This window comes from Salinirussus salinus (genome assembly GCF_009831455.1).
Lineage (GTDB): Archaea > Halobacteriota > Halobacteria > Halobacteriales > Haloarculaceae > Salinirussus > Salinirussus salinus.
This window is the reverse complement of record NZ_WOWO01000004.1, coordinates 55,470-111,405: the sequence shown is the minus strand read 5'-3', so window position 1 is coordinate 111,405 and position 55,936 is coordinate 55,470. Positions and strand designations below refer to the sequence as shown.

General features: G+C 68.4%; 49 protein-coding genes, 2 tRNA genes and 3 rRNA genes (1 of these 54 running past the window's edge). 26 read left to right on the top strand and 28 right to left on the bottom strand.

Annotated elements, in window-relative coordinates:
• Positions 1-703: the 5' portion of a translation initiation factor IF-2 subunit gamma gene (locus GN153_RS14395; protein ID WP_159904004.1), read on the bottom strand. 524 nt of this gene lie to the left of the window's left edge; only the first 703 of its 1,227 coding nucleotides appear in the window; its start codon is at positions 701-703; the stop codon falls past the left edge of the window.
• A 182-nt stretch (positions 704-885) separates the two neighbouring features.
• Here GN153_RS14395 and glpK point away from each other — a divergent pair, with 182 nt between their 5' ends.
• From glpK to GN153_RS14380, 3 genes are all read left to right on the top strand, one after another.
• Entirely contained in the window at positions 886-2,463 is a 1,578-nt protein-coding gene (gene glpK / locus GN153_RS14390; protein ID WP_159904002.1) for a glycerol kinase GlpK, read from the top strand.
• Positions 2,464-2,534: 71 nt separating this feature from the next.
• Positions 2,535-2,744, top strand: coding sequence for a dodecin (locus tag GN153_RS14385; RefSeq protein WP_159904000.1), 210 nt, complete (start codon positions 2,535-2,537; stop codon positions 2,742-2,744).
• 48 nt (positions 2,745-2,792) lie between these two features.
• On the top strand, positions 2,793-3,743 hold the full coding sequence (locus GN153_RS14380; protein WP_159903998.1) for a DUF5787 family protein: 951 nt from the start codon (positions 2,793-2,795) through the stop codon (positions 3,741-3,743).
• A 3-nt stretch (positions 3,744-3,746) separates the two neighbouring features.
• Here the strand turns inward: GN153_RS14380 and GN153_RS14375 are convergent, their stop codons facing one another.
• Together GN153_RS14375 and GN153_RS14370 are read right to left on the bottom strand one after the other, a co-directional pair.
• Entirely contained in the window at positions 3,747-4,571 is an 825-nt protein-coding gene (locus GN153_RS14375; protein ID WP_159903996.1) for an MBL fold metallo-hydrolase, read from the bottom strand.
• A gap of 53 nt (positions 4,572-4,624) precedes the next feature.
• Positions 4,625-5,962: an ATP-binding protein gene (locus tag GN153_RS14370; protein WP_159903994.1), complete on the bottom strand. Its 1,338-nt coding sequence runs from the start codon at positions 5,960-5,962 to the stop codon at positions 4,625-4,627.
• 142 nt (positions 5,963-6,104) lie between these two features.
• On the opposite strand from GN153_RS14370, the gene GN153_RS14365 reads away from it, so the two are divergent.
• Positions 6,105-6,527 carry a DUF4260 family protein gene (locus GN153_RS14365; protein WP_159903992.1) on the top strand — a complete coding sequence of 141 codons (423 nt, stop codon included), beginning with the start codon at positions 6,105-6,107 and terminating at the stop codon, positions 6,525-6,527.
• Positions 6,528-6,763: 236 nt separating this feature from the next.
• Here GN153_RS14365 and GN153_RS14360 read toward each other — a convergent pair whose 3' ends face one another.
• The gene (locus GN153_RS14360; RefSeq protein WP_159903990.1) at positions 6,764-8,686 is read right to left on the bottom strand and encodes a cation:proton antiporter domain-containing protein; all 1,923 of its coding nucleotides are present in this window, start codon (positions 8,684-8,686) and stop codon (positions 6,764-6,766) included.
• Positions 8,687-8,858: 172 nt separating this feature from the next.
• Here GN153_RS14360 and serS point away from each other — a divergent pair, with 172 nt between their 5' ends.
• On the top strand, positions 8,859-10,238 hold the full coding sequence (gene serS, locus GN153_RS14355) for a serine--tRNA ligase (RefSeq protein ID WP_159903988.1): 1,380 nt from the start codon (positions 8,859-8,861) through the stop codon (positions 10,236-10,238).
• A 46-nt stretch (positions 10,239-10,284) separates the two neighbouring features.
• Here the strand turns inward: serS and GN153_RS14350 are convergent, their stop codons facing one another.
• Positions 10,285-10,668, bottom strand: a complete 384-nt coding sequence (locus GN153_RS14350) for a nuclear transport factor 2 family protein (protein ID WP_159903986.1) — start codon at positions 10,666-10,668, stop codon at positions 10,285-10,287.
• On the bottom strand, positions 10,665-12,038 hold the full coding sequence (locus GN153_RS14345) for a redoxin domain-containing protein (protein ID WP_159903984.1): 1,374 nt from the start codon (positions 12,036-12,038) through the stop codon (positions 10,665-10,667). Before GN153_RS14345 ends, GN153_RS14350 begins: the two co-directional genes overlap by 4 nt.
• Before the next feature lie 113 nt (positions 12,039-12,151).
• Here GN153_RS14345 and GN153_RS14340 point away from each other — a divergent pair, with 113 nt between their 5' ends.
• On the top strand, positions 12,152-12,670 hold the full coding sequence (locus GN153_RS14340) for a DUF367 family protein (protein ID WP_159903982.1): 519 nt from the start codon (positions 12,152-12,154) through the stop codon (positions 12,668-12,670).
• 9 nt (positions 12,671-12,679) lie between these two features.
• Here GN153_RS14340 and GN153_RS14335 read toward each other — a convergent pair whose 3' ends face one another.
• Complete coding sequence (locus tag GN153_RS14335; protein WP_159903980.1) at positions 12,680-14,455, bottom strand: hypothetical protein; 1,776 nt, start codon at positions 14,453-14,455, stop codon at positions 12,680-12,682.
• A gap of 94 nt (positions 14,456-14,549) precedes the next feature.
• On the opposite strand from GN153_RS14335, the gene GN153_RS14330 reads away from it, so the two are divergent.
• Positions 14,550-14,699 carry a 50S ribosomal protein L40e gene (locus GN153_RS14330; protein ID WP_159903978.1) on the top strand — a complete coding sequence of 50 codons (150 nt, stop codon included), beginning with the start codon at positions 14,550-14,552 and terminating at the stop codon, positions 14,697-14,699.
• 202 nt (positions 14,700-14,901) lie between these two features.
• Positions 14,902-15,207: a hypothetical protein gene (locus tag GN153_RS14325; protein WP_159903976.1), complete on the top strand. Its 306-nt coding sequence runs from the start codon at positions 14,902-14,904 to the stop codon at positions 15,205-15,207.
• On the opposite strand, the gene GN153_RS14320 is transcribed toward GN153_RS14325, so the two are convergent.
• Positions 15,204-15,812 (bottom strand): MBL fold metallo-hydrolase, encoded by a 609-nt coding sequence (locus GN153_RS14320; RefSeq protein WP_159903974.1) that lies wholly within the window; start codon positions 15,810-15,812, stop codon positions 15,204-15,206. The genes GN153_RS14325 and GN153_RS14320 overlap by 4 nt on opposite strands.
• Positions 15,813-15,869: 57 nt before the next feature.
• On the bottom strand, positions 15,870-16,676 hold the full coding sequence (surE, locus tag GN153_RS14315; protein WP_159903972.1) for a 5'/3'-nucleotidase SurE: 807 nt from the start codon (positions 16,674-16,676) through the stop codon (positions 15,870-15,872).
• Between the two features lie 128 nt (positions 16,677-16,804).
• Here surE (GN153_RS14315) and GN153_RS14310 point away from each other — a divergent pair, with 128 nt between their 5' ends.
• Entirely contained in the window at positions 16,805-17,737 is a 933-nt protein-coding gene (locus GN153_RS14310) for a ribonucleotide-diphosphate reductase subunit beta (RefSeq protein WP_159903970.1), read from the top strand.
• Positions 17,738-17,860: 123 nt separating this feature from the next.
• Positions 17,861-19,222 (top strand): PEP/pyruvate-binding domain-containing protein, encoded by a 1,362-nt coding sequence (locus GN153_RS14305; protein WP_159903968.1) that lies wholly within the window; start codon positions 17,861-17,863, stop codon positions 19,220-19,222.
• Positions 19,223-19,282: 60 nt separating this feature from the next.
• Here GN153_RS14305 and surE (GN153_RS14300) read toward each other — a convergent pair whose 3' ends face one another.
• A complete protein-coding gene (surE, locus tag GN153_RS14300; protein ID WP_159903966.1) occupies positions 19,283-20,170 on the bottom strand; it encodes a 5'/3'-nucleotidase SurE in 888 nt (295 codons plus the stop codon).
• Positions 20,171-20,385: 215 nt separating this feature from the next.
• On the opposite strand from surE (GN153_RS14300), the gene GN153_RS14295 reads away from it, so the two are divergent.
• Positions 20,386-21,039, top strand: a complete 654-nt coding sequence (locus GN153_RS14295; protein ID WP_159903964.1) for a histidine phosphatase family protein — start codon at positions 20,386-20,388, stop codon at positions 21,037-21,039.
• A 161-nt stretch (positions 21,040-21,200) separates the two neighbouring features.
• Entirely contained in the window at positions 21,201-21,755 is a 555-nt protein-coding gene (locus tag GN153_RS14290; protein ID WP_159903962.1) for a hypothetical protein, read from the top strand.
• Here GN153_RS14290 and GN153_RS14285 read toward each other — a convergent pair whose 3' ends face one another.
• Positions 21,756-22,820, bottom strand: coding sequence for an alcohol dehydrogenase catalytic domain-containing protein (locus GN153_RS14285; RefSeq protein ID WP_159903960.1), 1,065 nt, complete (start codon positions 22,818-22,820; stop codon positions 21,756-21,758).
• A 164-nt stretch (positions 22,821-22,984) separates the two neighbouring features.
• Here GN153_RS14285 and GN153_RS14280 point away from each other — a divergent pair, with 164 nt between their 5' ends.
• Both GN153_RS14280 and GN153_RS14275 read left to right on the top strand, forming a co-directional pair.
• Positions 22,985-24,103 (top strand): phosphotransferase family protein, encoded by a 1,119-nt coding sequence (locus tag GN153_RS14280; protein ID WP_159903958.1) that lies wholly within the window; start codon positions 22,985-22,987, stop codon positions 24,101-24,103.
• A 57-nt stretch (positions 24,104-24,160) separates the two neighbouring features.
• On the top strand, positions 24,161-25,189 hold the full coding sequence (locus GN153_RS14275; protein WP_159903956.1) for a DUF7065 domain-containing protein: 1,029 nt from the start codon (positions 24,161-24,163) through the stop codon (positions 25,187-25,189).
• A gap of 60 nt (positions 25,190-25,249) precedes the next feature.
• Here the strand turns inward: GN153_RS14275 and GN153_RS14270 are convergent, their stop codons facing one another.
• Entirely contained in the window at positions 25,250-25,720 is a 471-nt protein-coding gene (locus tag GN153_RS14270; RefSeq protein ID WP_159903954.1) for a pyridoxamine 5'-phosphate oxidase family protein, read from the bottom strand.
• Between the two features lie 104 nt (positions 25,721-25,824).
• Here GN153_RS14270 and GN153_RS14265 point away from each other — a divergent pair, with 104 nt between their 5' ends.
• The 6 genes from GN153_RS14265 to GN153_RS14240 all read left to right on the top strand — a co-directional run bounded on the left by GN153_RS14265 (position 25,825) and on the right by GN153_RS14240 (position 31,961).
• Positions 25,825-27,480 carry an acyl-CoA synthetase gene (locus GN153_RS14265; RefSeq protein ID WP_159903952.1) on the top strand — a complete coding sequence of 552 codons (1,656 nt, stop codon included), beginning with the start codon at positions 25,825-25,827 and terminating at the stop codon, positions 27,478-27,480.
• 107 nt (positions 27,481-27,587) lie between these two features.
• Positions 27,588-28,007: a PEP-utilizing enzyme gene (locus tag GN153_RS14260; protein ID WP_159903950.1), complete on the top strand. Its 420-nt coding sequence runs from the start codon at positions 27,588-27,590 to the stop codon at positions 28,005-28,007.
• Positions 28,004-29,635: a hypothetical protein gene (locus GN153_RS14255; RefSeq protein WP_159903948.1), complete on the top strand. Its 1,632-nt coding sequence runs from the start codon at positions 28,004-28,006 to the stop codon at positions 29,633-29,635. The genes GN153_RS14260 and GN153_RS14255 overlap by 4 nt, the downstream gene beginning before the upstream one ends.
• Before the next feature lie 109 nt (positions 29,636-29,744).
• On the top strand, positions 29,745-31,202 hold the full coding sequence (locus GN153_RS14250; RefSeq protein WP_159903946.1) for an aldehyde dehydrogenase family protein: 1,458 nt from the start codon (positions 29,745-29,747) through the stop codon (positions 31,200-31,202).
• 41 nt (positions 31,203-31,243) lie between these two features.
• Entirely contained in the window at positions 31,244-31,585 is a 342-nt protein-coding gene (locus GN153_RS14245; RefSeq protein WP_159903944.1) for a hypothetical protein, read from the top strand.
• 121 nt (positions 31,586-31,706) lie between these two features.
• Positions 31,707-31,961 (top strand): hypothetical protein, encoded by a 255-nt coding sequence (locus tag GN153_RS14240; protein WP_159903942.1) that lies wholly within the window; start codon positions 31,707-31,709, stop codon positions 31,959-31,961.
• 152 nt (positions 31,962-32,113) lie between these two features.
• Here the strand turns inward: GN153_RS14240 and GN153_RS17720 are convergent, their stop codons facing one another.
• The 3 genes from GN153_RS17720 to GN153_RS14225 form a co-directional block, all read right to left on the bottom strand.
• The gene (locus GN153_RS17720) at positions 32,114-32,491 is read right to left on the bottom strand and encodes a DUF7344 domain-containing protein (RefSeq protein ID WP_236544826.1); all 378 of its coding nucleotides are present in this window, start codon (positions 32,489-32,491) and stop codon (positions 32,114-32,116) included.
• Positions 32,492-33,068: 577 nt separating this feature from the next.
• On the bottom strand, positions 33,069-33,887 hold the full coding sequence (locus tag GN153_RS14230) for an alpha/beta fold hydrolase (RefSeq protein WP_159903940.1): 819 nt from the start codon (positions 33,885-33,887) through the stop codon (positions 33,069-33,071).
• Entirely contained in the window at positions 33,884-34,186 is a 303-nt protein-coding gene (locus tag GN153_RS14225; RefSeq protein ID WP_159903938.1) for a hypothetical protein, read from the bottom strand. Before GN153_RS14225 ends, GN153_RS14230 begins: the two co-directional genes overlap by 4 nt.
• A 138-nt stretch (positions 34,187-34,324) precedes the next feature.
• Here GN153_RS14225 and GN153_RS14220 point away from each other — a divergent pair, with 138 nt between their 5' ends.
• Both GN153_RS14220 and GN153_RS14215 read left to right on the top strand, forming a co-directional pair.
• A complete protein-coding gene (locus tag GN153_RS14220) occupies positions 34,325-34,933 on the top strand; it encodes a PH domain-containing protein (RefSeq protein WP_159903936.1) in 609 nt (202 codons plus the stop codon).
• An 87-nt stretch (positions 34,934-35,020) separates the two neighbouring features.
• Positions 35,021-35,878, top strand: a complete 858-nt coding sequence (locus GN153_RS14215; RefSeq protein ID WP_159903934.1) for a CPBP family intramembrane glutamic endopeptidase — start codon at positions 35,021-35,023, stop codon at positions 35,876-35,878.
• 563 nt (positions 35,879-36,441) lie between these two features.
• Here GN153_RS14215 and GN153_RS14210 read toward each other — a convergent pair.
• Positions 36,442-36,517 (bottom strand) — tRNA-Cys (locus GN153_RS14210).
• A 640-nt stretch (positions 36,518-37,157) separates the two neighbouring features.
• On the opposite strand from GN153_RS14210, the gene GN153_RS14205 reads away from it, so the two are divergent.
• On the top strand, positions 37,158-37,436 hold the full coding sequence (locus GN153_RS14205) for a hypothetical protein (protein ID WP_159903932.1): 279 nt from the start codon (positions 37,158-37,160) through the stop codon (positions 37,434-37,436).
• Between the two features lie 97 nt (positions 37,437-37,533).
• Here GN153_RS14205 and rrf read toward each other — a convergent pair.
• The 5 genes from rrf to GN153_RS14180 all read right to left on the bottom strand — a co-directional run bounded on the left by rrf (position 37,534) and on the right by GN153_RS14180 (position 43,572).
• Positions 37,534-37,655: ribosomal RNA gene (rrf, locus tag GN153_RS14200) — 5S ribosomal RNA — on the bottom strand.
• A 133-nt stretch (positions 37,656-37,788) separates the two neighbouring features.
• A 23S ribosomal RNA gene (locus GN153_RS14195) occupies positions 37,789-40,706 on the bottom strand.
• Positions 40,707-40,991: 285 nt separating this feature from the next.
• Positions 40,992-41,063, bottom strand: a tRNA-Ala gene (locus tag GN153_RS14190).
• A gap of 114 nt (positions 41,064-41,177) precedes the next feature.
• A 16S ribosomal RNA gene (locus GN153_RS14185) occupies positions 41,178-42,648 on the bottom strand.
• Together the 16S, 23S and 5S rRNA genes with 1 tRNA gene alongside form the textbook arrangement of a ribosomal RNA operon.
• A 612-nt stretch (positions 42,649-43,260) precedes the next feature.
• On the bottom strand, positions 43,261-43,572 hold the full coding sequence (locus GN153_RS14180; protein WP_159903930.1) for a non-histone chromosomal MC1 family protein: 312 nt from the start codon (positions 43,570-43,572) through the stop codon (positions 43,261-43,263).
• A 240-nt stretch (positions 43,573-43,812) separates the two neighbouring features.
• On the opposite strand from GN153_RS14180, the gene GN153_RS14175 reads away from it, so the two are divergent.
• Both GN153_RS14175 and GN153_RS14170 read left to right on the top strand, forming a co-directional pair.
• Complete coding sequence (locus GN153_RS14175) at positions 43,813-44,010, top strand: hypothetical protein (protein WP_159903928.1); 198 nt, start codon at positions 43,813-43,815, stop codon at positions 44,008-44,010.
• On the top strand, positions 44,010-45,059 hold the full coding sequence (locus tag GN153_RS14170) for a quinone-dependent dihydroorotate dehydrogenase (protein ID WP_159903926.1): 1,050 nt from the start codon (positions 44,010-44,012) through the stop codon (positions 45,057-45,059). Before GN153_RS14175 ends, GN153_RS14170 begins: the two co-directional genes overlap by 1 nt.
• Here GN153_RS14170 and GN153_RS14165 read toward each other — a convergent pair whose 3' ends face one another.
• The 3 genes from GN153_RS14165 to pheS form a co-directional block, all read right to left on the bottom strand.
• Positions 45,060-46,247, bottom strand: a complete 1,188-nt coding sequence (locus GN153_RS14165) for an outer membrane protein assembly factor BamB family protein (protein ID WP_159903924.1) — start codon at positions 46,245-46,247, stop codon at positions 45,060-45,062.
• A 91-nt stretch (positions 46,248-46,338) separates the two neighbouring features.
• On the bottom strand, positions 46,339-48,084 hold the full coding sequence (gene pheT / locus GN153_RS14160; protein WP_159903922.1) for a phenylalanine--tRNA ligase subunit beta: 1,746 nt from the start codon (positions 48,082-48,084) through the stop codon (positions 46,339-46,341).
• Entirely contained in the window at positions 48,084-49,601 is a 1,518-nt protein-coding gene (gene pheS, locus GN153_RS14155; RefSeq protein ID WP_159903920.1) for a phenylalanine--tRNA ligase subunit alpha, read from the bottom strand. The genes pheT and pheS overlap by 1 nt, the downstream gene beginning before the upstream one ends.
• 314 nt (positions 49,602-49,915) lie before the next feature.
• On the opposite strand from pheS, the gene GN153_RS14150 reads away from it, so the two are divergent.
• Entirely contained in the window at positions 49,916-51,727 is a 1,812-nt protein-coding gene (locus GN153_RS14150; RefSeq protein WP_159903918.1) for an ArnT family glycosyltransferase, read from the top strand.
• Between the two features lie 30 nt (positions 51,728-51,757).
• Here the strand turns inward: GN153_RS14150 and GN153_RS14145 are convergent, their stop codons facing one another.
• From GN153_RS14145 to GN153_RS14130, 4 genes are all read right to left on the bottom strand, one after another.
• Entirely contained in the window at positions 51,758-53,377 is a 1,620-nt protein-coding gene (locus GN153_RS14145) for a tryptophan--tRNA ligase (protein ID WP_159903916.1), read from the bottom strand.
• A 193-nt stretch (positions 53,378-53,570) separates the two neighbouring features.
• A complete protein-coding gene (gene endA / locus GN153_RS14140) occupies positions 53,571-54,668 on the bottom strand; it encodes a tRNA-intron lyase (protein WP_159903914.1) in 1,098 nt (365 codons plus the stop codon).
• Positions 54,669-54,724: 56 nt separating this feature from the next.
• The gene (locus tag GN153_RS14135; protein ID WP_159903912.1) at positions 54,725-55,438 is read right to left on the bottom strand and encodes an endonuclease NucS domain-containing protein; all 714 of its coding nucleotides are present in this window, start codon (positions 55,436-55,438) and stop codon (positions 54,725-54,727) included.
• 107 nt (positions 55,439-55,545) lie between these two features.
• A complete protein-coding gene (locus GN153_RS14130) occupies positions 55,546-55,773 on the bottom strand; it encodes a hypothetical protein (protein ID WP_159903910.1) in 228 nt (75 codons plus the stop codon).
• Between the last annotated feature and the right edge of the window lie 163 nt (positions 55,774-55,936).

Below are 55,936 nucleotides of genomic sequence, written 5' to 3'. Positions count from 1 at the left end.
CGAGGACGCCGCCGGCCAGTCCGTCCCAGGTCGTCCCCGGGCGGTTGATGTCGAAACTGCGGGCGACCAGCAGCTCCGCGTCCGCGTCGGGGTCGCGGTCGGGCGTGGGGATCTCCTCCTCGATGGCCTGGATGAGCAGGTCCATGTTCACGCCCTGCTGGGCGCTGACCGGCACGATGGGGGCGTCCTCGGCGACGGTCCCCGAGACGAACTCCTGGATCTGCTCGTAGCTCTCCTGGGCCTGCTCGCGGTCGACCAGGTCGATCTTGTTCTGGGCGACGACGATGTTGTCGATCCCGATGATGTCCAGCGCCATCAGGTGTTCCTCGGTCTGTGCCTGGGGGACGGGCTCGCTGGCGGAGACCACGAGCACCGCGCCGTCCATGATGGCGGCGCCCGACAGCATCGTCGCCATCAGCGTCTCGTGACCCGGCGCGTCCACGAAGGAGACGGTCCGGAGCGGTTCGCTGGCCGAGCCGTCCGGACACTCCTCCTCGACGGTGTACCGTTCGGGTTCGTCGAGCCCCGGACACTCACGCAGCGTGGCGTCCGCGTAGCCCAGCCGGATGGAGATCCCGCGTTTCATCTCCTCGGAGTGCTGGTCGGTCCACTCGCCGCTCAGTGCCTGGACCAGGGTCGTCTTCCCGTGGTCGACGTGGCCGACGAGCCCGATGTTCACCTCCGGTTGATTGTTCGCTGACATCGAAGGACAGTCTTGCTATCTGTACCCCCCTGGCGGCTATAAACCTGCTGTTCCGGACTCGGCCGGCCGCAGGGACACGTCCGGAGAGGGCCTGAGTGCAGGACCGTCAACGCTTATGTGGGTGCCCGCCACCTGCCCGGTAGAGAGACCGTGTCACGAAACCGCACGCAGCGCACGCGCACATGACCGGGGAGCCAACGGGCGGAGACGGCAACGGGATCGCGGACACGGGCGGGGACGGGACCTACGTCGGGGCCATCGACCAGGGGACCACCGGGACCCGCTTCATGGTCTTCGACCGCAGGGGACAGGTGGTCGCGAACGCCTACGAGCGCCACGAGCAGTACTACCCGGAGCCCGGCTGGGTCGAGCACGACCCCGTCGAGATCTGGGAGAACACGACGGCGACCATCCGGGAGGCGCTGGCGGCAGCCGACCTCGTCCCCGACCAGCTGGCGGCCATCGGCGTCACCAACCAGCGCGAGACGACGCTCCTGTGGGACGGGGCGACCGGCGAGCCGGTCCACCGCGCCATCGTCTGGCAGGACCGCCGCACCACCGACCGGGTCGAGGAACTCGAGGCGGCGGGGCGAACGGAGTGGATCCGCGCGACGACGGGGCTGGAGCCGGACCCCTACTTCTCGGCGACGAAGCTGGAGTGGCTGCTCGAGAACGCCGACCCGATCAAGCTGGAGCGGACCCGTCCGGCCGACGTCCGCGACCGGGCACAGGCGGGGGAGGTCCTGTTCGGGACGGTCGACTCCTGGCTGGTCTGGAAGCTGACCGGCGCCCACGTCACCGACGTCACCAACGCCTCCCGGACGATGCTCTTTGACATCCACGCCGGCGAGTGGGACGACGACCTGCTCGCGGAGTTCTCGGTCCCGCGGGCCTGCCTGCCCGAGGTCCGCCCCTCCAGCGACGGCGACTACTACGGGCACACCGACCCCGAGGGGTTCCTGGGCGCCGAGGTTCCGGTGGCGGGAGCGCTGGGTGACCAGCAGGCAGCCCTCTTCGGCCAGACCTGTTTCGAGCCCGGCGACGCCAAGAACACCTACGGAACCGGTTCGTTCGTCCTGCTGAACACCGGAAGCGAGGCCGTCGAGAGCGACCACGGCCTGCTGACGACAGTGGCCTTCCAGCGCTCGGGCGAGCCGATGCAGTACGCTCTGGAGGGGTCGGTGTTCGTCACCGGCGCGGCCATCGAGTGGCTCCAGGACGTCGGCCTGGTCGACGCGCCGGGGGAGACCGCCGAACTCGCCCGCAGCGTCGACTCCACGGAGGGAGTCTACTTCGTGCCCGCGTTCGCGGGGCTGGGTGCCCCCCACTGGGACGGCCGCGCCCGGGGGACGATGGTCGGGCTCACCCGGGGAACCCGCCGCGAGCACATCGTCCGGGCCGCCCTGGAAGCGATCGCCTTCCGGACCCGGGACGTGACCGCCGCGATGGAGGCAGACGCCGGCCTCCAGTTGAACGCGCTCCGGGTGGACGGCGGCGCGGTCAAGAACAACTTCCTCTGCCAGCTCCAGGCCGACGTGCTCGACACCCCGATCGCCCGCCCGGTGGTCGACGAGACGACCGCGCTCGGGGCCGCCTACGCCGCCGGGCTGGCGGTCGGCTACTGGGAGACCGTCGACGAACTCCGGGCGAACTGGCAGGTCGACGCCGAGTTCGACCCCGACGGCGGGTACGAGGACCGGTACGAGCGCTGGGGGGCGGCCGTCGAACGCTCGCGGGACTGGGCCGACGACGAGGCCTGAGCCACACTGTTCGGTAGTTTTATATTATCAAGTAACATTTTTTCACCTCCACCGCTCGGTGGACGAGACCAATGGTATTCAAGAAAATCACGCTCGTGGGACAGAGTTCCGAGAGCTTCGAAGGTGCCGTCGACGACGCGGTCGAGCGCGCGGAGGCGACGCTCGACAACCTGATGTGGGTATCCGTCCAGAACGAGGCCGTCGAGCTGGACCAGGCGGAACGGGAGTACCAGGCCGAGGTGGAGGTCGCCTTCGAGCTCGAGGAGGGCGTCGGGGAGTAACTCGGCCAGGGCGTACTGCTTTTCCCCGCCGGCCCCCAGTCTTTCCCTGTGCGCGAGTTCGGGTTCGAGCTGTCGCTGTGTGCGCGCCTGGAGGACGGTGACCGGCTGGTCGCCCGCCAGCTCGGCACCGGCGTCCACGGCCGCCGGGTGATGGACGTCGTGCTCGTCGAACCCGGCCCCGACTTCGCGGCGCGGGCGGCTATCACGCCCGACCCGGTCCCGCCTGCGGCCGTCGAGAGCGACGTCGGACCGGGCCGGGCCCGGTTCTGGAAGGACGCCTTCGACTGTCACCCCGGCCGCGCCGAGGAGGCCGTCGAGGTCGCCGTCGACCGGGGCTTTTTCGAGCGCGAGCGCCGCGGCGGCCGGACCTACGTCCGCCAGACCGCCCGCTACCCCGAGCACTGGTTCGGGGAGCTCGTCGGCGTCGAGAACAAGCCCGACCTCGACCGGCCGGGCGCCCTGGAGACCCAGCTGCTCACGGACGTCCACCTCGCCGTGCTCGACCGGGTGGTGCTCGCGACGGCCAGCCACGTCACCGGTGCCCACCTCAACCGGATCCCCGACGCCGTGGGCGTCTGGGAGTTCGACCCCGACGCGGGCACCCGCGAGGTGGTCCGCGAGCCCGACCGGCTCCCCGTCGAGGAGCCGGGTATCGAGATCCTCGAGCGCGGGCGGGCGCGGACGGACGTGCGGGTCGCGGGCGCGGACGCGAAGGCGCGGGCCCGCCGCCGGGTCGCCGAGCGCGCCTACGGGAAGGGCTGGCGGCCCGCACCCCCGGCGTGTGCCCGCGTGAGCCCCGACGCGGACGGCCTGCCCTACTGCCCCTGGAAGGAGCGGGTCGTCGACCCCGGCCGGGACTGCGGGGCCGACTGTGCGGGCCACGAGCCCGCCGAGCCGCCCGACGTCGACCGCGAGGGGCTCCGTGCGGCGCGGACGCCCTGGGAGCCCGACCCCGAGGGCCGGCAGCGCCGGCAGTCCCGGCTGGACCGGTACGGGTAGGACTCAGATGGTGTAGCGTTCGCCGTCGACCGCCAGCGGGTCCTCGAAGGCGCGGTCGGCCGGGACGAAATGCGAGACGTGGACCAGCCGGTAGCGGTCGGCGTTCAGGTCCTCGGCCAGCCGCTTCGCACCGTGGATGGTCATGTGTTTGGTCCCGAACGTGCGGGGGACGTCGTCCTCGTCGTGGTCGTCGCCGCCGCGCGGGTGGTGTTCGGTGAACTCGTGGTGGACGATACCGTCCGCAAACAGCAGGTCGGCGCCCCGGAGCACCTCCCGGGAGTCGGCCGAGATGTCGTAGGTGGTGTCGCCGGAGAACGCGAAGGTCGCCCCCGTCTCGGGGTCGACGACCCGGACGCCGTAGCAGTCAAGCGGCGGGTGGTCGACCGGGACCAGCGTCACCTCCAGCCCCGCTGCCTCGAACGGTTCGAAGGGCGTCTCGCCGCGGACGGCCAGGGCGTCGAGGTAGTCGTACTGGTCGCGGACGGTCTCGGCGACGCTCTCGCCGGTGACCGGGTCGACCGAATCCGGCGCGTGGGTCGGGAGCTCGCGGGTCAGGCGGAAGACGTTGCCCGCACCGTGGAGGTGGTCGAAGTGGATGTGGGTGACGACCGCGGCATCCGGCGCCTCGAACCCCTCCCGAAGGAGCTGGTGGCGAAAGTCCGGGCTGAGGTCGATGAGCAGGGTCTCGCCCGTCCGCTCGTTGCGGACGTGGACCGAGAAGCGGGTGCGCTCGACGCCCCGTTCGGCGGCCCGCTCGCAGGTGTCACAGTCACACCCGACTGTCGGCGTCCCCGTCGTGTCGCCGGCCCCCAGTAGCGTGACCTCCATCGGTACTCCCCTGGAGCCCCGCGGGCAAAAAGCCGTGGATGGGTGCGACCCGCTCAGTCGTCGTGGGCGTGGTCGTGGCTTCCGCCACCGCTCTCGATGTCGCCGCCGGCGACCAGGGCGTCGTGGTCGCCCTCGATCATGTCGAGGTTCTTCAGTGTATCCCGTTCCTCGAACTCGGCGACGGCGTCCTCCAAGTCCTCCTGGGTGAGCGTGGTCCGCTCCTCGGTCAGCGCGTCCAGCACCGCCTCCCGGAGCACCATCCGGAGGTCGCTGCCGGTCAGCCCCTCGGTCATCTCCGCGACGGCCTCGGGGTCGAAGTCGGCGATCTCCATCTCGGCGGTCACCACTCTGAGGATGTCTGCCCGCATCTGCCGGTCGGGCTTGGGGAAGTTGACGATCTCGTCGAAGCGTCGCCAGGCCGCGGCGTCGAGCTGGTCGGGGTGGTTTGTCGCGCCGATCAACAGCACCTCGTCTTGGACGAGGCTCACCTCGTCGATGCTCTTGAGCAGGGTGTTCACGGCTCGTTTGATCGCGGCGTGCTCGTCGGAGGCGCGGGTCTTCGCGACGAAGTCGAACTCGTCGATGAAGAGGATGCAGGGGGCGAGTCGCTTGGCGACCTCGAAGGTCTTCTCGACGTTCTTGGCGGTCTCGCCGAGGTACTGGCTGGTGATCATCGACAGCTTCACCTCGACGACCGGGAGGCCGAGCTTCCCGCCCAGCGCCCGCGCGACCGAGGTCTTGCCGGTGCCGGGTGGCCCCACGAAGAGGAGTTTCCCGATCTCCCGGAGGCCGATCCCCGCGAGGTACTCGCGGTGTTCGATGGCCTTGACGATCTTCGTGATCTCGCCCTCCTGGTCCTCGGTGAGAACGATGTCGTCGAGCGTCATCTCGATCTCCTCGGGGGCTCGCACGTCCACGAGGTCGAGCATCTCCTCTTCCTCCTCGTCCTCGAAGTACTCCGCGAGCAGGTCGTCGATGAAGGGGCGGTCGGCCCGGGCCGGCCGGTTCTCCTCGCGGGCCTGCTCGTAGACCTCCGCGCCGAACTCGTCGGCGAAGTGGGCGGCCAGGACGGGGTTCTCGCGGAGCCGGTCGGCGTCGACCCGCTCGCGGTACCACTGCTCGGCCATCTCGCGGTCGGTGAAGGATATCGTCCCCGAGAAATCGTCGTAGTCGGAGAACATCAGCTCCGAGACCGCCTCCCAGGGGTCGTCGACGCCGGTGGCCTCCCGGGCGGTCTCGACAGTCGCCGAGAGCGGCCGCTCGATCCGGCCGTCGCTCCAGAAGACCTCCCGATATCCCGCCGGCAGGTCGTCGGGCTCCAGCTCCCGGTCGTCGGTGTAGACGGCAGCGGTCAGCGCGAACTCGACGACTTCGAGTGCCCCGTCGTCCATGTTCCCTCCCCTTGGCCGCGTGGGGGGATAAGTGGCTCGAAGCGAACCACGGCTCGCGGATCCCCCCTGTGGCCGCTGTCGCCCGAACGCAGAACCTTTCGCCACGTTAACAATTAACACCTGCCTGTCCGAAGGACGGGACATGGACCCACGACAGTTCCTGCGCGTCGAGGGGCTGGCGGCTCTCGCCGCCGCACTCGGCGTCTTCCTGGGACTCGAGGGGCCGCTGTGGCTGCTCGCGGTGCTGGCGCTGGCACCCGACCTCTCGATGCTCGGCTACCTCGGCGGCCCGCGGGCCGGGAGCCTGGCGTACAACCTCGCGCACACGTACACGCTCCCGCTCGCGCTCGCGGGCATTCCGCTCGCGCTGGCACGAAGCGGCACCGCGGTCGACCCCCGGCTCCCGGTACTCGTCGCCGCGGTGTGGGCCGCTCACATCGGGGCCGACCGGCTGCTCGGCTACGGCCTGAAATTCGAGACCGGCTTCCGGGACACCCACCTCTCGACGCAGCCAGCGCCCGTGGCGGCGCTCGCCGACGCCGCTCCCGGGGACGGCGACGGGTGACTCACTCGGTCACCTCCTTCTCGGCCCGGAATCGGTGGTGTCCATACCGGCCTCCCGGCGGAACGGACAGGTAGTTATCCACACCGTGTCGCGACTGTAGGCCGCTCCGCTCCCGCTGCCGTCGGTGCAGAACGGGCCACCTCTCGTCGACCGTTCCGGGTCCTGCGGGATACGGCGTCGACCGGCGCAGTTCCCGCCCGGGCTCCGGCGGCACCGAGCCCGACGCCGGGGGCAGGTCAGGGGTCGACCATCCGCATCCCCTCCCGGACGGGGTCGCGCTTGCCCAGCAGGGTGAGTTTGTCGCCGACCTCGACGACGAAGTCGGCGTTCGGGACGTGGGTTTCGCCGTCCCGGCTGATCAGAGCGATCAGGCAGCTCTCGGGGAGCATCGGGCCGACCTCGCTGACCGGCTTGCCGCCGAACTCGGCGTTCGTGACCTCGACCTCCTGGACGTCGCCCGTCCGGCCCACGCCGGTCATCCACTGGGCCAGCGCCGGCCGCTCGATCTGGTTGTCGATGGCCCAGGCGCTGGCCATCCCGGCGTCGATGCTCGCGACCCCCAGGTCCTCGAAGGCCTCGACGTTGTCGGGGTTGTTCACCTTGGCGATGACCTTCTCGACGTCGAAACTGGAGTTCGAGAGCTGGGCGACCAGCAGGTTCGCGTCGTCGTTGCCGGTCGCGGCGACGACCACCTTGGCGTTCTCCGCGCCGGCCGAGCGCAACACCTCGGTGTCGGTGCCGTCGCCCCACTCGACCTTGTACCCCTGGTTGCGGCGCTGTTCCACGACGTCCTCGTCGTTTTCCACGATGACGACGTTCTCGCCCCGGTCTTCGAGACGGTCAGCGAGCGCACGGCCCGTCTTCCCGCCCCCGACGATGATGACACGCATCGGTATCACGTCCAGATACTCCGCAATGTAGCGCGCGAGCCCGCCCTCGAATGCCACGGTCGCGAGGATCACCAGAAAGACGGTTCCGACGAGCACGTCGGCCTGGCTGCCGAGCGCGGCCGCCTCCGCCAGTAGCTCCGCCGCCTCCGGGTCGGCGACCGTCGCGGCTTCCTCGCGCAGCGCCGCTGCCTCGTTGCGGAGTTCGACCGCGAAGAGGGTCGCGACCGAGGCCGGGATGATCCCCCGCGGGCCGACGGCGCTCATGAACACCCGCTCGCGGGTGGTGAACCGGCCGCCGACCGTCGAGACGAACACCAGCAGTGGGCGGATGACCACCGCAACCGCGACGACGACCGCCAGCCCGGGCACCCCGAGGTCGACCAGCACGTCGAAATCCAACAGCGCCGCCAGCGCGATGAACACGAACGAGAGCACCAGCAGCGTGATGTCGCCTTTGAACGAGGTAACTTCTTCCTCGTATGGGATGTCTGCGTTGCCCAGCACCACCCCCGCGGTGGCGACGGCGGCGACGCCGGCCTCGCTGAGCTGGGCGTTGGCGACCGCGTACGCGACGAGTGCCCCCGCGAGCACGAGCAGCCGGGCGTTGCGGGGGGCGTCGCCCGGCGAGAGGTCGATAAAGCGGAGGATGTAGTAGACGACGCCGGCGACGACCAGCCCGACGATGACGCCGGTCCCGAGCCGCGAGGTGAAATCCGCGAGCAGGCCGGTGCTGCTCGCCGCCGGATTGAGCACCTCGAACACCACGACCGCCGTGATGGCGGCGCTGACGTCGTTGATGATCCCCTCCGTTTCCAGGGCGGCTGCCACCCGGTCGCGGACGGGCACGACGTCGAGGATCGGCGTGATCACCGTCGGGCCGGTCGCCACCAGCAACGCCCCGATGAGGAAAGCCAGCGGCCAGCCGGTGCCCAGCGCGAACCGGACGGCGACGGCGGTCCCGACCAGGGCGATCGCCGCTCCCAGCGTCACCAGCCGAACCGTCGCCGCGGGAGCCTCCCGGATCCGGTCGAGGCGGAGGTGAAAGGCGCCCTCGAAGACGATGACGGCGACCGCCAGCCCCACGATGGCCGGCAGCGCGTCGCCGAACGAGTCCGGGGTGATCAGAGCCGCACCCTCCGGCCCCAGCGCGATGCCGGCCGCCAGATAAAAGATGATGCTCGGCACCTCGAACGCGCTGGCGAGCACCTGCGCGACGACGCCGAGCGCGATGATGCCGGCAGTCAACAGTATCAGTTCGGATGCCGCCATCTCCCGTGTCCGGGATGTCGTCGCCCGGGGGTATAAACGCCGCTGTTCTCCCGGCGGGACGACCCGCGTTCCAGCGCCGTGCCGGACGCCGCCGGGGGCGGAGCCGGAGCGACGGGGTACCGGTGCGGGTCCGGAGCGACACGGTTTTGCCCCGCGGCACGGAAGCGGAGGCATGCTCAGCAGGCAGTTCGTCCGGGAGCACCCCGAGACGGTCCGGGACGCCATCGCGAAGAAAGGCGTCAGCGGGGTCGACCTCGACGAACTCCTGACGGTCGACGAGCGGTGGCGGGAGCTGAAGGCCCGCGGCGACGGCCTCCGTCAGGAGCGCAACGAGGTCTCCGAGCGGATCGGCGAGCTCAAACGCGAGGGCGAGGAGGAGCAGGCACAGGCGGCCATCGAGCGCTCCCAGGAGCTGAAGGCGGAACTCGAGGAGGTCGAGGAGGAGGCCGACGAGCTGGAATCGCGCCTGGAGGAGCTGTTGCTCGAACTGCCGAACGTCCCCCACGACTCCGCCCCGGTCGGCGACGGCGAGGCCGACAACGTCGAGCGGTACCGCGAGGGGTTCGACGACCTGCGCGACCTGCCCGACCCGGTGGTCCCCCACTACGACCTCGGCGAGGAGCTCGACGTGCTGGACTTCGAGCGCGGCGCGAAGGTCGCCGGCGGCGGCTTCCAGTTCCTCAAAGGCGAGGGCGCACGCCTGGAGTACGCCCTGATGCAGTTCATGCTCGAAATCCACCGCGAGCAGGGGTACACCGACGTCTTCCCGCCGGTCCCCGTGAACTCGGCGTCGATGCGCGGGACCGGTCAGCTGCCCAAGTTCGCCGGGGACGCCTACCGCGTCGGCGCCCGCCCCGGGGACGACTACGACGACGACGACCTCTGGCTGCTCCCGACGGCGGAGGTGCCGGTCACCAACATGTATCGCGACGAGATCCTGCTCGACGACGACCTCCCGCTGAAACACCAGGCCGTCTCGCCGAACTTCCGGCGGGAGGCCGGCGAGCACGGCACCGAAACGCGGGGGTACGTCCGGGTCCACCAGTTCAACAAGGTCGAACTCGTCAACTTCGTCCGCCCGGAGGAGAGTTACGACCGCCTGGAGGGGCTGCTGGGGGAGGCCGAAGCGGTCCTGCAACGCCTCGGGCTGCCCTACCGCGTGCTGACGATGTGCACCGGCGACATGGGCTTCACCCAGGCCAAGAAGTACGACATCGAGGTGTGGGCGCCGGGCGACGACATGCCCGACGGCCCCGCGGCCGGCGGCCGGTGGCTGGAAGTGTCGTCGGTCTCGAACTTCGAGGCCTTCCAGGCCCGGCGGGCCGGACTGCGCTACCGGCCGGAACGCCACGAGTCCGCCGACTACCTCCACACCCTCAACGGCTCCGGGCTCGCGGTCCCGCGGGTCCTGGTGGCCATCCTCGAGTACTACCAGAACCCCGACGGCACCGTCACCGTCCCCGAGGCGCTGCGCCCCTACATGGGCCAGGAGCGCATCGAGGGTCACGAGCCCGTCGGGGAGAGCGCGGTCGGTGCCGGCGACCGCGAATAAGAGCGCGGTCGGCGCCGGTCGCGAAACCGGACGCCACCGTCCCGTATCAGTCGGTGTAGGTCCGCAGGCGGACCATCCGCCCGTCCTCGAAGCTGAACACGTCGACGAAGCCGGTGAGCTCCGTCCCGTCGGCGGTCAGCAACCGGCCGCGGACGGCGACCTCCGGGCCGGCGTCGGCCTCGCCCGACCCGGTCACGCCGCCGCTGTCCCGCCGGTAGACGCCGTCGACGGGGTGGGTCGTGTCGGTCGAGGGCCGCTCCTCGCGCATGAACCGGACGAACCGGTCGCGGCCCTCGAGGGTCATGTCCGGGCGCTCGTGGACGAACCCGGGCGCGAGCAGGGCCGCGAGCAGGTCGTAGTCGCCGCCGTCGAGCGCCCGGTAGTACGCCCGCGCCCGTCCGACAGGCCCGTCGGGGCGGTCGACCGTCACGGCGAGTCGGGGTCCCCGGAGTCCGGTCCGGTGTCGTCTCCCTCCGCCCGGCTCGACTCCGTGTCCTCGTCCCCGGTCGGGTCGGTCAGGTCGAGTTCGACCTCGCCCTCCTCGACGCCAGCCGCCCCGCCGCCGTTGCCCCCACTGGCGCCGTCGCCGCTCTCGCCGGCGCCCGCCCGGCTCTGTTCTTCCAGCTCCGCGGTGATCTCCTCCAGCTCCGTCTCGTCGATCCTGTCGTCCCCGTCCGGCCGCCGCTCGTCCTCGTCGCTTCCGCCGGCCGCGTCGCGCCCGTCGCTGCTCGCGCTCCGGGTGAATCCTCCCCCGGCCTCGGCCTCGGTCCCCGGCGCGGACGCACCTCCGCCCGGGGAACCAGCCGCGGGCTCGCCGTGGGCCGCCGGTCCGTCGGCCTCCCCGCTCGCACCGGGTCCGCCGGTGGGCTCCGGTGGGCTGCCGGCTCCCGGCTCGTCCCCGGCTCGCCCGTCCGCGGCGTCGTTGCCGGCACTGTCCCCGGGAGGGAACTCGTCCGGCGGGACCGGGTCGGCGACCTCGCGGGCGGTTTCGAGCGGGGTCTCGGCGTCGGTCCGGAGCTGTTCGCCCTCCCGGCCCTCCCCGCTGGCGAAGGCGCCGGCCGACCGGGCGAGCCACTCCGCGGCCCGGCTGAGCTCCTCGGCTTTCCGCCCGGCGCGCTCGTAGTGTGTCCGGTGGTCGTCGCTCCCGGCGAAGCGGGCGGCGGTGTCGAACTGGTCGGCGGCCTCGCCGAACTCCCCTTCCGCCTGCGCGAAGTCGTGTTTCGCCAGCAGCCACTCGCGGTCCTCGAACCCCCCCATCGCGCTGCTGAACGCGCGCCGCCCCTCGACGTAGTGGGCGTGTCCCACCCGGTAGCGGGCCAGCGCCATCTCCCCGCCGCCGACGCCCTCGACCGCGGCGCGCACCCGGTCGACGTCCGGGAGGTCATCACTGGACTCGGCGGCCCAGGCGTACCGGACCGTCCCCTCCGGGTCGACGACCACGACGGCCCGGCGGGTCAGGGAGCCCGGCTCGTCGGCGCCGACGCCGTAGGCCTCGGTCACCTCCCCGTGGACGTCCGCGAGCAGCGGCACCTGCAGGTCGTACTCCGCGGCGAAGGCGCGGTGGCTGTGGACGCTGTCGCCGGAGATCCCGAGGACGGCGACGTCCTTTTGCATCGTGAAGAGGTCGAGGTCGTCCAGGTCCGTCGACTGCCCGTCGCAGGCGGGGTTGAAATCGCCCGGATAGAACCCGAGGACGACGACGCGCTCATCGAGGTGGTCGGCCAGGCCGACCTCGCGGCGCTCGCCGTCGACGACGGCGGGCAAGCGGAAATCGGGTGCCTGCTCGCCCTCTTCGATCATCACCCAATCTACCCGTCATGTCCACTTAACTGTGCGGGGATCACTCCGGGGTGTCGCGCCGGGGCAGCCCCGGCGGTCGGACGGCTTTTGCCCGCCCGCCCAGTAGGGGGCGTGTGCAGCTGCACGTCCGCTACGAGGGCGACGACGACCCCGAGAAGTGCACGGCCCGGCGGCTGGCTCACCTCGGGCACGCCACCCTCCACCGGTCGGCCCGGGAGACGCCTCCGGGCGTCGTCCTCGACCCCTTCGCCGACCGGGCGCTCTCGCCGGCCGACGCCGGCGACGACCGGCTGGTGGCGCTCGACTGCTCCTGGGAGACGGCCACCGACGAGGCCTTCGGCCTGGAGGGCCCTCACCGCTCGCTGCCCTTCCTCGTCGCCGCCAACCCGGTCAACTACGGGACCCCATTCCGCCTGAACACCGCCGAGGCCTTCGCCGGGGCGCTGACTATCCTCGGCCACCGCGACCAGGCCGAGGGGATCCTGGAGACGTTCTCGTGGGGGGACACCTTCCTCGAACTCAACGCCGAGCCGCTGGCCCGGTACGCCGACTGCGCGGACTCCGGCGAGGTGGTCGCCGTCCAGGACGACTACCTCGCCGATGACGAGGACGACACCGGCGTCGATGAGTGACCGACTGCTTCAGCCGCTCGCTGTCGCGTTCTCGCTCCCGCCGGGGTCGACGATCCGGGTGTCCTGCCCCCGTCTGACAGGGATCCGCTCGACGACGTTGCCCTCTTGGTCGGTCACGACGACGTAGTAGAGGACGTCCTCATCCTGGCCGCCGTCGGCGCTGTCGCCGTCGCTGCTGTCGGTCCCGTTGCGTGGTGGCTCCGACCGGTCGGGCACCTGCTCGCCGGCGACGAAGGAGCGGATGCCGGCATCGGTACGCAGTTCGACGGTCGCGCTGTCGTTGGCGTTGACGAAGACGTTGCGTGCCACGTCGGTGGCGTCGGTGGGGACGACCTTGATCTGCCACCACAGCTCCCCGTCGACAGTGATCGGCACCGGCTCGGCCACGACGAAGTTCTCCCCCCAGTTGGTCCGGGAGTCCGACGCGCGGGCGACTCCCATCGCGCGTTCGGGGCCAGTCAGCTGCTCTCTCCCGGTGGCGAAGTAAGTGTACTCGCCGGTCTCGGCGTCGGCGAACCACACCTCATCGAGCCCCCGTGTGTCGCTGCCGTACGGCTCGAGTGCCGTCACGTACGACATCCGTTCACCCTCGAGGTCGATCACGAACGGCTGGCTGTTCTCCGCGCTGTCCGGGAGTCCCGCGACCTCGACTTCGTCCTCGTGGGCACCGACGACCGGCAGTTGATTGATGATCCCGTTACGGTAGTTCAGCGACTCCATCTCCGCGCGGGTGAGCGTCAGCGGGTAGAGCCGCTGCCCATCCAGCACCGGATGCGACCGGGCCTCCTCGGGCGAGAGGTGCTCGACCGTCCCGTTGGTGTGGACCAGCGCGCCACCCTTCCAGGTCGGTGTGGTGTGCGGGAACGGCGCCAGGTGCCACTCGTGACCAGTCTTCGGATAGAACATGTAGGGCTGGCCGTCGTGGCTAAACTCGACGGGCTCGTCGTTGTACTTCGCGAGGTAGTCAGTCGACTTCAGACGCCAGTCCGCCGACCGGTAGAGGAACATCCCCTGCCCGTAGGTGAACTCCTGGTCATAGACCTCGACGGGCCGCTCGTCGAGTTCCGTCATGTCCGCGACCAGCACGCCGCGCTGGTTCTCCACCACGCGGTTTCTGAACCCGTCCGGCTCGATGGCGTAGGACCACGCCAGCGAGCCGTTCTCCGTGCGGGCGATGTCACTCGCTCCGAGCCGGTGCTGGCGGTAGGAGACCGAGCCGCTGGTGGCGACATCGGAGACCTGCCGGGGGACGACCCGCGGGTTCTCGGGGTTGGCGTCGGGGAATTCCGCGACCTCGGTGGCGTCGGCCATCGTCTGGGCTGCCAGCGTCCGCTGTTCCAGCGGCCCCGCCGGGATCCCGACCAGGATCGACAGGACGAACAGGACCGCGACCACCGAGGTGAACCGCTGGAGCTTGCGGCCCCGGGTCCCGCCGATGTCGAACAGCTCGCCCGGGGTGGCCTCGAAGGGGAACTCCTCGTCGTCGCTCCCGTCGTCTACGACGCTCACACTCCGCCCGTCGTTTCCGTCAGCCTCCATCCGCCACGGCGGGTAGTACCAGAGCACGAGCGCGGTCAACAGGCTCCCGCCCAGCAGCACCGTCGCGGACGGGGAGAACAGCATCGAGTAGACGAGGCCGTGCCAGAGTGGTCGCGTCACGTACCACAGCCCGAGCACGACGACGACCGCGGCCGTCCGACCGAGGAAGTGCCGGACCAGTCGCCGCCGGTCGCTGACGCCGATGTCCATCTCGAAATCGTCGTCGCTGTCGGCCCCGTCGGACATTGCCAGTGGGTACGAATCCCGGCTGTTAAACGGTGTCCATCCGGCCCACGGGAAAACCACCGAACTTAAACGCGCCAACGCAGTAGAGCCGGACATGGCGAGTTTCGACGAGGCAGAGGAACGCATCTTCACGAAGCTGATCTGCATGCGCTGTAACGCCCGGAACCCCCAGCGGGCCGAGCGCTGCCGGAAGTGTGGCTACGCCCGCCTCCGCCCGAAAGCCCGCGAGAGCCGGAGCGCCTGACCCCCTCCCTTTCCTGTCGTCACATCACTCCCCGAGCCCGGCGTTCGCACGGCCGGCGTCACCCGCGAGTCGCGCGACACTCGCTCCGCGGCCCCGCTCGATAGCGCCCGCTTGCGTTCCGCGGCTCGAACGACACCATTTGACACCATTTACTGCCATTCAGCGCCACCTTTATGCGCGAGCGAGACCAAGACAGAGGTGCATGGCACACCAGCCCGGCCGGTCGCCGTCACACTCTCCCAGCCACAAGAGCGTGCTCTTCTGCCCCGCGTGTGGGCACGAGGGACACGTCGACGGCGACTGGTCGGTCTACCCGACGCTCGACGGTGACGTCTACCGGTGTCCCACCTGCCACGAGACCGTCACCGTCCGCCCGGCCGGCCGGGACCGCACACCCGTCACATCCCTGGTCGCCCGCTCGGCACGGGCCGCGTTCGCGTGGGTGCCGTGCACCGAGCTGGACCGTGACCCGGACGCCGGCGGTCGCTCCCGCGACCCGCTCCTCTAGTCCGGGTATTTCGGCTCGCGCTTCTCCGCCCGCGAGAGCGCCGTCTCCACCACGTCGCGCACGTCGCCGTGGAAGACGCCGCCGTGACCGGCGTACATATGTTCGACACCCTCGGGCATCCGCTCTAAGAGCTCGCGGATGCTCTCGATGAGTCGCTCGCGGCTCATTCCCGGGTAATCCGTCCGGCCGAAACTCCCGTAGTCGAAGGCGCCGTCGTCGTGGACCACCACGTCCCCCGAGAACAGCGAGCGGTCGCCGACGACGGAGACGTGGTCGTCGCCGTGGCCCGGCGTGTAGACCACCTCACAGGTCTCGTCGCCCACGACGACCTCGTCGCCGTCCGCCAGCCCGCGGGTCCGGGCCGGGTGGTCGGCGTAGGCATAACAGTCCGCGTCGAACGCCTCGACGACCGCCTCGAGCTGTTCGACGTGGTCGCCGTGCTGGTGGGTGACGACCACCTTCGAGAGCTCGTCGGTGTGCTCCCGTATCGCGTCGACGACCCCTTCCATCGCGCCGGCGTCGACCATCGTCGGCTCCGCGCCCAGCGCCAGGTAGGCGTTGCAGGTGAACACGTCGGCGTCGGCGGTGACGTTGTAGACCTCCATGCCTCCCGCCAGGGATGCTGGCGGCTTGAAACCACGGCCACCAGCGGCGGCCGGGGCTCACTCACCCCACTCGGCGTATCCCTCGCCGACCGACGCGAACCCGTCGTCGCTCGCGGCGACGTGCGGTTCCTGCAGCGGCGAGACGCTGACCTCCCCGTCGGCGACCGCCCGGCGGTCGGTCCCGACCGGGTCCTCGACCTCGCCCGCGAGCAGCCCCTCCCAGAAGCGGTCGCGGAACTCCATCTCGCCGTCCTCGGCGACGGCCTCCCGGATGGACCGCTCGGTGTAGATCTCGAACCGGCGGGACGGGCGAGTGATCCGCAGCGTCGGGCGTCCCGGACCGGATGTCGGGGTGGGAACGACGGCGTTGACGTAGTCGGCGGCGCCGAACGAGCCATCGAGCATCCGGTCGACGAGGTACGCCGCCGCGTCGGCGGCGTGGGCGTAGTCCTCCGCCGGCGGGTCGGTGACGAACAGCCGCTCGGGGTCGTACAGCGAGACTGCGAGTGCCGGTACGCCGGACAGTCCCGCCTCCATCGCGGCGCCGACGGTGCCCGACCGGCTGAGGGTGTGCGCGCCGATGTTCGGCCCCGGGTTGCAGCCCGAGACCACCAGGTCCGGGTCGAAGTCCAGCCCGCTGGTGGCGAGCTGGACGCAGTCGGCCGGCGTTCCGCTGACCTGGTAGCCGAGTTCGTGCTCGGCGACGCTGAGGTACGTGTTCATCGTGAGTCCCGCACCGCTCCGGTCCTCGTCGGGCGCCACGGCCACGACCCGCGCCCGGTCGGCGAGCCGGTCGTGGAGGGCCCGGAGCCCGACCGCGTCGATGCCGTCGTCGTTTGTCAGGAGGATGACCGGGTCGCTCACACGCCACGTTCACCGGAACGGGTGTTAGATGTTACGTCGCCCGCGGAGCCACCGGCGACGACGCCGGAGCGAACTCACAATTCAACGACAAACACTATTATTGTGGAACAATAGTGTGATGATAACCCATGCCAGTCGACTACCACGACAAAGAGCGGTCGTACCAGCTGTTTGCGGACGCGAAGCGGCAGGGGACGTGGGACCCGGACGACATCGACTTCGAGCAGGACAAGGAGGACTGGAGCACGCTCGCCGAGGAGGAACAGCAGTACATCGCGGCGTTTCTCGCGGCCTTCTACGACGGGGAGGAGAACGTCACGCGGACGCTCAAACCCTACCTGGAGGCGCCACAGGAGCTTGAGAACCCGTCGTTCGACCCGGTCCAAGAGGAGATGTTCCTGACGAGCCACCTCTACGAGGAAGCGAAGCACACGGACTTTTTCAGCCGGTACTTCGGTGAGGTGATCGGCACGCAGGACACGGCCGCGTTCCAGGAGGAGGACGACGGGGACGACGGCTACCACACCGACGACCTCTATGAAGTCCAGCGCGACCTCCGGGCGGCTGTCAAGGCTGGCGACCAGGAGCGGCTCCTGCACACCTACGCGGAGGCGGTACTCCTGTACATGGGCCTGATCGAGAACCAACACGCCAGAGTCGGGTACGCGCAGCTGGAGCAGGTGTTCGACCACCTGGAGGAGCGGTCCGGCCAGGAGTCGTTCCTGCCCGGGCTGCGGGAGGGGTTCACCCGGATCCGGACCGACGAGGGCCGGCATATCATGAACGGCCAGTGGCTGATGATGAAACTCGCCGACATGGACGAGAGCATCGTCACGGAGGTGTACGAGCCGGTCTTCGAGCAGTATCTCGAGAAGCGGCTGCCGCCGGACCTCGAGCCCAACCTGTTCGACGTCGACGAGGAGCCGCTGTTGCAGACCGCCAAACAGTCCCTCGAGTCGACGGTCACGTGGGTCGGCCCGGAGCGGTTCGACCGGCTGGGGAACGTCGAGCGGGCGTTCGAGCAATCGGTCGGCGATACGCCGACGGCGGCCGACGACTGAACGGGTCGACGGGTCGATAGCCGACCGACGACGTCTCTCTCCCGAACCGCTCGAGAGGTCAGGAGAGCCCTCCCCGCGGTATAGACCAGTACTGTTTTCTACAGTGGCATGTATGGACATACCATGAGTAGTGACGCCCTCGTCCACGAGATCGGCCCTGGCGGTTCGGTGGACGGTGACCCGGCAGGTGTGCTCGGCGGGAAGGGGGCGAGCATCGTCGAGCTGCGGGAGACCGGGTTTCCCGTCCCGGACGGGTTCGTCCTCACGACGGAGGCGTACCACTCCTTCGTCCGGCAGGCGGGGCTCGCGTCGGACCTCGCGGCGGCGCTCGACTTCGACACCTCCGACCCGGACCCGGATACACTCGCCGAGGCGGGACGGGAAGCCCGCGAGCTCGTCCGGGACGCAGAGCTCCCGCCGGAGCACGTCGAGGCGGTGACCGAGGCGTACGCGGCGATGGGGGAACCCCGGGTCGCGGTACGGTCCTCGGCGACCGACGAGGACGGGGCAGACGCCAGCTTCGCCGGCCAGCAGGAGACCTATCTCGCCGTCGAGGGGGCCGAGGCGGTGCTCCAGCGGGTGAAAGACTGCTGGGCGTCGCTGTTCACCGACCGGGCGCTCACCTACCGGGCCGAGCACGACCGGGCCGACGAGGCCGGGATCGCGGTCATCGTCCAGGAACTGGTCGAGGCCGACAAGAGCGGCGTGCTCTTCACCGTCGACCCCGCAACCGAGGCGCGCGAGATGACGGTCGAGGCCGCGTGGGGGCTCGGGGAGGCGGTCGTGAGCGGGGCCGTCTCGCCCGACAATTACGTCGTCGACCGCGACACGGACAGCCTGCTCGAGAAGACGGTCAACACCAAACGCGTGATGGTCGAGCGCGCGCCGGACGGTGAGACCGTCCGGCGGCCGGTGCCGGAGGGGAAGCGCGAAGAGCAAGTGCTCGACCGGGACGAGATCGGGACCCTCGTCGACATCGGCCGGGAGATCGAGACGCGTCGGGACGGACCACAGGACATCGAGTGGGCGATCAGCGACGGCGACGTGGTCGTCCTCCAGGCCCGACCGATAACGACCGGCGGCGGCTCGACGCCGGCGGGGGCGGGGACAGACGACCCACGGGGCGTGACGGTCGACGGGCTCGGTGCCGCCCCGGGGTCGGCGGTCGGGGAGCTCCGGTTCGAGACGCTCGCGGCGGTCAAGCGGGCGAAGGCGGGACACGACGTCGTGCTAGCCAGGGAGCGGACCTCGCCCTCGGACCTCCCGGGGATGAAAGCCGCCGAGGCGGTCGTCACCGCCGAGGGGGGGACGACCAGCCACGCGGCGATCGTCGCTCGCGAACTCGACACGCCGGCCGTCGTCGGTTGCGAGGGGTTCGACGTCGACGAGAGCGCGGGACGTGCCGAAGTCGGCGGCCGGACCGTCGAGCCCGGGACGCGGGTCCGCGTCGACGGGACCGGCGGCGAGCTCACGCTCCTGGAGTAGCGCCCGTCCGGTTGGCCGGCGGCTCAGACCAGGACCGCTCCCGGCGTCACCCGGGGTCAGTCACTCGCCGCGGGATCCGGGTGTGGGGTCAACGGCCTGGGTTCGCCCGAACTCCGCCGACAGCTCGCGGGCCACGGTCTCGACCGCCTCCGTCCGCGTCGGTTCGGTCGGAAGGTGAAACGGGGAGACCGCGACGAAGTTCTGCGCGAGTGCGGCACGGTCCGTCGGGACGGCACGGGAGTCGACCTCCTCGCCGGTCTCGTCGGGTTTCGCCGCACGGATCCGGAACGAGGACTCCCCACCCTCGACGGCCTCGAGTCCGTACCGCGTGTCGGGGCGGGTCACCGCAACCCCCCGAACCGGCTCGTCCGGGTCCGGGATACTGACGTTGAGGAAGTCGACACCGGAGAAAACCTGGTGGTCGATGGCCCGCTCGACCAGTGTCGTGGTGAGCCGGCTGGCCCGGTCGAAGTCATCGACCGTCAGGTCGCCCCTGCTCCCGAGGGTGTCCATCGAGATGGCGACCGACGGGGTGCCGAGCAGTGCCCCCTCCATCGCCGCGCTGACGGTCCCCGACCGCGAGACGGTGTACTGGCCGGTGTTCGCGCCGGGGTTGCAGCCGCTCACCACGAGGTCGGGCGCCGGGTCGAGGGCGTGCCCGCCCACGACGCAGTCACAGGGCGTCCCGTCGACGGCGTAGCCGTTGTCGTGGTCGGTGTACGGGACGTCGAACGAGAACCCGTTGTCGCCCTCGTGGACGTCGATGGACAGCTCCCCGGACAGTGCCCGGGACCGACCCAGCGAGAGCGCGCGACCCGTCCCGCTCATGTTCGTCTGGGGTGCGACGGCGGTCACCGAGCCGACATCGGCGAGCCCCCGCTTCAGCGCCAGCAGGCCCGCGGCGTCGATCCCGTCGTCGTTGGTCAGGAGGATCCTCGGGTCGTCCATGTGGGTCTACTGACTAGTCACTGGGGTTCACCCCTATAGAATGTTGGTAATGTGAGACCCTACCGGTATATACCTCTCCCCACCAGCCGCCCGGTTCCGGAGAGGGCCCGGGAAACAGGACGCGTCGCCCGCCGGTGCGAGGACACACAGCGGCCCGCCATCGCGTTCGGTGCACGCCCCCGGACTTATCCCGGCCGGTCGTGACAGTGGGTGACATGCAAGCGTACGTCGTCAGACGCGCGGCCCTCCACGAGGACGAGGGGCGGTACACGATAAGCGAGACCGGGCGGTTACAGGCGGAGTTGCTGGCGACCCACCTCTGCCGACAGCCGGAGCCGGTCGAGGCGGTCTACACGGGGACGTCGGACCGGCACCGCGAGACCGTCGCGGTGCTGTCGGAGGTGTTCGACCTCGTCTCCGGCCGGGATGTCCCGGTCCGGGAGCTGCCCGAACTCGACGACGTTCCCTGGCCGAAGGAAGCGTTGCAGTGCTGCATCGAGGAGGGGCTGGGACAGCGGGAGTGGGCGCAGGCGTGGGTCGAGGGCGACCTCGACCTGGGGGAGACGCCGGCCGATGTCCGGAGTCGGGTGCTGGAGGCGAAGGAAGCGGTCCGGGACGACCAGCCCGAGGACGGAACGGTGCTGGCGGTCACGTCGGCGGTGCCGGTGCTCGCGCTGACGATGGACGCGCTGGGCGGGTCGGTGACCGAGACGGTCCTGCCCGTCAACAATACGGCCCTGTTCGACCTGCGCTGGGGCACCTCGGACACGGCCGTGCAGCTGAACGCGACCCCGCACCTGAGCGACGGTCTCCTGACCCGGGACGGGTTCAAGACGCTGTCCTGGCCGCCCGGCCCGGCCGGCGAGTGAGCCCGTGCCGGCCACAGGCGAGTGGCCGCCAGGCGTCGACGCTCCAGGCGGTGTCCGGGGGCGCGGGGGCTCTGCGCGGGCGCGGACAGGACGGCCGTCGGGGTGCGAGCGGTGTGGTCACATACACCAGAATTAATATCCGAATGGTGCGATCCGGGTGTATGCAGACGACGCTCGCCGTCCTGCAGTATCTCTCGATGGAGGGGATCGCCGAGACCGGTGAACTGAACGCGGTCGTCGACGACGGGGATGTCCGGGAGACACTCGAGGAACTCGAGTCGGAGGGGTACGTCGAAGACGAGGGGTTCTGGTACCTCACGGACGCCGGGGAGCAGCGGCTGAACGAGGTCTGTCGCGACCGGTTCTCGGCGGACCAGCGGGAGGCGCTCCGGGGGGTCTTCGACCGGTTCGAAGCACTCGACAGCGAGATGAAAGCCCTCGCGAGTGACTGGCAGACCGGCGAGTACGGGGCCGACGGGATGGCCCGGGAGCTGGCGAGGGTCCAGCAGGAAGTCGAAGCGCTGTTCGACGAGCTTCCAGCGGAGGTGCAGTCCGCCTACAGCCGGCACACGGACGCACTTGCGGGTGCCATCGAGCGGCTCCAGGACGGCCAGGAGGAGTACGTCACCGGGACCGACGTCGACTCCTACCACACGGTCTGGTTCCGGCTCCACGACGACCTGCTGCGGACCCTCGGCGAGGGTCGCGAGGAGTGATCAGTAGTCGGTGACGACCGAGACGCCGGTGTGGTCGAAGTCGGTCATCGACTCGAGCACCCCGGGGACGTCCGCCAGCGAGACCGTCTCGGTGATGACCTTCGTCGGGTCGAGCCGCCCCTTCTCGACCATCCGGACGAGTTCGTCGTACCGGGTCGGCTGCATCCCCTTCGAGCCGACGAACTCCAGTTCCTGGCCCGTGATGATGTCGACCGGGACGGGCACGACCCCCTCCTCGTCCTCGCCGGTCAGCCCGATCTGGATGTGCGTGCCGCCGACGTCGAGGCTGAGGACGGAGTTGGTGCAGGTCTCGGCGATGCCGAGCGCGTCCACCGAGTAGTCGGCGCCGCCGTCGGTGATGTCGTGGACCTCGCCGGGGACGTCCTCGACCTCGCCGGCGTTGACCGTCGCGTCCGCGCCGAGCGAGCGCGCCCGCTCGAGTGGCTCCTCGTTGATGTCGACGGCGACCACGTCCAGCCCCATCGCGTCGGCGATGTGGACCGCCGAGAGCCCGACCCCGCCACAGCCGTGGACCGCCAGCGACTCGCCGACGTCGGCGTCGATGCGGTGGACGATCCCGTGGTAGGCGGTCATGAACCGGCAGCCGAGTCCGGCCATCCCCTCCGGGGACGCCCCGTCCGGAAGCAGTGTGAGGTTCTCGTCGGCGTGGGGTACCCGCATCTCCTCGGCGAACGCGCCGGGTAACTCCGGCGAGAACCCGGGTGTGACTCTGTTCTCACACAGGTGGGACTGGTCGGAGTAACACATCGGACACGACCCGTCGGCGATGTTGAACGGCACCGCGACCTGGTCGCCCTCGCTGAACCGCTCGACGCCGGGTCCCGTCTCGACGACCCGCCCTGCGGGTTCGTGGCCCAGGATCTGGTCGGTCGGGAGGTCGTCGATCATCCACCGCCAGTCACCCTGCCACATGTGCCAGTCGCTGCGACAGATCCCCGTCGCCTCGAGTTCGATCACGACGTCGTCGTCGGCGGCGACCTGCGGGCGCTCCCGCTCCTCGATGACGACCGGTTCCTTGAACTCCTTGAGTACGGCTGCCTTCATACCGCTAGACAGGTCTGGTCGGGGCCTCTTATATTTGGTGCGGGATGTTGACACACCTGCTCCGGCCCGGAGTGGCGGCGTATGAGCCGCCAGCGCGGACGCTCGGCGAAACTGTCTTGTTCCTGGCGGCTGTGTCATCTGCTCGTACCGACGCGTCCACGAGTATGTCTAACACAGACACACCTTCCGGGACAGGCATCGACCGCGGGGCGCTCGAGCGGTATCTCGAGGAGCAGTTCGGGCCGGCGGAGTCCTTCGAGGCGACCGAACAGGACGGCGGGAGTTCGAACCGGACGGTGTTCGTCGCGTGGGGGGAGCGGGAGCTGGTGCTCAGGTGTGCTCCCGAACACGAGCGCGTTCCCTACCTCCTCCACGACGTGCTGGGCGAGTACGGGATGCTGTCCGTCCTTACGGGGACGGCAGTTCCGGTCCCCCAGCCCGTCGCGTCCTGCGCGGATACCTCGGTGCTCGGGGTCCCGTTCTACCTGATGGAGCGGGTCGATGGCGAGATCCTTGGCGGGGAGGAGCCGGCGCGCTTTGCCACCCCGGAGTGTCGACAGCGCGTCGGCGAACTGGTGATAGACACGCTGGCCTCGCTTCACACTGTCGAGTACGACCCGTCGGAGGTCCGGGCAGTCCCCGAGGGAACGACGGCGGAGGCGGTCGAGGCCCACGTCCGGAACCTCGAGGACGCCCTCGGGACGACGGGCCGGGATCTTGACCGGGCGCTTGAGGTCGGCGAGTGGCTCCGCGAGCACGTCCCCGAGCCGCCCGAGCGGACCCTCGTCCACGGCGACTACAAACCCGACAACACGATGATGGCGCCGTCGGAGAGCCCGCAGATCACCGCGGTTCTCGACTGGGAGATGGCCGGCGTAGGGAACCCACGGGCGGACCTGGGCTGGCTGCTGAACTACTGGTCCGAGGCGGCGGACCCGGACCCCATTACCCCCGAGTTCGAGGAGCGGTACGGCGACCACGAACTCTACGGGACTGTCACGGAGTACACCCGCGAGGACTCCACGTTCATGGCGCATCCGTCCTACCCATCACGGGCGGAGTTGGTCGACCGGTACGAGCGACGGACCGGCATCGAGTACCGACACGACCGGTTCTACCGCGCGCTGGGGCTGTTCAAACTCACGGCGATCTGTGAGCGGTTCTACGAGGCCTACCTCGAGCGTCCGGAGACTGCGAAGGACACCTACCCGATGATGGAGCTGATCCCGCCGGTGCTCGCCGAGCGGGCGACGCTGGTCGTCGACGGGGAAACCCGGCTGTGACCGGCTCTGTGAGACCTGGCACACTAGCTATAACTTTCGGCCGGGCGGATCAGGGGTATGCGCGCCGCCGAGCCAGCGGACGAGCTTCGACACGAGGCGGGGGACCGGCGTCTCTGGAACGAGAGCTACTACTTCCACTTCACCGGCGAGGACCTGGCCGGCTACACCAGACTGGGATTCCAGCCCTACGAGCGACGCGCCAACCTCTGGGTGTATCTCGCCCGGGACGGGGAGACCGTCTGGTACCGCGACGAGAACATCCCGCTGGAGGACTGTGACGGCCTCCACGCCGACGCCGGGCGCTTCGAGCTGTCCCACCGGGTCATCGACCCCAACGAGACGTGGGCGCTTTCGGGCGGGGGCGAGTGTGGCGTCGCCGGGGACGTTGCGTCGGTGTTTGCCGACGACCCGGGGCGGTCGGTCCCGGTCGAGTTCGACCTCCGGTTTCACGCCCCCGACCACGTCGCGTACCAGGAGGACCGGGGCTACGACGCCCACTCCCACGACAAGGAACACTACAGCCAGCCCGGTCGGATGGTCGGCAGCGTCGGTATCGGCGACCGGTCCCACGAGGTCGACGCCCACGGGTTCCGCGACCACTCCTGGGGTGGCCTGCGCAACTGGACGCCGGTCGCCGGCGGCTACTACTGGTTCGGGCTCGGGTTCGAGACCGGGGACTCGTTCAAGGTCGCGGCCGGGGTCCGGCCGGACGGGACGATAACCGACAGTTTCCACGGCTACCACGCCGACGGCGAGGAAATCCGGCTCCCGGAGGATATCACGGTCGAGTACAGCGACGACCACGACCCCAGCGAGCGGCTCCACGCGTGGCTCGACGGCGACGTTGCCGGGGAGGTCGCTGTCGAGTTCGACCTGGAGGACGGCACCGAGCGATTCACGCTGCAGCCCTCCGGGTACGTGCCGATGGGCTACGAGGACAGGAACTGGCAGGCGACGGACCTCGACTCGCCGTGGCTGACCGCGGTCATCAACCGTCTCCCCGTCACCTGTCGGTGGGAGGGCCACGAGGGGAAGGGGTGGTACGAGACGATGCACCCCCGCGTCCGGGTCGACCTGGGTGACTGACGGCGGGTGCGGCCGTCGCGGCGACTCCGGCGGGGCGGCCCCGGGAGCGCGGTGCGAGGGTCACTCCACTGCCCGGGTCCCGTAGCCGGTCAGGTCGTCGGCTTCGAGTTTGTAGAGTCCGAACTCCACGTCCTCGAGGGGGGTCTCGAAGGCGTTCATCGGGACCCACGCGTTCTCCCGGTGGGTCTCGTGAGCCCGCTGTTGCTCCGCTTCGGGGACCCTGCCGACTGTCCCCCTGACGACCACGCTCTGCCAGGAGGGGGGCGTGACCTCGTAGGCGACGACAGCAGCCCGGTCGGTCTCCCGGATGGCCGCCATCTTCTCGCTGTCTCCGGCCCACCCGAACTGGAAGTACAGCGTCCGGTCGCCGTCGTAGCCGAACGAGACCGGGAGTGCGACAGCCTCCCCCTCCCTGGCGAGCGACAGCACCCCGTACCCGGTCCGCTCGAGGAACTCGGCCACCGCGGCCTCGGAGAGCGCGAGCTCCTCCCGGCCGACGAGCGTTTCGAGGTAGTCGTCCTGGTTCCCCATCGTTCGAACGTGGCTCCCCGCCGGTAAAAACGCGGCGACGGGCCTCCCTGCACTCGAACGCGGCGAAATTATCATTGTGGAGGGCCCGGAACGGGGGAGAACATATGGGATACGATAGCACGTATGACGCGGTGTCCGACCTGCACGACCCGGAGGCAGCCTGGGACGAGGTCGTCACCGAGGGCGACCGCGAGTCGCTGAACGTCGCACAGGAGTCGGTCGGTCGCCACGCGAACTCCCAGGAGACGGCGGTCCGGATCGCGGATTTCGAGACCGGAGAGACGCTCTCGTACTCGTTTGCGGCGCTCAACGACGCCGCCAACCGGGTCGGGAACTACCTCGCGGAACACACCGCCCGGGCCGACCGGGTCGCCGCCATGCTGCCGCCACGCATCGAACTGTACGCGGCCATCTTCGGGACGGTCAAGGCCGGCCGGATCTACGTCCCGCTCACCCCGCTGTTCGGGCCCGAAGCGCTCTCCTACCGGCTGGCCGACTCCGGGACGAGCGTCCTGTTTCTCGCCCGGGAGTACGCCGACGCGTTCCCCGACGAGGCGTTCCCAGACCTCGAGCGGGTCGTGGTCGTCGACGGCCCCGGGTCCGACACACCGGAAGCGGGGGTCGACGGCGAGTTCGCCGTCGACGCCTACGACCGCGTCCGCGCCCACGAGGCCGAGTTCGAGACGGTCGACACCCACCCGGACGACATCTACACGCTGAAGTACACCTCCGGGACGACCGGTCAGCCAAAGGGCGTCCCCACCCGGCACAGACGGATCGTCCACGGGAGCGGCTACAACGACTACGTGGTCGACCTGCGGCCCGAGGACAACTACTTCGTGGCGGCGTCGCCGGCGTGGTCCTACGGCCTCGGCGCGACGATGTCCGTCGGCGTCCGCGACACCGGGATCGCGACGTACCGCGGCTCGTTCGACCCCGTCAGCTTCCTCGAGACCCTCGAGGAGTTCGAAGTGACGAACCTCATGTGTCCGCCGACGGCACTCCGGCAGGTGCGGGGAGCGGACGTCGACCCCCGGGAGTACGACACCGACGTCCGCGTGCTCGTCTCGGCCGGGGAGGCCCTCGACGAGGAGTCCGTCGCGTGGTGCGACGAGGTGTTCGGGACGAAACCGCTGGACGCCTACGGCCAGACAGAGGCGGGGATGTTGCTCTGTAACTACTCCTTCGAGGACTGGGAGGTCAAACCGGGAAGCGCGGGCAAGCCGCTGCCGGGGATGCGCGTCACGCTGCTGGATGAAGCCGGCAACGAGGTCGACGACGGCGACATCGGCGAGATCTGTGTCCGGCGCAGCGACGTCTCGGCGGGGACCACACGGGTCTACTGGGGCAACCCCGACGAGACCGTCCGCACCTACCAGGGGCAGTGGTACCGCACCGGCGACCTCGCCCGCAGGGACGAGGACGGCTACTACTGGTACGTCAGCCGGAAAGACGAGGTCATCATCTCGGCCGGCTACCGGATCGGGCCCGAGGAGGTGCAGGAGGCACTGGTCAAACACGACGCGGTCAAGGAGGCCGGCGTCGTGGGTATCCCCGACGAGACCCGCGGCGAGGTCGTCAAGGCGTACGTCACGGTGGCGGAATCCGCGACGCCGGGCGAGGGACTCGCGGACGACATCCGGGAGTTCGCGCGGTCGGAGCTCTCCAAACACGAGTATCCCCGGGAAGTCGAGTTCGTGGACGACCTGCCCAAGACCTCCAGCGGGAAGATCAAACGCCGGGAACTCGAGTCCAGTTGACGGGTCCGAAGTCACCGCTCGGCTTCGCCGACCACACCGAGATCCTGTCGCTCATCCGGAGTTACACCGCAAAAAATACTTATCACTCCCGTGTGTGTTGGTGACACATGTCTAAGACCAAGTTGGGTGAGGGTATCGCCGTGATAGACATCGACTCCACGGTCGAAGGGACGGTCAACCACGTACAGACTCCCAGGGAGGTGATCGACCTGACGAGCGAGGACCTCTCGGACAAGGTCGGGTGCGTCCGTGCGGGGACGAGCGCCTTCGCCTCGCCGCTGCTGGCCAACGGGGTCGGCGGGCTGATCACGATGGAAGGGGCGCCACAGAGCCACCTCGGGATCGTCTCGCGGGAGTACAACATCCCGTGTATCATGAGTCTCGAGCCGGCGGAGGGCCTGGTCGACAGCGAGCCGGACACGGACGCGTTCTTCGAGGAGTGGGGGGAGGTACTCGACGGGCGAACGGTCGCGTTCGAGACCGAGACAGCAGAGGGGCAGATCAAAGGAGAGGTGTTCGAGGTATGACCGACGTCGTCGAGTACGTGCAGGAACACGAAGACGAGTTCGCGGACTACGGGTACCTCCAGCAGTTCGCTCCCGACGCCGACGGACTCCAGATCAACACCGAGATCCCCTACAGCCGGATGCAGGAGGTGTACGGCGGCGACATGGTCTGGGGCGGCATCGCCGGCGAGCGACAGATGCGGTCGTACCTCGACACCGGGCTGCTCGACGGGAACGTCACCCGCGAACACTTCAAGCGGGGGTTCACCGCCGAGGAGTTCAACGACCTGATCAACTACTACGCCTGGAACACCTACGACCTGCTCGCGCTCCGGGCGACGGAGGGGGAGTCGGAGATCATCCCCCGCCAGGAGTACGAGTTCCTCTCGACGACCTACGCCATCCAGCGGTGGCCGGAGTTTCTGAAGCTCATCATCGACAAGGTCGGCCTCGAGGGGCTCATGGACGTCGCCCGAAAGGGCCGGGAAGAGCTGGGGGCCGCGGACTACAACAGCATCGGCTGGAGCATCTTCGTCCCGTCGGGCTTTGGCTGTATCGGGCTCGAGGAGCTCGGGCTGGTGGACGCCGACGACCCGGTCCACGTCGACAAGAAGAAGACGGCCTACACCGCCGCGGCCGCGCTCTGTTACGCCTCCCGTGACGAGGACGGCTACCTCCTGCCGAGCCAGAACCGGTACGTCGCACAGGCCAAAAGCGACGACGTCGTCGAGTTCATCACCGACCACCTCTCCGAATTCGAGCCCGGGGACCGGGCGCAACTGCGACAGACGATGGCCGCCGCCGAGCTGTTCTCGTTCCTGTTGCACTACGACAACCGGGTCGGCCAGGCAGACCACGGCCCGTACTTCGTCGAGGACGGCAAGCCGATGGTCGTCCGGGAGATCGGGCTCAGCCGGCCCTACCTGCCCTGGAACGACATCGCCGAGAGCCGCGACCTCCCGTTCTCGCTGGTGGTGGCGATGGTCATCGAGCCGGACGACCTCGGACTCCAGGAGATCCGCGTCCCGCTGACGGCGTTCACCCATCCCTCGGACTACATGGAGTCGGTCGAACGGGCCGCTGTCTTCATCCGGCGGGAGCCGGAAGGGGTCGAGCCACTGCCGCTGTCGGAGCTCGAGCGGCCGAGCATGGACGACCTGCTTGACCTCTCGGAGCGGGCGAACGAAGCCGTCACCGCGTGGTACGAGCGCGCCACGCCACTCTCCCGACGCGAGAAGATCATGAACGGCGCGATGACCTACTACGCCGGCATGATCGTGCCGCTGTTGCGCGCGACGGGCACCTTCGAACTCGCCCGCGACGAGCTGGACCTGTTCGAGCTGCCGCCGATGACCTCGGAGTTCTACTACCGGATGCACGGCGGGGTCGCCAAAGAGCAGATGCCAAACCAGATCATGTTCGGCCACGGGTGGTCGGAGATCCCGGAGGAGACGGCCCCGGAGTCGGGATACGCCGACTACCTCGCCGACGCCAGGGGGATGAACTGGACGAGCGACCTGTCGGGGCTCAGTCCGGTTCCAGAGCCCTGGGCGGGGAAGACCGACGAGCACAACCTGCTCGACGTCGGCCTCCCCTACGAGGGCGAGATGACCCCGCGGGAGTTCGCCGACTTCGTGGCGGACCGCTGACCGGACCGAGCAGCCGGGGTGGGAGTCCGGCGCCACTTCCCGGCCCGCACGCGGCTCCGGTGTCACGACAGGTACAATTATGCGGATGGCGTCCTATCCGGCTCGTGGCATGTCAGAGACAGTCACGCACGACGTCCTCCGCGACCGGTACCGCCCGCTGGTCGGGGGCGAGACAGTCCCCGGGCACGGTGAGCCCTACACCAGCAGGAACCCGGCGACGGAGGAGCCCCTCGTCGACATCGAGATGGGCGACGAGTCGGATATCGACCACGCCGTGGCGGACGCCGCGGCCGCGTTCGAGGACTGGTGGCGCCAGGAGCCACAGAACCGGGGGCGAGTCCTCACCGACCTGGCGGGAGCGGTCCGCGAGCACAGCGACCGGCTCGCACGGCTGGTGACACTCGAGAACGGCAAGCCGCTCTCACAGGCCGAGTCCGAGGTCGAGGGCTGTGCCCGGTACTTCGAGTACTACGCCGGGCTGGCCGACAAGGTTCAGGGGGAGTCGGTCCCGCTCGGCCCGGCCCACGTCGACTTCACGGTGCGCGAGCCCCTCGGCGTGACGGCACACATCGTGCCCTGGAACTACCCGTTGGACCTCTTCGCCCGGAGCGTGGCTCCGGCGCTCGCGACCGGGAACGCAGCGGTCGTCAAGCCCGCGGAGTACACCCCGGTCACCGCACTCGAAGTCGGAACGCTCGCGCTGGAGGCCGGCGTCCCGCCGGGCGTGTTGAACGTCGTCCCCGGCTACGGGTCGGGTGCCGGTGCGGCGCTTGCCGGCCACCCGGACGTCGACGGGGTGAGCTTCACCGGCTCGGTCGCGACGGGCCGGGAGGTCGCCAAACGGGCCGTCGACAACATCAACCCCGTCCACCTGGAGCTGGGGGGCAAGAGCCCGAGTGTCGTCTTCCCGGATGCGGACCTCGAAAACGCCATCAGAAACACCGTCGCCGGAATTTTCGTCGCCACGACGGGACAGATCTGTCTCGCGTCGTCCCGGCTCCTGCTCCACGAGGACATCTACGAGGAGGCACTCGACCACCTGGTCGCGGCGACCGAGGGGCTGTCGGTCGGCCCGGGAACGGACGACCCGGATGTCGGCCCGCTGGTCTCGGAGGCCCAGTTCGAGAAGGTGGAGCGGTATCTCGAGGCCGGGGAGGCAGCAGCCGGTGCTCCGCTCGTGGGCGGCGAAACGCTTGACCGCGCGGGGTATTTCGTCGAGCCGACCGTCTTCGAGGTCGACGACCGGGACGCAAGGGTCGCCCAGGAGGAGATATTCGGGCCGGTGCTGTCGGTGCTGTCGTTCGCCGACGAGGAGGAGGCCATCGAACTCGCAAACGATGTCGACTACGGACTCGTCGCCGGGGTGTTCACCAGCGACATCGGGCGGGCACACCGGTTCGCACGTGACGTGAAGGCTGGGCAGATATACATCAACGAGTGGGCAGCGGGCGGCAAAGGCTCGCCGTTTGGTGGCTACAAGCAGAGCGGCTTCGGGCGGGACAAGGGACTGGAAGGACTGGACAACTACACGCAGGTCAAAACCGTCAGCGCTAACATCACGGTCTGAGCGGCGCCGACGTCGCGATTCTCCAGTACGAGGACGGCATCGTGTGGGACGAAGCCCTCGCCGACGGTGTCCTCCCCGACCCCTACGAGCGCTTCCCGACCGACGAAGACGCACCCACCGTCGAGGATGCCTGCCCCCCAGACGAGCACACCTTGGATATCGACCCCGCCAAGCGGCCACCGGACCACCCGCTGTGTGCCGCGTGTCACCTCGCGGAGGCCGTCCCCATCGAGATCGCCGGCCAGCCACAGGACATACTCTCCCAGCGGTACCCAGCCATCTGTGCGGGCTGTGAAACGACCCTCGAGCCCGGTACCGACCGAGCGGTCCGGGCAGACCAGTTCCTGTGCCCGGCCTGCAACCGGGACGAGTGGGAAGCGTAGCCCGTCCCTCCCGCGACGGCTAAGGGTCGACGCTCGGGTTGCCGGCAGGAGTTCACAACCTGGCCACCGGACGACGCCATCGACCATCGGATAGATATCCCCCGCCCGCAAACCGCCACGCGTGCGCACCGTCCGTCTGGAGGTGTTGACCGCCGACGGCTGGACGACAGTCACCTTCGAGGATATCGACCAGCTCCGTGTGGCTGGTGCCCCGGGCGAGGAGGGCCTGACGTTGACGCTTATCGGGATCCGCGAGGACGACCCCAACCAGGTCGAGACGCGGATCCTCGACGTCGCCGACCGCCACCGCTCGCTACTGGATAGTGAGGTGCCGACGATCGATGGCGAGGCGGTTCCGGGTGCACTCCGGAACTGAATTCCTGTGCTGTCCTGTCGGGTGGAATTGGTAGATGCAGAGCGCGGATATGCTACTTTGGTCACCGATTTACCCGGGTCCTGTCAAGAATGGCATGCAAGATATCGCAGTGCGTACGTCTCCGGGAACCCGGTGCACTGGGGTCGTATGAGTCAGGGCCAGTCGGGGGGCAGTTCGTCGGCGTGCTTTTCGATCAGTTCGAGGAGTGGTTCGATCTCGTCAAAGCGCGGTCCTTTGGAGATTTGTCCAGTGTCTCGGTCCCACGTGATGTACCCCGCGTCTTCCAATTTCGGTAAGTGGTTGTGCACGAGCTGTATCTCCTCAGCCCGTTCATCGCCCGTTCCTCGAATCATGACGTCGGTCTCCGTCGTTGAACCCCCGTGCGTCAATGACAGGAGGATCAGACGGCGGTGGCGTGTAGACAGGTGATCCAAGATCTGGTCCAGTTCAGGACACGACAGGATAGTCTTCGGAATCTCAAGCGGAAAAGACTGGTCACCCCCCGTTGACTTGCGGCTACTGTCGGACATACCCCACTATTCGGACTTCATCAACATATAATCTCGTAAGACGTTATTAAGACGTAACTAAAAGAAAACCACCCGATGGCGACACGTTCTCTACAACAGATTCGTCTTACATACCCACGATGGTCTTCACTAACGGCTCGAATCCGAAGGACAGTGAGCGACAGACGCCCTGTATTCAGCACGACCGCTGCAACCGATCACCGCCCGATGTGTTCAACGGGGCCACCACACCCAATCGAGCCCCCACAGAACGATCCAGCATTCAATCGGTACGAACGGTTTAGCTAAATACAGGCGCTAAGCCCCCGTCCTCAACGAGCGACGCAGGCCGAAGACCGAGTAGCGCAGTAGGGCGAGGATACAGCGCCGTCATCGTCTGTTCGCACACTGTTCTGTTGCAGGCCCGCGTTTACCGAAGCCATTGTACGTGTAACGCGCATAGCGTGCAGTACGGTGAAAGACGGAACATCGGGTCTCACGAGTGAGAGCCACTGTAAGACGCCGAACGTGACCCGCTCAAGAACGTCCCTCTCTGTCGTGTAGTCAACTAAGAGCAACAGCATCACCGCAGTGAGTTTTATGCTTCAGACCCGAATCCGTCGGTCACTTCCCCGGCACCCGCCCAAACGCGTTCGGCGGCGAATTCCCGGACGATCGCTGTGTACTCGTCGGGACGCTCGATGCTGCAAGTGTGTCCTGCATCCGGGATCACGTCAGTCTCCGCCGCTGAGAGCGTCGGCGCGAGTGTTTCGGCGGCGTCGGGATTGAGGCGGTCCTCTGCTCCGTTCAGCAGGAGGACTGGGTCATCGAAAGTTCGGAGTTTTGTCGGGAAGTCGACGCCCGCCATCGCCATCGCTCCCTGCCCGTAGCCAGCCAGCGAGATTCCACCGTCGACGACGGCCCCGACGATATCTGGCGGGAGGGGTCCGTCTTCGAGGTCGGTTTTGACGCCCTCACGGAAGCGACGGTCGAGCGGTCCGATTGCCGACCGGATCCAGTTGAGGAGTCCGGCGACCCACGTCGTCACCCCGAGCACTCCCTGGTAGTCCGCGCTGGCACCCGACAGCACCAGCCCGGCGACCCGGGCGGGTCGCCGGGCAGCGTACTCGACGGCGACGTACCCGCCAAGCGACTGGCCGACGAGGAGTGCCGGTTCGTCGGCTTCGTCTCCGAGGAGGTCGTCGAGGACACGGACTGCGACATCGAAGGAGAACGACTCGTCCGCCCGACGACCGTGACCCGGGAGATCCGGTGCGAACAACCGGTACTCGTCCTCGAGGGTGCGGAGCTGGGGCAGCCACATCCGCCAGGAGAGTCCGGCGCCGTGAACGAACGCTATCGGGTGCCCGTCCGCCGGTCCCCCAACGTACGTGGCCTCGTCGACGCCGGTCGTCACTGATCGACCGCTCCCGTCTCCCCGTCCGTACTCAGAATGTCCGCACCGTCGTTCGCTTCCGGGACGGGTCCAAGGATGTGCGCTCGGAGGGTCCCTGCAGCACGGGAGCCGGTGACGCGGCCGCGATCCAGCACCGCGAACGACATGTCGGTGTAGCTCGGACGCTGGCGGTCGTACTCGACGATCTGGCCGTACCGGCCGAGCAGCGGTGAGCCGAACAAGGAAACGAGCAGGCCGACGACGGGGACAGAGAGGTTCCCGCGCGAGGACTGTCGGCCCTCACTGGCCGTGGAGTGCATGCCGGCAACGTTACGCTAAGATCACATATATTGGTGCGGCCGCTCCCGATTGCTGAGAACGCCGACAGCCGGACGTCGATTCCCACCCAGGAAGAGTGTTGGTGTGTTTTCATTATCTCGCAGTACGTCTCTCTATGTATGAGACCCCAGAACGAGTGGTTCAAGCCTGAACAGCTACGCCAGTATTACTTCACGTTCGAGGCCATCGCGCTCGCGGTCGTGCTGGCCATCGTTGGTCTCCTCGCCGTCACGGGTATCCTCTTCGAGATGAACCCGCTGGTGCCGCTGATCGGGGGCGCAATCGCGCTGGTCGTCTTCGGCTACCTGACGTGGTGGATTCCGGCGTTCTACCGGACCGCTGGCTACCGGTTCACCGACGACGAGGTCGAGTACCGCCGTGGCGTCTTCTTCCAGCAGAAGACCACGGTGCCGTACAACCGCATCACAAACGTTGGTATCTCGCAGGGACCAATCGAGCGCCTCGTGAACGCCGGGGCCGTCGGCATCCACACCGCGGGCTACGGTGGCCAGATGGGTGCCGAACTGACCATCGGCGGCGTCAGTGACTTTGAGGACATCCAGGAACAGATTCTGGACCGGGTCAGAGAGCGGCCCGCGAAGGCAACCGAAGGTGAAGAGACTGTGGAGCCAATCGACACCCGGGCCGACCGGGATGAGGAGTCCAGCGAGATGCTCAGCGAACTCCGCCACATCCGCAAACTGCTGGAGCAGGGCCGAACGGAATAGCACAATAGTGACTCGTTTCCCCGAGCAAATGAGGGACGTACCTGTACCCGTGATAACGACCGACAGGAGCGGAGGGCGCTGACGAAGATGACGACCACAACCCGATCGGGAACTCTGGCACGATCGACCACTCCCTGGGGATTCCCCGTCCTCTATCTCGGGTGGGCGTACCTGTTCTGGGCTCCCATCTTCGGCTCGAACACGTCCGTCTGGGAAGGGACCAACCTGATCCTGTTTCTGGTCGGTGGGGCAAGTCCGCTGCTCGCCGGTCTCACGATGGCCTGGCTCACCGGTGGCAGGGAACGGGTCGGCGACCTGGGTCGACGGCTCGTCGATGTCGGGCGAATCTCCGTGCGGTGGTGGCTCGTCATCCTGGTATTCTGGCCGCTATTCAACCTTGTCACCGCCGGGGCTGCAATCGCGCTGGGTGTGACCGACCGACCGATCAGCGTGGTCTGGGAAGTCCTGATCGACCCCGCGACGCTCGGGTTCATGCTGGCACTCGGCCTGCTGTTCCCAGCCATTGAAGAGATCGGACTCCGGGGCTACTACCTCGACAGACTCCAGGAACGGTTCAGTCCGCTCGTCGCCGGTGTTATCAACGGGAGCACGTGGGCCGCCTGGCACGCGGCGTTCGTCTTCTTCCCGGGCTACTACGCGAACACTAGCTACGATCCACAGCTGTGGTGGTGGCTGCCGAGCATCGTCCTCCACACGCTGATCTTCGTCTGGGTCTACAACAACACCGAGCGAAGTATCCTCGCCGTCCTGCTGGTTCACTCGTTGATGAACCTGACCGGCGAGTTCCTCGGGCTGGCAGACGAACTGTTTCCGTTCCAGCTTCCGGCGCTTGCACTCGTGGTCATCGCACTCGTAGGGAGCGGTCGGCTCTCGGAAACGCCCATTGTTCGGGAATCGGACGCGGATTCCCGACAGACAGCGTGATTCTACGACCGCTCCGAGCCAACCGCACGCGCTACCACGGTAATCGTAGGTGCGCTCGTCCTTCACCGCGTAGCACTCGTCACCACCGACCTGGCAGCGGTCGGTCCAGCGGTTGACGCAGTCGTGGGCCGCGCCGAGATTGAAGATGCCGACGTGCTTGGAGACCTTCGTGTTGTTGCCCCACTGGATGTAGTCGTTCAACAGGAGCGACCAGTCCGCGGTGGTTTCGCAGGCCGCAATGCGCTCGAGCAACTCCTCGCTGCCGTCGATCGTGTGGACCGGCGGCCCGACGCGCTCTAGGGCGACGGTCATGCTGCCCCGCGCCGCTTGCACCCAGCGGCAGTTGTGTCGACAGTTATAGGTGAGTCAGCAGGACAGTAGGACGTCCGGGCGGAGAATATACCGGCGACTAAGAACTTGGATTGTAAGCAAATTGGTATAAGCCAAGGCCCGGATTTGAACCGGACGCAGACGTGCTCACTCGCTGTGCTCGTTGCGCGCGACTGCCAGGGTTCAAATCCGGTGAGAGCTCGCACGCGCTCGCGGCGTGCTCGCGCGAGAAGAGCCAAGGCCCGGATTTGAACCGGGGATGATCCGCTCTGCAGGCGGACGCGTTCGGCCAGACTCTGCCACCTTGGCCCACTGTTCCGTATCCGGCGTCGGGCTAAAGTCGTAACGGTAGCCCCGGCGTTCGTGTGTGTGTCACACACTCCAAGTAGAATTATTATCCCGCCCCTCATCAGCCAGTACCGACGACGCGCTCACAACCGAGGTGACACCGACATGACCACCCGTTCCCCGGCCTGGCCCGCGGCGGACAGCCGCCCGGCCGCCTATCGGGAGACCGAGTCGGTGTCCGACGGGGCGCTATCCCCCGCGGCCATTTTCGGCTGACTGTTGCCCGAATAACCGTCCCCCGGACCGGACTACCCGTCCGGGGGTGGTGAACGCGGGCGTTTCGACGACTGTTGAGGCCACGTCACAGCCCGGCCAACGCCGGGCCGGCGTGACCCGCCTCGCTCTGTAGACCGGCCAGCGGCTGCGCTGTCCCGACCGGTCGAGCCTCCAGCGGGAGCGGACCTGCCGGTTCGACCCCGGCCCCCGCCCTATGATGCGAGCCCTCCTGCTCCATCGGAAAGGCCGCGAGCACTGTGAGAAAACCGCGCGCACCCGGCACCGTCGCCGGACGCGTCGCTAGCACGAGTGGTGTGGACCAGCCGCCACGGCGGGCGTTCGACTCGCCCCTCGTGCCTGCCGGCCGTCGCGCCGGCGATCTCCCATGAACACGACAGCAGCCACCTGGACGGCGACCGTCGCCGTCCGCGTCCCCGAACGCGCCGATGGCGACCTCGCGAGCTGTGCGTGTCGCCGCCTCAAGACCGCTCGCGCCGTCCGCGCCGTCGAGGTCCGCCGCCTGCGGACCGTCGAGCCCGGCCTCTCCGCGACGGTCGTGACGCTTGAGGTGTCGGTCGACGCCCCCGGCGCCGACGGCGCGACCGTCGAGCAGCAACTCGCCGACGCGCCCGGTACAGAGACCGTCGAAGAGGTCCGGCGATAGCTAACGAACCGCCAGCGGACCGGCGAAGTGTCGCCACTCGTCGTAGGGAAGGCGGCGGCCGCACGGAGCGGCCGCTCGAAGTGGAATGAGTATGAATGGGAGGCGGCGAACCGACGTTCCCAGAGGGTCTCCCACTCCAGTACTTGCCGGAACGCTGGCGGGCTTAACTTCCGTGTTCGGGATGGGTACGGGTGTTGCCCCGCCGCTGTGGCCGCCTTAACGCCGGTTCGCGGAGTCGAACCGCGACAGCGAGGGAGAACTCCCTCGGGATCCGATACCGGTGGTGATGCGGAAACCGTGTGTACGTGCGATCCAGATTGCGCCTGGACTCGTGTATGAGTCATGCGGAAATGAGTGGTGGCTTCGGCCGGTTAGTACTCGCGGGCTGAACACCTCGTTACCTCGGTGCGTACACCCCGAGTCTATCGACCTCGTATTGTACGAGTGGCCTCAGCGGTGCCTCTTTTCCAGGTGGGTTTCCGGCTTAGATGCGTTCAGCCGTTACCCCGTGTGGCGTGGCTGCCCGGCAGCGCTCTCTCGAACGACCGGTACACCAGTGGCCACCAACCGTAGTTCCTCTCGTACTATACGGTCGTTCCCGTCAGGCACCAAACACCCCCAGTAGATAGCAGCCGACCTGTCTCACGACGGTCTAAACCCAGCTCACGACCTCCTTTAATAGGCGAACAACCTCACCCTTGCCCGCTTCTGCACGGGCAGGATGGAGGGAACCGACATCGAGGTAGCAAGCCACCCGGTCGATATGTGCTCTTGCGGGTGACGACTCTGTTATCCCTAGGGTAGCTTTTCTGTCATTCATGGCCCGCATCGGGCGGGCATATGAGTTCGCTAGACCACGCTTTCGCGTCAGCGTCCCTCGTTGGGAAGGACACTGTCAAGCCATCTTTTGCTCTTGCGCTCTGCTCCGGGTTTCCGACCCGGATGAGATGGCCTTAGGGCGCGCTTGATATCTTTTCGAGCGCGTACCGCCCCAGTCAAACTGCCCGGCTATCGGTGTCCTCCTCCCGGAGTGAGAGTCACAGTCACTGACGGGTAGTGTTTCATGGGTGGCTCGGCGACGTGCTGGCGCACGCACCTGTGTAACGCCTCCTACCTACCCTGCACATCAGCGACCATGTCTCAGCGACAGCCTGCAGTAAAGCTCCATAGGGTCTTCGCTTCCCCCTGGGGGTCTCCAGACTCCGCACTGGAATGTACGGTTCACCGGGCCCAACGTTGGGACAGTGAGGCTCTGGTTAATCCATTCATGCAAGCCGCTACTGAAGCGGCAAGGTACTACGCTACCTTAAGAGGGTCATAGTTACCCCCGCCGTTAACGGGTCCTTCGTCCCATTGTACTGGGTGTTCAGATACCCGCACTGGGCAGGATTCAGTGACCGTACGAGTCCTTGCGGATTTGCGGTCACCTATGTTGTTACTAGACAGTCCGAGCCTCCGAGTTACTGCGACCTGCTCGTTTCCCGAGCAGGCATCCCTTATCGCGAACTTACGGGACTAACTTGCCGAATTCCCTAACGTCGGTTGTTCCCGACAGGCCTAGGCTTTCGCCGCCATGGGCACCTGTGTCGGATCTGGGTACGGACACCGTACTCACCTTTTCACGGGCCCCAGGTTGAACCGACTTGCGCTGTCCTGCCGTTCACCCGCTTCGTGCCATTACGGCTTCCACGAGTTTGGACAGTTCGGCCGGGCGAAGACCCGGCTCGGTCGACCCCGGGGCGTCGGCTTTCGCTGTACGGTGGCACTGGAATATTAACCAGTTTCCCGTTTGTCACACGCGAATTACGATGTGACTTAGGACCGGCTAACCCTCGGTTGACGAACAGTGCCGAGGAACCCTTGCCCTTTCGGCCGTCGGGATTTCAACCCGACTTTCGCTGCTACTGCGGCCAGGATTTTCGTCCCCGCGCGGTCCATACGAGTTCTCACCCGTACTTCCACCCGCGCGGAGCGCCGACCTACGCGACCGCCGTGTGACGGGCGCGGCTAGGTATCGGTGGTGGACTTGAGCCCCGATCATTTTGGGCGCCCCGAACCTCGGCCGGTAAGCTGTTACGCTTTTCTTAGAGGGTAGCTGCTTCTAAGCTCACCTCCCGGCTGTCTAGGGCTCGGGACCACCTTCGATCGCACTTAGTCCACACTTGGGGACCTTAACCCAGCTCTGGGTTGTCTCCCTCATGGTGCACAGGCTTACCCCGCACACCGGACTCCCCGCGTCGACAGCGTCGGTGGGTTCGGAGTTTGACAGCCGCGCCGACCTCTCTCGAGGGCGGACACGGCAATCAGTCACTCTACCCCACCGACTACCTCGGCGGAGGTCATGCTTCGACATGTTTCGGTCGGAACCAGCTGTTGCCGGACTCGATGGGCCTTTCACCCCTACACGCAGGTCACGAGAGGGTATTGTAGGACACCAACTCTAACAGGCTTCCACATGGCTTTCGCCATGCTTCACCTTGCCCGCGCGTAGATCGTCCGGATTCGGGTCGTGCCCGTATGACTCCCCGCGCTTGAACACGGCGGCCCTGGTGCAAAGCACTGCGGCCATGTCGGTTTCCCTATGCCTTCCCCGATGAACGGGTTAGACTCGCCATACAGGCACACTCCCTGGCTCGTTTTTCAAAACGTACGACGGAACACCGGCTTCCCGTGAGTCCTACTGCAGGCTCGCGCCTGTGTCGTTGATCACGGGACCTTTCGTGCCCCGTCGCTCCATCGCCACCTGAGTTCAGGCCCTATTTCACCTCCCTTCGGAGGGTACTTTGCAGCGTTCGCTCACGCTACTTGTTCGCTATCGGTCTCGGGGAGTGTTTAGCCTTGGCAGTCGATGCCTGCCACGTTCACGAGGGATTTCCAACCCCCGATACTCTGGAACCGGCCCACGCCGTACTGGTCGTCGATACGGGGCTGTCACCCTGTTTCGCGCCCCGTTCCAGGGGACTTCGCGACGACGGTCAGGCGATGGTAGCCGGCCCGAACACCACATTGGCCGAAGCCTTCGGTTTGGGCTGTGTCGCGTTCACTCGCGGTTACTGACGACATCGCATTGCGCTTTCTCTTCCTGCCCTTACTGAGATGTTTCAGTTAAGGGCGTTCCCCATTGCGCGAAGCAATTGCGGTGGGGATTCCCATTCGGAAATCCTCGGTTCTTCCCCTCCGTGCGGGTCCCCGAGGCTTATCGCAGCTTGGCACGTCCTTCGTCGGCTCCCGAGCCGAGCCATCCACCAGGTGGCACAGTAGCCACGTCGATGGTGTGAGTTGTGAAACTCACGAATGTGTGAGCCGTCAGGCTCACAACGGTGTGAGTTGTCACACTCACGAATGGTGGGTCCGGGATGGACCCACCCGATGAACTCGAATACACGAGTCCAGTGGACGCCTGGATCGCACGTACACACGGTCTCATCTACAGCCCCGTGGTGAACGGGACCTGCATCAACCCTTCCCACCCGCGCTCACACGGGGTGGTGCATCGGTCGTGTCCTGACCGAACGCCGTGTCCCACTTAAGGGGCACGTTTTCCGGCCAGGAGTATGGACCCACTGGGATTTGAACCCAGGGCCTCCGCCTTGCAAAGGCGGCGCTCTGCCACTGAGCTATGGGCCCGTCCGCCGTACAGTGTTAGCCCTGGTAGTTCATAGGTGCCCGGTCGGTCGACCGGCGTTCCGAACCCCCCGCCTCCTGTGTGATGGGCTGGGGTAAACCCCAGTCCCGGTCAGTAGGAGGTGATCCAGCCGCAGATTCCCCTACGGCTACCTTGTTACGACTTAAGCCCCCTTGCGAAGCCCAGATTCGACCCGGGAACCGGGCCTCATCCGGACCTCACTCGGGTGCTTTGACGGGCGGTGTGTGCAAGGAGCAGGGACGTATTCGCCGCGCGCTAATGACACGCGACTACTACCGAATCCAGCTTCATGAGGGCGAGTTTCAGCCCTCAATCCGAACTACGACCGGGTTTAGGGGATTAGCGCTCTCTCTCGAGATGGCATCCCATTGTCCCGGCCATTGTAGCCCGCGTGTTGCCCAGCACATTCGGGGCATACTGACCTACCGTTGCCCGTTCCTTCCTCCGCTTTGGCAGCGGCAGTCCTCCTAGTGTACCCAACTACCACAAGGGTATTGCTGGCAACTAGGAGTGCGGGTCTCGCTCGTTGCCTGACTTAACAGGACGCCTCACGGTACGAGCTGACGGCGGCCATGCACCTCCTCTCAGTAGCTCCAGTAAGCGCATCAGACTGACCTTCACAGCTACTGTCGGTGCTGGTGAGATGTCCGGCGTTGAGTCCAATTAAACCGCAGGCTCCTCCGGTTGTAGTGCTCCCCCGCCAATTCCTTTAAGTTTCATCCTTGCAGACGTACTTCCCAGGCGGTCCGCTTCACGGCTTCCCTACGGCACAGCGCAGGCTCGTAGCCTGCGCCACACCTAGCGGACATCGTTTACAGCCAGGACTACCCGGGTATCTAATCCGGTTCGAGACCCTGGCTTTCGTCCCTCACTGTCGAGTCCGTCCTCCTGAGGCGCTTTCGCCACCGGCGGTCCGTCCAGGATTACGGGATTTCACTCCTACCCCGGACGTACCCCTCAGGTCTTCCGGCTCCAAGCCGGACAGTTTCCGCTGGACGCCCACCCGTTAAGCGGGTGGATTTCCCAACGGACTTGTCCGGCCAGCTACGGACGCTTTAGGCCCAATAATATCGGCCATCACTCGTGCTGCCGGTATTACCGCGGCGGCTGGCACCGGTCTTGCCCAGCACTTGTTCCTGTACCACCCTACGGTACAGAAAAGCGAGGACTGTATGCCCTCGCACTCGGAGTCCCCTTATCGCACTGTCGTGCAGTGTAAAGGTTTCGCGCCTGCTGCGCCCCGTAGGGCCCGGTATCTTGTCTCAGATACCGTCTCTGGGCTCTCACTCTCATGACCCATACCGATTATCGGCACGGTGGGCCGTTACCCCACCGTCTACCTAATCGGCCGCAGCCACATCCTATGGCGCCGGAGCGTTTCCGGCTCTCCGCGTTCCAGCGTGAGAGCCGTATCGGACATTAGCCTCAGTTTCCCGAGGTTAGTTCCGTCCATAGGGCAGTTTGGCCACGTGTCACTGAGCTTTCCGCCACGAGTCTGAACTCGTGCGACTAGCATGGCTAAATCGGACTCCGATAGCAATGGCCTCCGGCAGGATCAACCGGAATGTACCCCGCAGAGCGGGGTGGGTTGGCGGGAGCACCAATATGGTGCTATCGAAGGGATGGGTTCGGGACACCGCTCGACCGACCGGGTGTCACCGAACTACCAGGGCTAACATCAGATCCCATCTATACGGCGGACCGCAGGGGTGGAATCCTCATGTCGTTCGGACCTATTCGTATGCCGGAAAGGGTCTTAAACCCTTCGAGTCGACATCGGCGGGCGGTTGCCCGCTGAGGTCCGTGGCCCATCCGGAGTGGACGGGCGGTCTTCGCATTCGAATCCGAGCGCCCTATTGCACTTAAGGGCGTCGGATCGGACCGCGCCGGAATCGACCGGCATCGCGTCGGTACCACGGCGCGCGGGTGGGTCTGCCCCACTTAAACGCTCCGGGCCGACGTGCCGTCCGTCTCCGGGTGGGCCGTCGCACTCGAGTCGAGGAGAGTCGACGGTATAAGCCCGTCGAACGCGAGGCGGTTTGAGGTGGTGTCGCGTGGCAGGAGAGCGGCCGGTCATCCCCCGCGTCGTGCGGCCGGTCCGGCCGGGTGGAGCCACGCACCGCTGTCGAGGGACGCCGGGCAGTAGACCCTGTCGAAAAAACGTCCGTGGCTGGCGGCTCAGATCTCCTCGAGGTGTTCGACGCCCTGTTTGGAGACGTTGCCCTTGGTTATCTCTCCGGGCATCCAGTCCGGGCTGTCGTCGGGTGCCTCCTCCTCCCAGGCCCACCCCTCGTAGATGTGGACCTTGTGGGTACCCTTCTCGCGGAGCCGCAGTTCCTCCGGGTCGGCGTCGTCCTCCGACCCGGCCGGGTCGAGCCGCCGGGCAGCTTTCAGCGCCGCCTGGCGTGGGGTCCCGCCGGAGAACACACTGCTCTCTTCGCCGTCGTCCTCTCGGAGCGCAAAGTTGCGCTTGTCGTTGTCGCGTGCCATGGATTTCACCGCTCCATGCCAATCCAGCACATGCCCAACCATAAAGATACCCCCGATTCGGCCGCCGTCTGCGAGTATATTTATAAACCCTGCCGGATCAAACGGGCACCCCCCAGCCAGGGACGGCGCGTCGATGGGCGCGTTCGGTCGCCAGCGAGCCTCCACGGGGCGGTGCCGGCGGGCGCGCGGCACGGTAAACTTAAGTGTATCCTCCGGCCAACCCCCGAACAGGATAGCCTGATGGTGCGAAAGAAGAAACTCAGCCCGAGCGGGGCCAAAGACGAGGACGGCGAGTACCACAACGTGCACGTCAACCTCCACGAGGACGAGCTCGCCGTCGCCGGGATGGAGATCGGCGACGAGGTGTTCGTCCGCGTCCGCGACAACAAGATCATCATCCAGAAGGCCGACCAGGACGACGTCGAACACGAGTTCTGATGCGGCTCTACGACGCGGCCAGACCGCTTCTGTTCTCGCTGCCGGCCGAGACTGCCCACCGCGGGGTCCACCGGCTGCTCCGGACGGTCCAGCGAACTCCCCTCCGGCGGGCGCTCGCTGCCCGCTACACCGTCGCCGACGGCCGGCTCCAGGTCGAGGCCTTCGGCCAGTCGTTCCCCAATCCGGTTGGGGTGGCCGCCGGCTTCGACAAGAACGCCCACCTCCCGCCCGCCCTGCAGGCGCTTGGCTTCGGGTTCGTGGAGGTCGGCGGCGTCACCGCGCAGCCACAGAGCGGGAACCCCCGCCCGCGGCTGTTCCGGCTGCGCGAGGACGAGGCGCTGGTCAACCGGATGGGGCTGAACAACGACGGCGCCGCCGCCGTCGGCGACCGGCTGGCCGCTCTCGACGTCGAGGTCCCTGTCGGCGTGAACCTCGCCAAAAGCGAGCAGGTCCCCCGCGAGCGCGCGCCCGCGGACTACCGTGAAACATACGAGCAGGTCACCGCTGCCGACTTCTTCGTGGTGAACGTCTCCTGTCCCAACTCCCAGGGATTCGAGGAGCTGCAGAACCGGGAGGCGATGGCCGACATCTTCGACGAACTGGTCGGGGCGGGCGCCAGCCCGCTGCTCGTGAAGCTCTCGCCGGACCTCCCCGAGCCTGCGGTCGCCGACGCGCTGGACCTCGTGGAGAAGTTCGACCTCGACGGCGTCGTCGCCACCAACACCTCCACCGACCGACCCGACTCCCTGCGCTCACCCAACCGGACCGAGCAGGGAGGGCTCTCGGGGAAGCCGATCGAGGAGCGGGCGACCCGGATGGTCCGCTTCGTCGCCGAGCGCGTCGACGTTCCGGTCGTCGGCGTCGGCGGCGTCGCCACCGCCGAGGACGCCTACGAGAAGATCCGTGCGGGCGCGAGCGTCGTCCAGCTCTACACCGCCCTGGTATACGAAGGGCCCTCGGTCGCCCGCGACATCAACCGCGGCCTGCTCGACCTCCTGGAGCGGGACGGCTTCGACTCCATCGAGCAGGCGGTCGGCGTCGACCTCTGACTACTGCAGGGCGACCAGCCCGCTTCCGGACGCGACGTAGACTGCCCCGTCGAGGACCGCCGGCGTCCAGAAGCCGGTCAGCCGCTCGCCGAAGCGCCACTGCCGGTCCCCGCTGTCGGCGTCCAAGGCGTACAGCCGGCCGTCGCCGGCGCCGTAGTAGGCGACGCCGTCGGCGACCGTCGCCGGACCCGGAGTCCCGACGAGCCCCTCCCGGGTGTGGCGCCACCGCTCCTCGCCGCCGCGGTCCAGGGCGCGAAGCCCGATGCCGGACTCCCCGACCGCGCCGACGTAGGGTCGGTCGCCGACGGTCGGCGGCGTGAACAGGTAGTCCTCGCTCGACCGCCAGGCGACACTCCAGTCGCCGCGGTCGAGCGCCAGGCTGGCCTGCGTGCCGCCGGCGTAGACGCGGTCGTCCGTCACCGCAACCCCCGTGTAGACTGCGTCCTCGTCGACTGTCACCGTCTGTTCGACTTCCCCGTCGGCCACCGAGACAGCCGTCACCGCCGCGGCTTCGCCGCGGCCGCCGGCCGGGAACGCCGCGTAGTAGACGGTCCCGTCCGCGACAGCGGGGTAGGCCGGGGTGTTCGAACTCCCGTTCCCGGGTCCGCGGTGCCACCGTGTCGAGCCGTCGTCGGTCTCCAGGGCGTACAGCCCGCCGAACCGGAACAGGTCGAGGTCGCCGAGGCTGAAGACGACCGCGCCGTCGGCGACGACCGGGGCGCCGGCCGCGGGCTGCTCCCGGGGGAGCGAGCGCTGCCACACCTCGCTCCCGTCGTCGGTGGCGACGGCGTGTACCGTCCCGCCCGAGTCGACGAAGTACAGCGTGCCGTCCGCGACAGCCGGCCGCCAGAGTGTCAGCGGGGCGCCGGCGTCGTAGGTCCACAGCTCCTCGCCGCTCCCGGCGTCGAGTCCGACCACGACCGAGCCACTCCGGCGCTCGGTCGCCGCGAAAACGCGGCCGTCGACGACGGCGGGCGTCTGGGGGAAGGCGGCGTCGTCGAGACGCCAGCCGAGTTCGGCCTCGCCGCCGGGACCGGTCGCGTCCGGTGTCGTCCCGCGGTTGCGCGGGCCGTAGCCGTACGACCGGTAGGCGGGTGGCGTGGCGGGCGAATCCGGACACCCCGCGACGAGCGCGGTGGTCGTGACCGCGGCGCTCGTCAGGAAGCGTCGCCTGTCGATGGAGGGCATGCGCCGGGGTACAGAGAGGGCAGAAATCAGTCTTGTGGGTGCCGTCGCGGCCGGGAATCCGGAGCGGTCGTGGGGGAACCGCCGCCGGCGCCTACGACAGCGCGTCCAGGTCGAACTCGAAGGCCGCCACCGGCACCTCCAGGTCGTGTTCGACCAGCACGGCCGGGTGGACCTCGCCGACGACCCCCGCCGAGTGGCCGTCGAGGACGACCTCGGCGGCCCGGCCGTCGATGAACGTCGGGTGGTCGGTCGCCGGGGTTTCCAGGTCCTTGCCGAAGGCCGTCGCGAGCGCCTGGAGGCGGGCCTTCGCGTCCTCGTAGGAGACGTCCGTGCGCGCGAGGACGGCCGCGACGGTCCGGCGCTCGGCCGTGCCCGTGTTCTCCTCCTCGTCGACCTCCGCGGCGAGGCCGATCTCCGCCAGGTTCTGGGGGTACGAGCGGTGGGTGTTGTTCTCCAGCACCATCATCAGCGAGGGCAGCGCCCACGTCCGCAGTATCGTGTAGTCCTCGCTGTAGGGCTCGCGGATGGTCACGGGCTCGCCGGAACCCACGCAGCCGGCGTCCGGGTCGACGTGCATCCGCTCGAAGTTCTCGACCTCGTTTATCATGTGGAAGTTCAGCAGGTCCTCGAAACCCAGCCCCACGAGCGCGTCGCGGGCGGCGTCCTCCAGCCGGGAGCGCTCGTGGCGCCCGCCGACCGTCGAGACGTCGGGGTAGCGGGGCTCGAGTTCGTTGAATCCGTAGGCCCGCCCGATGTCGTCGATGATATCGAGCGGGTGGAGCGCGTCCACGCGGTACGGCGGGACCGCGACCTCGTAGGCGGGCTCGCCGTCCACGGTCGTCGGCTCGGCGTCCAGCCCCGCCCGCTCGGCGCAGTCGACGACAGTCTCCGCCTCCAGGCCGACCCCGAGGATCCCCTCGACGCGGTCGTGGGTGACGGTCTTGGTCTTCGTCGACAGGTCCGGGCGGTCGAGCGTCTGCCCGGCGTGTTCGCCGGGAGCGCCGTCCGCGTACTCCACCCCGACGCGCTCGACCTGCGCGCCGCGGGCCGACAGCGCGTAGCAGATGATGTTGAGCATCCGGTCGACCGTCCACTGGTCGGTGCCGGTCATCTCCACGAGCAGGTCCCGCGAGTCCGTCGACACCTCCGTCCGGCGGCCGTTGATCACCGGCGGGAACGAAAAGAGGCCGATGGCGTCGTAGATCGCGGGGTAGCGCTCGAACCCCTCGACGAGGTCGGCGTAGGTCTCGCCGACGGGGTGGTCGGCCAGCACGTCGGCGGGCGTCATCTCCGCGTCGGCATCCAGCGGGACGAACCGCTCGCCGTCTGGGGCGACGCTGGTGTAGCGGACCGTCTTGCCCGCGCCGCTGCGGGCCTCGTCTGTCGCGGCGTCACCTTTCAGCATCGTCAGGTCGTGGACCCCGATGGCGCCCTTCGCGCGCTGGCGGCCCATCGTCGCGTGGAGCTTCTCCTGGAGCTGGATCAGCGACTCCAGCGAGCCCTCGGTGAAGTCGACGCCCCGTACCACCGCACCGGTCACGTAGGGTCGACCCGGGGGCTGGTCCTCGACGCGGATGGTCCACTCGGGGTCGTTCGTCGGAGGGACGTAGACGCCGCGGTCGTCCCCGTAGTGGTACCGCAGCGACCGCGCGACCCCCTCCACGGAGAGCCGGTCCAGCCGGTCGGGGGCGAACTCCAGTTGCATCTCGTCGTCCTCGGTCCAGCCCTCGAATTCGAGACCGAGGTCGAACAGGTCCGCCCGGAGGTCGTCGTCGCTCTTCTCGTCGTGGCCCGTGAGGTCCCGCAGTTCGTCGGGGTCGATGTCGACGACGGGCATCAGTGCATCACCTCCACGTTCCGCAGCAGGTCGAGGTCACACAGCGTCCCGTGGACGTCACGGATGTCCTCGAAGCCGTAGATCAGCATCAGCAGCCGCTCCAGGGAGAGCCCCCAGGCCATCACGTCCGCCTCAACGCCAAGGGGCTCGGTCACCTCGTCCCGGAAGATCCCGGAGTTGCCGACCTCCACGAGTTCGCCGGTCTCGGGATGCGTGCCGAAGAGCTCGAAGCTGGGCTCCGTGTAGGGGTTGTAGTGGGGCTTGAACTCCAGGTCGGTGATCCCGAACTGGTCGTAGAACTCCTCGAAGGTGCCCATCAGATCGCGCACGGAGAGGTCCTCGGCCATCACCCACCCCTCGATCTGGAAGAACTCGAGCAGGTGGGTCGGGTCCAGCGTGTCATTCCGGTACACCTTCTCGACGCTGAAGTAGCGCTGGGGCGGTTCCAGCTCGCCCTCCTGGTGGCCCGAGAGATACCGCATCGACAGCGACGTGGTGTGCCCGCGCAGGTCCAGTGACTTCGCCGTCCCGAGCGCCCAGGGGGAGTGGTACCCCTCGCCGTCCTCGCCCACGCCCTCCAGGTGGGCCGAGCGGACCCGCTCGACCAGGTCCTCGGGCAGCTCGCGGATCGCGTCGGGCCGTTCGAGTGCGAACTGGTCCCAGTGGGTCCGGGCAGGGTGGTCCTGGGGCATGAACAGGCAGTCGTTGATCCAGAACTGGGCGTCGACGTGTGGCCCCTCCATCTCCTCGAAGCCCATCCCGACGAGCACGTCCTTCACGCGGTTTGCGGTCTGGCGGAGGATGTGCTCGCGGCCGCCCTGGTACTGTTCGGCGTCGGCCTCGACGTTGTACTCCGCGAACTCGACCTCTGCCCACTCCCCGCTTGTGAGCAGCTCGGGCGTGACGCGGTCGACGCGCTCGGCGGCCTCGACGCCACCCATCAGCGCGGTCACCCCCTCATCAGTCAGCCGGGCCAGCCGGACGGTCCGCTCGGTCCGCTCGAGCAGGTCACGGCGCTCCAGTTGCTCGAGGGTCGCCTCCTCGACGCCGTCCGCGTCGCCCGCGGCGACGGCCTCGAGGGCAGCCCGCTCGGCGTCCTCGCCGGGGTCGGCGTCGGGGTCGGCCCGCACCGAGCCGCTCTCGACCTCGCCGTAGCCCTTCCGGGCGAAGTTCGCGAGCGCGATGTCGACGGCGTCGCCGTCGAGGCCGGCCTCGGGAAGCAGGTCGCCGAGCCCGGCCGGCTCCCGGTCGGCGCCAGCAGCGAGGGCGGCCTCGTAGAGGCGGAGTTCGGGGAGCCCCTCCTCGCGGTAGCGCTCGCCCTCCGCGGTGAGCGCGAGCGAGTCCTCGACCTCCTCGGTGACCGTCACGAGGCCAGCGTCCTCGAGTTCGAAGGCGGCACGGGTGGCGGCTTCGGGCTTGAGGTCGGCCTCGCCGGCCAGGTCGGTTATCGGGCGGTCCGTCTCGGCGTCGGCGGCCTCCAGCAGGGCCACCTGCGCTGGCGGGAGTCGTGTTGTCATGGTGTCTGAATCGTGGCGGTCGTTGTCGGTAGGGAGCGCGGTCGACAGTTAACGGTTCTCACTCGCGGCCAGCGGGGGAGTTTCCCCCGGACTGGCGGGTGGTTTCGTCCCCCGCATCTTCCCGGATGCGGGGGAGTCCACCGGCCCGACTCAGGCGAAAAAGAACCCGGACCCCTGCCGCGTCGCTGGCTGCACGCCGGGACACCGACTGGTGGGGTCGGGCGTCATGGATCGAGGGTCGCGAGCGCAGCGACAAAAACCCACCGGCGCCTGGATCGGTGCGCTTTTTTCCGAGCCGGCGGGCGTGAGAAGCGATGTGGACCGGTGAGGGTGGTGTGCGGGCGGCGCTCGGGCGCGCACGCAGCACCGTCCGGACGGACCTCCGGGAGGACCCCTATCTCGCGTACATTCTGCTGCTGTCGGTGCTGCTGTGTGGGTTCTGGCTCTGGCACCGGGCGCCGAACGTCGCCACCTGGGACGAACGGGACCGGCTGCTCGACGCGCTGGTCGCGTACGGGTCGGTCGTCTCGGACCCGAGCGTCGAGGGGCTCCGGGAGGGGGTCGCGTGGGGCCGCACGCCCTTCGGCGGGACCTTCTATCTGTACGTCCTCGCCCTGGCACCGGTGGTGCTGGCGGCGGCGCTGGTGGGACAGCTCGACGCCGTCGCGGCGATGGCGGACCCGGACCCGGAGTTCGGATTCATCGGCGTCTGGCGGGCGACCCCCGAGTGGCTCCTGACCGCGAGCCTGCTCGCGGTCCGGCTGGTGAGCCTGCTGGCGGCCGTCGGGTCGGTGTATCTCACCTACCGGCTCGGGACCGTCCTCCGGGACCGCGCGACCGGCCGGCTTGGGGCGCTCCTGTTCGGACTCACCTTCGAGGTCGTCGTGCTCGCCCACGAGGGTGGGGAGGACCTCCCGGCGCTTTTCTTCCTGTTGCTCGCGATGTACCTGCTCGTGCGGTACGTCCAGGCTGGCGGGACGGGACGGTTCTACGCGGCGAGTGCAGCCGGCGGAGTCGCGATAGGGCTGAAACTGACTGCGGCGCCGGTCGCTCCGACCGTCCTGCTGGCGTACGTCCTCCGGGAGCGCGGAACCGATGGGGGGTGGTGGCGGGGGCTGTGGCGCTCCCGGCAGCTTCGACGGGGTGCCGTCCTCGGCGCCGTCGTGGTCATCCTCAGTTTCCCCGACGTGCTGGTGGGGAACCTCCAGCCGGTCGCGCGCCGGCTGTTCGGCCAGACCGGCTACCGGATCGTCGACCCAGTCGGCCCGGACGCCCCGGTCCTGTGGTGGTTCCTCCGGGGCTACGCCAGCGCGTTCGGGTGGCCGCTCTTGCTCGCGGTCGTGGCCGGGACTGCAGCAACCCTCCGGACGCTCGACCGCGGCGACGACGCGACCGCGCTCGTCGCGGGCTGTCTTGGGATGTTCGTCGTCCTCTTCGTCCCCTGGCACGACTTCCGGCCCCACCACCTCCTCCCGACGATGGCGCTTCTGGTCCTGCTGGGGGCGGCCGGGCTGGTCCGCCTGCGCCGGCGCCACCCGACTGTCGGGGGGCTCGCGGTCGCGGCGCTCGTGGTCACGACGGGGCTGTACGCCGGCGTGGGGACGATGCAGTACGCCGACACGCCCCGCGGGGACGCACGCGCGTGGATCGAAGGGAACGTCCCCCGGGAGGCGACGGTGGAGAGCTACCAGCACGGGTTCGAGGACGCCGTCTCGCCGACCTGGCCGCGGCTGAGCCACCCCAACGACGGCGGTCCGCCCGGGGAGGTGTCGGTGGCCTGTCCCGACTACATTCAGCTCGTCTCCGAGGACCTGCACTACCTCCGGGACGCCCCACCGGAAAAGCGCGTCCGGTACGTCCGCTCGAACGTGAGCGAGCGACGGGCGTACGTCCGCGGACTCCTGAACGGGAGCCGCAACTACGAGGTCGTCGCCGCCTTCGGTGACCCGCCCGACGACTACGTCCTCGACCGGGCCGAGCCGGGGTCGCTTGCCGACCTGCTGCCGCTGGGGGTCGTCCCGCAGAGCGACCTCTACGGCGACGAGCAGGAGCTGGCGAACAGGCAGTACGTCGTGATGCTGGAGCGAACCGGGCCCTGCGAGGAGCCCCGGTCCCCGCCGTGGTAAGGGCAGTCCGCAGGGCGGGTCCGGCGACGGTCAGCGCTTGCGGTCGGTGTCGAGGTCGATGTCGAGGTCCTCGAGCCGGTCCTCCCACTCGGCGCGTTTCTCCTGGTGCTCGGTGAGGAACTCCTCCATCAGCCGGGCGGCCTGCTCCTTGCAGTCGCCACACAGCCGCTCGCCGCCGGCGCACTCGTCGTAGACCCGCTTTGCGAACTCGTCGTCGTCGCTCGCGAGCAGGTACGCGTAGAGCTCGTAGACGGGGCAGTCGTCGGGCTCGCCGCCGAGTTCGCGCTGTTTCTCGGCGGTCTCGCGGCCGCCGGTGGTGGCGGCTTTCACCTTGTCGTAGCCCTCCTCGGGGTCGTCCAACAGCGAGATGTGACTCGCCGGCACCGAGGAGGACATCTTCCCGCCGGTGAGGCCGGTCATAAAGCGGTGGTAGACCGAAGAGGGCGGGAGGAAGCCGTAGCCGCCGTGGGCGACCTCGACCTCGCGGGCCAGCTGGTCGGCGGCCCCCCGGTCCACCTCGAAGGCGTCGACGTGGTTCTCGTAGACGCGCTTCTCGCCGTCGACCGCCTCGACCAGGGCCTCGAAGGCCTCCTCTGTGGCGTTGCGGTCGACGAAGCGAACCCGGGGCCGGAGGGGCTCCATGCCGGCGTTGTCGAGTTTCTCCAGCAGCGAGGCGCGGGTCTCCGGCGTCCCGAACGAATCCGCACGGTCGGCGGCGTCCCGGAGGAAGGCGGCGGCGTCCTCACACCGGAGGGTGTCGTCCGCCTCGCCGCTGGCGTCGTCGCCGTCCGTCGCTTCGCCGCCGTCTGCGAGGTCCTCGTAGACGAGCGCGAGCGTCCGGCGCTCGGCGTCGGTCAGCTCGAAGCTGGCGTAGGCCTCCGTCACCCCGAAGTAGCGCAGCCGGGCGGCAAGGTCCCGCGAGAGCCGGATGTGCGGGTCCTGGTCCGGCCCCACGGGGATGACCGTCGGCTTGGGCTCCTCGAGCTGGGGGTAGAGGATGTCGGCCATCTGGGTGACGACCGACTGCATGTGGGAGACGTCGGTCTCGCCGTCGAAGTCGTAGATGGCCTGCAGCTCCGAGAAGTTGGCCTCCGCCCCCAGCTCGAAGGCGAGGTCCTGGACCACCCGGTTCGAGGACTGGCGGTAGAGCTCGCCCTCCTCGGGGTCGAACCCGAGCGCGAGCAGCGAGAGGATGTAGTTGCGGGCGTGTTCGTCGATCTCCGCCCAGGAGAGCCCGCGGGCGCTGTGAGCCTCGAGGTCGGCGATCAGGCCGTAGGCGTCCCCGCCCTGTTGCTGGTGCCAGATGATCTCGTCGAAGACCAGCTTGTGGCCGATGTGGGGGTCGCCGGTGGGCATAAAGCCCGAGAGCGCGGCGAAGGGGTCGTCCTCGCGCATCGCGCGGGCGACCGGGCGGTAGTCGCGGTGGCCGAAGATCACGCCGCGGCGCATCAGGTAGTGGGGGTCGGGCACCTCCCCGAGAACTTCCTCGAAGCGCTCGATGCCGAACTGCTCGAACAGCTTGCGGTAGTCCGACACCGTCGAGGAGCCCCACGGGTCAAGCGCCACGTCGTCGACGGTTCCGCCGTCGGCTCGCGGCTCGGTCGGTGGCTGTGCGTCCGGGTCGCGGTCGGCGTCGCGTTCCTGTGTCATCTGTCGGGTGTTGGGTGGTCGTCGGGCGAAGCGTCGCGGCGAGAAGGTGGAGGGAGCACCGCGGTCGGGGGCGGCGTCACGCGCCGGCCCGGCCGTCGGGACTGTCCGCTTCCTGAGCCTGCGGGCGCCACGGGCGGGAAGCGGCCGTCATACGACGATCCACCGCCACCAGCGACATAACGGTTTTCATCGCTCAGGGCGTCAGCCGGCCGACCGAGAGCCACGCGATCCCCTCGCTCGTGCCCGTCAGTGCGTACACCATCCGCTTGCGGACGCCGTGGGCCAGCCGCACGTCGAGCGCCAGGTCCCGCGGCGCGAAGCCGTACTCGGGCGGGAGCACCCGGACCAGCCGCTCGGAGTGGCCCAGGTCCGCGACGTCGGCCACGTCGTCGTAGGTCCGGAAGTCGGCGCCGAACTTGAAGCCGGTCTTGGGGACGATCCCGGCCGTCCGGAGGGCGCCGTAGGCCCGCAGCCGCCGGTCGAACCGGTCGCCCTCCACCTCCCGGCCGCGCTTGACGACGGCCTCCTCCCCGCCGTCGACAGTCAGCAGGCCCGCCCGGGCGAGGTAGGCCGCCTCGACCAGCGAGAGCTGGACCCCGTCGTCCAGCGGCTGGCCGTAGAAGGCCCGGCCGTACAGCGGGTCGGGTGCGTCCCAGACCAGCACCCGGTCGGCCAGCAGGTCCCCCTCGGCCGGTGGGAGGTCGTGGTGGGTCGACCCCGACAGGGTCGGCGTGCCGAGTTCGAGGTAGGTGGTCTCGCTCTCCTCGTCGACGACCGCCAGCACGCCGGTCGGCTCCCGGCCCGCCTTCCCGGCCGTGTCGTCGCCAGCGGGGGCGGCCAGGCGGTGTAGCGCCCCGGCGTCGACGGTCGCCCGCTCGCTGACCGCCCGCACCCGGTAGGCGACCGCGTCGTCCCAGGGGCCCTTGCCTCGCGGGTAGACGGCGAACTCGCCGGGGTCACCGTTCGCGCCAGCCCCGCCGCTTCCGGCTCCGCCCCGGTCGACCGGCGAGAGGTAAAAACCCCGGTCCCGGAGGTCCTTGTAGACGAAGAAGTCGACCTCCGAGACGGCCGTCGAGGCGAGGAAAGCCGGGAAGCCGAGCCGGCGGCCGTTACCCCCGGGACGACGGTCGACCACGCTGTCGAGGTCGCCGCGGAAGAGCAGGTGGGCCGCCTCCACGGGCGCGAGGACGACCCCGCCGTCGTCGGGCCGGCCGTACCCCCGGGCGTCGTAGAACTGCTCGCGGGCGGCCGACCCCGCCCGGACGGCCGTGCCGTCGAACGTCGCGTCCATGCCCGAGCGACGGCCGGCGAGCCAAAGCCCCTTGCGGTCCGGCGTCGGGGCGACGGTCACTCCACCGGTACCCCGCAGGTCGAATCCAGACACCGCCGCCCCGACCCGGTCTCGAAGGCCGGCAGGCCACACTCGCAGGCCCCGTCGTGGACCCCCTGCGGGACGGCAAAGCTCGTCTCGCAGTCGGGGTAGCCCTCGCAGCCGAAAATCAGGCCACCTCGACGGAGCACCCGAAGGTCGCCGCCACAGGCCGGACAGTCGAAGGCCCGGTCGAAGTGCTCGCGGACCCGCTCGTCAAGCGACTCGCAGTCGCGGTCGAGACACACCTCGAACTCCCCGCCGCGCGCGACCCGGAGCCGCGGACAGCCACACTCGCAGGTCTCCTCGAGGACGGTCGCGCCGGCGGGCAGCCCGTAACGGGCCCCGCAGCCGGGACAGGAGACGTCGCCGCGGGCGCGGACGAGCCGGTCGCCGCAGTCGGGACAGTCACCGACGGGGACGCCGGCTGCGCTCGCCGAAACCTCCCGTGTGGTCGTGTCGTGGCGGGTAACCCGGAGGTGCTGGTCGCCGTCCTGGGCGACGACGGCCTCGTCGGTGACCGTCACCGCGTCGGGGCGGGTGAGCCAGGCGACCGGCTGGTAGCCGCGGGCGTCGTGGACGAGGACGGTGTCGTCGGGCTTGACGAGGACGAGGCACTCGCCGTGCTGTTTGCGCTCGCGGGAGCCGGGACCGTCGAAGGCGGCCGTACAGCGGCCGGTGATGACGCGCATGGGCCGGGTGGTCCCGGCCTGGTATTTCAAAGGCAGGGTCAGGTGTGGCAGGACCAGGCGGGGTGGGACCACCCCGCAGGTGTGGGAAACAGGAGCGAGGAGACCACCTAGCGGTCGTAGTTCCGGCCGAGGACCAGCGCGGCCAGGTTGGCCGCCAGCAGGCCGGAAAAGGCCACGGGATGGCGCTGTGCGCCGCCGGTTGCCACGACGACGAGCACGACGAAGGGCAACGCAACGGCCGTCCAGAAGCCAGTTGCTCGGACCAGCGATTCCACCGACGCGCGGACGGCACCGCCGTCGACTCGCCGCAACCTGTGCGGGGACGCGTTCGACATAGTGAGTCTCCTCGCTTCGAGCCATGTCCCCCCACCTCCATATAGGGGGTCGACCGCTAGCGCGATTTCACCACGTTTTCCCCGCGTGGCCGGCATATTCGGACTCTTTACGGGCAGTACGGGTCGTTTCATCGCGCCCGCAAACGGCGCGAGACGATTTATC

Bases quoted from the DNA above. Each gene is read 5' to 3' on its own strand.
- glpK (WP_159904002.1), top strand. From the start codon at position 886: ATGACCGGGGAGCCAACGGGCGGAGACGGCAACGGGATCGCGGACACG.
- GN153_RS14385 (WP_159904000.1), top strand. From the start codon at position 2,535: ATGGTATTCAAGAAAATCACGCTCGTGGGACAGAGTTCCGAGAGCTTC.
- GN153_RS14375 (WP_159903996.1), bottom strand. From the start codon at position 4,571: ATGGAGGTCACGCTACTGGGGGCCGGCGACACGACGGGGACGCCGACA.
- GN153_RS14370 (WP_159903994.1), bottom strand. From the start codon at position 5,962: ATGGACGACGGGGCACTCGAAGTCGTCGAGTTCGCGCTGACCGCTGCC.
- GN153_RS14365 (WP_159903992.1), top strand. From the start codon at position 6,105: ATGGACCCACGACAGTTCCTGCGCGTCGAGGGGCTGGCGGCTCTCGCC.
- GN153_RS14360 (WP_159903990.1), bottom strand. From the start codon at position 8,686: ATGGCGGCATCCGAACTGATACTGTTGACTGCCGGCATCATCGCGCTC.
- serS (WP_159903988.1), top strand. From the start codon at position 8,859: ATGCTCAGCAGGCAGTTCGTCCGGGAGCACCCCGAGACGGTCCGGGAC.
- GN153_RS14345 (WP_159903984.1), bottom strand. From the start codon at position 12,038: ATGATCGAAGAGGGCGAGCAGGCACCCGATTTCCGCTTGCCCGCCGTC.
- GN153_RS14335 (WP_159903980.1), bottom strand. From the start codon at position 14,455: ATGTCCGACGGGGCCGACAGCGACGACGATTTCGAGATGGACATCGGC.
- GN153_RS14330 (WP_159903978.1), top strand. From the start codon at position 14,550: ATGGCGAGTTTCGACGAGGCAGAGGAACGCATCTTCACGAAGCTGATC.
- GN153_RS14325 (WP_159903976.1), top strand. From the start codon at position 14,902: ATGGCACACCAGCCCGGCCGGTCGCCGTCACACTCTCCCAGCCACAAG.
- GN153_RS14320 (WP_159903974.1), bottom strand. From the start codon at position 15,812: ATGGAGGTCTACAACGTCACCGCCGACGCCGACGTGTTCACCTGCAAC.
- GN153_RS14310 (WP_159903970.1), top strand. From the start codon at position 16,805: ATGCCAGTCGACTACCACGACAAAGAGCGGTCGTACCAGCTGTTTGCG.
- GN153_RS14305 (WP_159903968.1), top strand. From the start codon at position 17,861: ATGAGTAGTGACGCCCTCGTCCACGAGATCGGCCCTGGCGGTTCGGTG.
- surE (WP_159903966.1), bottom strand. From the start codon at position 20,170: ATGGACGACCCGAGGATCCTCCTGACCAACGACGACGGGATCGACGCC.
- GN153_RS14295 (WP_159903964.1), top strand. From the start codon at position 20,386: ATGCAAGCGTACGTCGTCAGACGCGCGGCCCTCCACGAGGACGAGGGG.
- GN153_RS14290 (WP_159903962.1), top strand. From the start codon at position 21,201: ATGCAGACGACGCTCGCCGTCCTGCAGTATCTCTCGATGGAGGGGATC.
- GN153_RS14285 (WP_159903960.1), bottom strand. From the start codon at position 22,820: ATGAAGGCAGCCGTACTCAAGGAGTTCAAGGAACCGGTCGTCATCGAG.
- GN153_RS14280 (WP_159903958.1), top strand. From the start codon at position 22,985: ATGTCTAACACAGACACACCTTCCGGGACAGGCATCGACCGCGGGGCG.
- GN153_RS14275 (WP_159903956.1), top strand. From the start codon at position 24,161: ATGCGCGCCGCCGAGCCAGCGGACGAGCTTCGACACGAGGCGGGGGAC.
- GN153_RS14270 (WP_159903954.1), bottom strand. From the start codon at position 25,720: ATGGGGAACCAGGACGACTACCTCGAAACGCTCGTCGGCCGGGAGGAG.
- GN153_RS14265 (WP_159903952.1), top strand. From the start codon at position 25,825: ATGGGATACGATAGCACGTATGACGCGGTGTCCGACCTGCACGACCCG.
- GN153_RS14260 (WP_159903950.1), top strand. From the start codon at position 27,588: ATGTCTAAGACCAAGTTGGGTGAGGGTATCGCCGTGATAGACATCGAC.
- GN153_RS14255 (WP_159903948.1), top strand. From the start codon at position 28,004: ATGACCGACGTCGTCGAGTACGTGCAGGAACACGAAGACGAGTTCGCG.
- GN153_RS14250 (WP_159903946.1), top strand. From the start codon at position 29,745: ATGTCAGAGACAGTCACGCACGACGTCCTCCGCGACCGGTACCGCCCG.
- GN153_RS17720 (WP_236544826.1), bottom strand. From the start codon at position 32,491: ATGTCCGACAGTAGCCGCAAGTCAACGGGGGGTGACCAGTCTTTTCCG.
- GN153_RS14225 (WP_159903938.1), bottom strand. From the start codon at position 34,186: ATGCACTCCACGGCCAGTGAGGGCCGACAGTCCTCGCGCGGGAACCTC.
- GN153_RS14220 (WP_159903936.1), top strand. From the start codon at position 34,325: ATGAGACCCCAGAACGAGTGGTTCAAGCCTGAACAGCTACGCCAGTAT.
- GN153_RS14215 (WP_159903934.1), top strand. From the start codon at position 35,021: ATGACGACCACAACCCGATCGGGAACTCTGGCACGATCGACCACTCCC.
- GN153_RS14205 (WP_159903932.1), top strand. From the start codon at position 37,158: ATGAACACGACAGCAGCCACCTGGACGGCGACCGTCGCCGTCCGCGTC.
- GN153_RS14180 (WP_159903930.1), bottom strand. From the start codon at position 43,572: ATGGCACGCGACAACGACAAGCGCAACTTTGCGCTCCGAGAGGACGAC.
- GN153_RS14175 (WP_159903928.1), top strand. From the start codon at position 43,813: ATGGTGCGAAAGAAGAAACTCAGCCCGAGCGGGGCCAAAGACGAGGAC.
- GN153_RS14170 (WP_159903926.1), top strand. From the start codon at position 44,010: ATGCGGCTCTACGACGCGGCCAGACCGCTTCTGTTCTCGCTGCCGGCC.
- GN153_RS14165 (WP_159903924.1), bottom strand. From the start codon at position 46,247: ATGCCCTCCATCGACAGGCGACGCTTCCTGACGAGCGCCGCGGTCACG.
- pheT (WP_159903922.1), bottom strand. From the start codon at position 48,084: ATGCCCGTCGTCGACATCGACCCCGACGAACTGCGGGACCTCACGGGC.
- pheS (WP_159903920.1), bottom strand. From the start codon at position 49,601: ATGACAACACGACTCCCGCCAGCGCAGGTGGCCCTGCTGGAGGCCGCC.
- GN153_RS14150 (WP_159903918.1), top strand. From the start codon at position 49,916: ATGTGGACCGGTGAGGGTGGTGTGCGGGCGGCGCTCGGGCGCGCACGC.
- GN153_RS14145 (WP_159903916.1), bottom strand. From the start codon at position 53,377: ATGACACAGGAACGCGACGCCGACCGCGACCCGGACGCACAGCCACCG.
- endA (WP_159903914.1), bottom strand. From the start codon at position 54,668: ATGGACGCGACGTTCGACGGCACGGCCGTCCGGGCGGGGTCGGCCGCC.
- GN153_RS14135 (WP_159903912.1), bottom strand. From the start codon at position 55,438: ATGCGCGTCATCACCGGCCGCTGTACGGCCGCCTTCGACGGTCCCGGC.
- GN153_RS14130 (WP_159903910.1), bottom strand. From the start codon at position 55,773: ATGTCGAACGCGTCCCCGCACAGGTTGCGGCGAGTCGACGGCGGTGCC.